General features: G+C 51.2%; 54 protein-coding genes and 1 pseudogene (2 of these 55 running past the window's edge). 30 read left to right on the top strand and 25 right to left on the bottom strand.

Features of this window, described 5'->3' with window-relative positions:
* From J9260_RS04735 to J9260_RS04715, 5 genes are all read right to left on the bottom strand, one after another.
* On the bottom strand, positions 1-826 hold the 5' portion of the coding sequence (locus tag J9260_RS04735) for a cytochrome b (protein WP_210219896.1). The gene continues 602 nt to the left of window position 1, outside the view; only the first 826 of its 1,428 coding nucleotides appear in the window; the start codon lies at positions 824-826; its stop codon lies off the left edge, out of view.
* Positions 826-1,428, bottom strand: coding sequence for a ubiquinol-cytochrome c reductase iron-sulfur subunit (gene petA / locus J9260_RS04730; protein WP_210219895.1), 603 nt, complete (start codon positions 1,426-1,428; stop codon positions 826-828). Before petA ends, J9260_RS04735 begins: the two co-directional genes overlap by 1 nt.
* 278 nt (positions 1,429-1,706) lie before the next feature.
* Positions 1,707-2,462, bottom strand: coding sequence for a Nif3-like dinuclear metal center hexameric protein (locus J9260_RS04725; protein ID WP_210219894.1), 756 nt, complete (start codon positions 2,460-2,462; stop codon positions 1,707-1,709).
* The gene (hisC, locus tag J9260_RS04720; RefSeq protein ID WP_210219893.1) at positions 2,459-3,511 is read right to left on the bottom strand and encodes a histidinol-phosphate transaminase; all 1,053 of its coding nucleotides are present in this window, start codon (positions 3,509-3,511) and stop codon (positions 2,459-2,461) included. The genes J9260_RS04725 and hisC overlap by 4 nt, the downstream gene beginning before the upstream one ends.
* 52 nt (positions 3,512-3,563) lie before the next feature.
* Positions 3,564-4,820, bottom strand: coding sequence for a glutamate-5-semialdehyde dehydrogenase (locus tag J9260_RS04715; protein WP_210219892.1), 1,257 nt, complete (start codon positions 4,818-4,820; stop codon positions 3,564-3,566).
* A gap of 111 nt (positions 4,821-4,931) precedes the next feature.
* On the opposite strand from J9260_RS04715, the gene J9260_RS04710 reads away from it, so the two are divergent.
* The gene (locus J9260_RS04710) at positions 4,932-5,273 is read left to right on the top strand and encodes a DUF1820 family protein (RefSeq protein WP_210219891.1); all 342 of its coding nucleotides are present in this window, start codon (positions 4,932-4,934) and stop codon (positions 5,271-5,273) included.
* A 118-nt stretch (positions 5,274-5,391) separates the two neighbouring features.
* Complete coding sequence (locus J9260_RS04705) at positions 5,392-6,612, top strand: lytic murein transglycosylase (protein WP_210219890.1); 1,221 nt, start codon at positions 5,392-5,394, stop codon at positions 6,610-6,612.
* Here the strand turns inward: J9260_RS04705 and J9260_RS04700 are convergent.
* From J9260_RS04700 to J9260_RS04690, 3 genes are read right to left on the bottom strand one after another with little or no spacing between them, the layout of a single operon-like run.
* Positions 6,601-8,229: an SWIM zinc finger family protein gene (locus J9260_RS04700; protein WP_210219889.1), complete on the bottom strand. Its 1,629-nt coding sequence runs from the start codon at positions 8,227-8,229 to the stop codon at positions 6,601-6,603. The genes J9260_RS04705 and J9260_RS04700 overlap by 12 nt on opposite strands.
* Complete coding sequence (locus J9260_RS04695) at positions 8,229-11,726, bottom strand: hypothetical protein (RefSeq protein ID WP_210219888.1); 3,498 nt, start codon at positions 11,724-11,726, stop codon at positions 8,229-8,231. The genes J9260_RS04700 and J9260_RS04695 overlap by 1 nt, the downstream gene beginning before the upstream one ends.
* Positions 11,723-13,375, bottom strand: a complete 1,653-nt coding sequence (locus J9260_RS04690) for a reverse transcriptase family protein (protein WP_210219887.1) — start codon at positions 13,373-13,375, stop codon at positions 11,723-11,725. The genes J9260_RS04695 and J9260_RS04690 overlap by 4 nt, the downstream gene beginning before the upstream one ends.
* Positions 13,376-13,923: 548 nt before the next feature.
* Here J9260_RS04690 and J9260_RS04685 point away from each other — a divergent pair.
* A complete protein-coding gene (locus tag J9260_RS04685; RefSeq protein ID WP_210219886.1) occupies positions 13,924-15,099 on the top strand; it encodes a DUF1800 domain-containing protein in 1,176 nt (391 codons plus the stop codon).
* A gap of 9 nt (positions 15,100-15,108) precedes the next feature.
* Complete coding sequence (locus J9260_RS04680; RefSeq protein ID WP_210219885.1) at positions 15,109-16,245, top strand: DUF1501 domain-containing protein; 1,137 nt, start codon at positions 15,109-15,111, stop codon at positions 16,243-16,245.
* 57 nt (positions 16,246-16,302) lie between these two features.
* Here the strand turns inward: J9260_RS04680 and J9260_RS04675 are convergent, their stop codons facing one another.
* Both J9260_RS04675 and J9260_RS04670 read right to left on the bottom strand, forming a co-directional pair.
* Positions 16,303-17,484 carry a pyridoxal-phosphate-dependent aminotransferase family protein gene (locus tag J9260_RS04675; RefSeq protein WP_210219884.1) on the bottom strand — a complete coding sequence of 394 codons (1,182 nt, stop codon included), beginning with the start codon at positions 17,482-17,484 and terminating at the stop codon, positions 16,303-16,305.
* A gap of 139 nt (positions 17,485-17,623) precedes the next feature.
* Positions 17,624-17,806 (bottom strand): hypothetical protein, encoded by a 183-nt coding sequence (locus tag J9260_RS04670; RefSeq protein WP_210219883.1) that lies wholly within the window; start codon positions 17,804-17,806, stop codon positions 17,624-17,626.
* 137 nt (positions 17,807-17,943) lie between these two features.
* Here J9260_RS04670 and J9260_RS04665 point away from each other — a divergent pair, with 137 nt between their 5' ends.
* A complete protein-coding gene (locus J9260_RS04665; RefSeq protein ID WP_210219882.1) occupies positions 17,944-18,834 on the top strand; it encodes a formylglycine-generating enzyme family protein in 891 nt (296 codons plus the stop codon).
* Here J9260_RS04665 and tsaD read toward each other — a convergent pair.
* Positions 18,829-19,830, bottom strand: a complete 1,002-nt coding sequence (tsaD, locus tag J9260_RS04660; RefSeq protein ID WP_210219881.1) for a tRNA (adenosine(37)-N6)-threonylcarbamoyltransferase complex transferase subunit TsaD — start codon at positions 19,828-19,830, stop codon at positions 18,829-18,831. The two genes, J9260_RS04665 and tsaD, sit on opposite strands and share 6 nt — an antisense overlap.
* 43 nt (positions 19,831-19,873) lie before the next feature.
* Entirely contained in the window at positions 19,874-20,938 is a 1,065-nt protein-coding gene (locus J9260_RS04655; protein WP_210219880.1) for a right-handed parallel beta-helix repeat-containing protein, read from the bottom strand.
* A 129-nt stretch (positions 20,939-21,067) separates the two neighbouring features.
* Here J9260_RS04655 and J9260_RS04650 point away from each other — a divergent pair, with 129 nt between their 5' ends.
* The 8 genes from J9260_RS04650 to J9260_RS04615 all read left to right on the top strand — a co-directional run bounded on the left by J9260_RS04650 (position 21,068) and on the right by J9260_RS04615 (position 27,687).
* A complete protein-coding gene (locus J9260_RS04650) occupies positions 21,068-21,808 on the top strand; it encodes a sialate O-acetylesterase (protein ID WP_210219879.1) in 741 nt (246 codons plus the stop codon).
* A 51-nt stretch (positions 21,809-21,859) separates the two neighbouring features.
* Positions 21,860-22,198 carry a YggL 50S ribosome-binding family protein gene (locus J9260_RS04645; RefSeq protein WP_210219878.1) on the top strand — a complete coding sequence of 113 codons (339 nt, stop codon included), beginning with the start codon at positions 21,860-21,862 and terminating at the stop codon, positions 22,196-22,198.
* 111 nt (positions 22,199-22,309) lie between these two features.
* Positions 22,310-22,879, top strand: a complete 570-nt coding sequence (gene efp, locus J9260_RS04640) for an elongation factor P (protein WP_210219877.1) — start codon at positions 22,310-22,312, stop codon at positions 22,877-22,879.
* The gene (gene epmA / locus J9260_RS04635) at positions 22,876-23,796 is read left to right on the top strand and encodes an EF-P lysine aminoacylase EpmA (protein ID WP_210219876.1); all 921 of its coding nucleotides are present in this window, start codon (positions 22,876-22,878) and stop codon (positions 23,794-23,796) included. Before efp ends, epmA begins: the two co-directional genes overlap by 4 nt.
* Positions 23,797-23,829: 33 nt before the next feature.
* Positions 23,830-24,159, top strand: a complete 330-nt coding sequence (gene yajC, locus J9260_RS04630; RefSeq protein WP_210219875.1) for a preprotein translocase subunit YajC — start codon at positions 23,830-23,832, stop codon at positions 24,157-24,159.
* A gap of 135 nt (positions 24,160-24,294) precedes the next feature.
* The gene (secD, locus tag J9260_RS04625) at positions 24,295-26,148 is read left to right on the top strand and encodes a protein translocase subunit SecD (protein ID WP_210219874.1); all 1,854 of its coding nucleotides are present in this window, start codon (positions 24,295-24,297) and stop codon (positions 26,146-26,148) included.
* Positions 26,149-26,160: 12 nt separating this feature from the next.
* A complete protein-coding gene (gene secF, locus J9260_RS04620; RefSeq protein ID WP_210219873.1) occupies positions 26,161-27,111 on the top strand; it encodes a protein translocase subunit SecF in 951 nt (316 codons plus the stop codon).
* Between the two features lie 111 nt (positions 27,112-27,222).
* Complete coding sequence (locus J9260_RS04615) at positions 27,223-27,687, top strand: phosphate-starvation-inducible protein PsiE (RefSeq protein ID WP_210219872.1); 465 nt, start codon at positions 27,223-27,225, stop codon at positions 27,685-27,687.
* A gap of 120 nt (positions 27,688-27,807) precedes the next feature.
* Here the strand turns inward: J9260_RS04615 and J9260_RS04610 are convergent, their stop codons facing one another.
* Positions 27,808-28,590 carry a DUF2189 domain-containing protein gene (locus J9260_RS04610; protein ID WP_210219871.1) on the bottom strand — a complete coding sequence of 261 codons (783 nt, stop codon included), beginning with the start codon at positions 28,588-28,590 and terminating at the stop codon, positions 27,808-27,810.
* A gap of 71 nt (positions 28,591-28,661) precedes the next feature.
* The gene (locus J9260_RS04605; RefSeq protein WP_210219870.1) at positions 28,662-29,630 is read right to left on the bottom strand and encodes a calcium/sodium antiporter; all 969 of its coding nucleotides are present in this window, start codon (positions 29,628-29,630) and stop codon (positions 28,662-28,664) included.
* A gap of 121 nt (positions 29,631-29,751) precedes the next feature.
* Here J9260_RS04605 and nhaA point away from each other — a divergent pair, with 121 nt between their 5' ends.
* From nhaA to J9260_RS04585, 5 genes are all read left to right on the top strand, one after another.
* On the top strand, positions 29,752-30,924 hold the full coding sequence (gene nhaA, locus J9260_RS04600) for a Na+/H+ antiporter NhaA (RefSeq protein WP_210219869.1): 1,173 nt from the start codon (positions 29,752-29,754) through the stop codon (positions 30,922-30,924).
* Positions 30,925-30,960: 36 nt separating this feature from the next.
* On the top strand, positions 30,961-32,217 hold the full coding sequence (gene moeA / locus J9260_RS04595) for a molybdopterin molybdotransferase MoeA (RefSeq protein ID WP_210219868.1): 1,257 nt from the start codon (positions 30,961-30,963) through the stop codon (positions 32,215-32,217).
* A gap of 157 nt (positions 32,218-32,374) precedes the next feature.
* The gene (locus J9260_RS04590; RefSeq protein ID WP_210219867.1) at positions 32,375-33,175 is read left to right on the top strand and encodes an OmpA family protein; all 801 of its coding nucleotides are present in this window, start codon (positions 32,375-32,377) and stop codon (positions 33,173-33,175) included.
* Between the two features lie 16 nt (positions 33,176-33,191).
* Positions 33,192-33,323 (top strand): hypothetical protein, encoded by a 132-nt coding sequence (locus J9260_RS18775; RefSeq protein ID WP_281419450.1) that lies wholly within the window; start codon positions 33,192-33,194, stop codon positions 33,321-33,323.
* A 3-nt stretch (positions 33,324-33,326) separates the two neighbouring features.
* Positions 33,327-33,926, top strand: a complete 600-nt coding sequence (locus J9260_RS04585) for a hypothetical protein (RefSeq protein ID WP_210219866.1) — start codon at positions 33,327-33,329, stop codon at positions 33,924-33,926.
* A 143-nt stretch (positions 33,927-34,069) separates the two neighbouring features.
* Here J9260_RS04585 and J9260_RS04580 read toward each other — a convergent pair whose 3' ends face one another.
* The 9 genes and pseudogenes from J9260_RS04580 to J9260_RS04540 form a co-directional block, all read right to left on the bottom strand.
* Positions 34,070-34,270, bottom strand: coding sequence for a hypothetical protein (locus J9260_RS04580; protein ID WP_210219865.1), 201 nt, complete (start codon positions 34,268-34,270; stop codon positions 34,070-34,072).
* A gap of 112 nt (positions 34,271-34,382) precedes the next feature.
* A pseudogene (locus tag J9260_RS04575) lies at positions 34,383-35,602 on the bottom strand (IS256 family transposase).
* A gap of 46 nt (positions 35,603-35,648) precedes the next feature.
* Complete coding sequence (locus J9260_RS04570; RefSeq protein WP_210219864.1) at positions 35,649-35,843, bottom strand: hypothetical protein; 195 nt, start codon at positions 35,841-35,843, stop codon at positions 35,649-35,651.
* Between the two features lie 46 nt (positions 35,844-35,889).
* The gene (locus J9260_RS04565) at positions 35,890-37,551 is read right to left on the bottom strand and encodes a Rab family GTPase (RefSeq protein ID WP_210219863.1); all 1,662 of its coding nucleotides are present in this window, start codon (positions 37,549-37,551) and stop codon (positions 35,890-35,892) included.
* A gap of 63 nt (positions 37,552-37,614) precedes the next feature.
* Positions 37,615-38,028 carry a putative toxin-antitoxin system toxin component, PIN family gene (locus J9260_RS04560; RefSeq protein WP_210219862.1) on the bottom strand — a complete coding sequence of 138 codons (414 nt, stop codon included), beginning with the start codon at positions 38,026-38,028 and terminating at the stop codon, positions 37,615-37,617.
* On the bottom strand, positions 38,021-38,383 hold the full coding sequence (locus tag J9260_RS04555) for a ribbon-helix-helix domain-containing protein (protein WP_210219861.1): 363 nt from the start codon (positions 38,381-38,383) through the stop codon (positions 38,021-38,023). Before J9260_RS04555 ends, J9260_RS04560 begins: the two co-directional genes overlap by 8 nt.
* 118 nt (positions 38,384-38,501) lie before the next feature.
* Positions 38,502-39,053: a CDP-diacylglycerol--glycerol-3-phosphate 3-phosphatidyltransferase gene (gene pgsA / locus J9260_RS04550; protein ID WP_210220711.1), complete on the bottom strand. Its 552-nt coding sequence runs from the start codon at positions 39,051-39,053 to the stop codon at positions 38,502-38,504.
* A 1-nt stretch (position 39,054) separates the two neighbouring features.
* A complete protein-coding gene (uvrC, locus tag J9260_RS04545) occupies positions 39,055-40,890 on the bottom strand; it encodes an excinuclease ABC subunit UvrC (RefSeq protein ID WP_210219860.1) in 1,836 nt (611 codons plus the stop codon).
* Between the two features lie 18 nt (positions 40,891-40,908).
* Positions 40,909-42,078, bottom strand: coding sequence for a pyridoxal phosphate-dependent aminotransferase (locus J9260_RS04540; protein WP_210219859.1), 1,170 nt, complete (start codon positions 42,076-42,078; stop codon positions 40,909-40,911).
* A gap of 34 nt (positions 42,079-42,112) precedes the next feature.
* Between J9260_RS04540 and J9260_RS04535 the strand changes: the two genes are divergently transcribed.
* The 9 genes from J9260_RS04535 to J9260_RS04495 all read left to right on the top strand — a co-directional run bounded on the left by J9260_RS04535 (position 42,113) and on the right by J9260_RS04495 (position 50,863).
* Positions 42,113-42,907, top strand: coding sequence for a peptidoglycan DD-metalloendopeptidase family protein (locus J9260_RS04535; RefSeq protein WP_210219858.1), 795 nt, complete (start codon positions 42,113-42,115; stop codon positions 42,905-42,907).
* Positions 42,908-43,500: 593 nt separating this feature from the next.
* Entirely contained in the window at positions 43,501-44,697 is a 1,197-nt protein-coding gene (gene hflK / locus J9260_RS04530; protein WP_210219857.1) for an FtsH protease activity modulator HflK, read from the top strand.
* Positions 44,697-45,566: a protease modulator HflC gene (gene hflC, locus J9260_RS04525; protein ID WP_210219856.1), complete on the top strand. Its 870-nt coding sequence runs from the start codon at positions 44,697-44,699 to the stop codon at positions 45,564-45,566. The genes hflK and hflC overlap by 1 nt, the downstream gene beginning before the upstream one ends.
* Before the next feature lie 5 nt (positions 45,567-45,571).
* Positions 45,572-45,763, top strand: coding sequence for a DUF2065 domain-containing protein (locus J9260_RS04520; protein WP_210219855.1), 192 nt, complete (start codon positions 45,572-45,574; stop codon positions 45,761-45,763).
* A gap of 11 nt (positions 45,764-45,774) precedes the next feature.
* Positions 45,775-46,965: an ATP phosphoribosyltransferase regulatory subunit gene (locus J9260_RS04515; protein ID WP_210219854.1), complete on the top strand. Its 1,191-nt coding sequence runs from the start codon at positions 45,775-45,777 to the stop codon at positions 46,963-46,965.
* A gap of 38 nt (positions 46,966-47,003) precedes the next feature.
* Complete coding sequence (locus tag J9260_RS04510) at positions 47,004-48,299, top strand: adenylosuccinate synthase (protein WP_210219853.1); 1,296 nt, start codon at positions 47,004-47,006, stop codon at positions 48,297-48,299.
* A gap of 8 nt (positions 48,300-48,307) precedes the next feature.
* Positions 48,308-49,072 (top strand): tRNA threonylcarbamoyladenosine dehydratase, encoded by a 765-nt coding sequence (locus J9260_RS04505; protein ID WP_246499630.1) that lies wholly within the window; start codon positions 48,308-48,310, stop codon positions 49,070-49,072.
* A complete protein-coding gene (gene potC / locus J9260_RS04500) occupies positions 49,069-49,833 on the top strand; it encodes a spermidine/putrescine ABC transporter permease PotC (RefSeq protein ID WP_210219851.1) in 765 nt (254 codons plus the stop codon). The genes J9260_RS04505 and potC overlap by 4 nt, the downstream gene beginning before the upstream one ends.
* Before the next feature lies 1 nt (position 49,834).
* Complete coding sequence (locus tag J9260_RS04495) at positions 49,835-50,863, top strand: extracellular solute-binding protein (RefSeq protein WP_210219850.1); 1,029 nt, start codon at positions 49,835-49,837, stop codon at positions 50,861-50,863.
* Positions 50,864-50,923: 60 nt separating this feature from the next.
* Here the strand turns inward: J9260_RS04495 and rnt are convergent, their stop codons facing one another.
* Positions 50,924-51,565 (bottom strand): ribonuclease T, encoded by a 642-nt coding sequence (gene rnt / locus J9260_RS04490; RefSeq protein WP_210219849.1) that lies wholly within the window; start codon positions 51,563-51,565, stop codon positions 50,924-50,926.
* A 208-nt stretch (positions 51,566-51,773) separates the two neighbouring features.
* Here rnt and aceE point away from each other — a divergent pair, with 208 nt between their 5' ends.
* The 3 genes from aceE to lpdA are packed head-to-tail and all read left to right on the top strand — an operon-like array spanning position 51,774 to position 57,525.
* The gene (aceE, locus tag J9260_RS04485) at positions 51,774-54,431 is read left to right on the top strand and encodes a pyruvate dehydrogenase (acetyl-transferring), homodimeric type (protein WP_210219848.1); all 2,658 of its coding nucleotides are present in this window, start codon (positions 51,774-51,776) and stop codon (positions 54,429-54,431) included.
* 11 nt (positions 54,432-54,442) lie between these two features.
* The gene (gene aceF, locus J9260_RS04480) at positions 54,443-55,786 is read left to right on the top strand and encodes a dihydrolipoyllysine-residue acetyltransferase (protein WP_210219847.1); all 1,344 of its coding nucleotides are present in this window, start codon (positions 54,443-54,445) and stop codon (positions 55,784-55,786) included.
* The gene (gene lpdA / locus J9260_RS04475; RefSeq protein WP_210219846.1) at positions 55,783-57,525 is read left to right on the top strand and encodes a dihydrolipoyl dehydrogenase; all 1,743 of its coding nucleotides are present in this window, start codon (positions 55,783-55,785) and stop codon (positions 57,523-57,525) included. Before aceF ends, lpdA begins: the two co-directional genes overlap by 4 nt.
* A gap of 125 nt (positions 57,526-57,650) precedes the next feature.
* Here lpdA and J9260_RS04470 read toward each other — a convergent pair whose 3' ends face one another.
* Positions 57,651-57,671, bottom strand: the final stretch of a protein-coding gene (locus J9260_RS04470) for a class I SAM-dependent methyltransferase (RefSeq protein WP_210219845.1). 819 nt of this gene lie beyond the right edge of the window; the window shows 21 of its 840 coding nt (coding positions 820-840); the start codon falls outside the window, past its right edge; it ends in the stop codon at positions 57,651-57,653.

Below are 57,671 nucleotides of genomic sequence, written 5' to 3'. Positions count from 1 at the left end.
CTGGTGCAAAGAACAGGATGGCAAAGAAGCCCATCAAGAACACCACAACACCCAAAATGTCTTTCACAGAGTAGTAAGGGTGGAAAGGGATACCATCCGACGGAGCTGTTTCACTCCAACGATTGCCTTTAGGCCCTTGCTTGATTTCAACGCCATCCGGGTTGTTAGAACCAACCGCGTGCAATGCCACGATGTGGACAAATACCAGCGCAGGCAACACCAAAGAAGGCAGGAAGAAGTGCAATGCAAAGAAACGGTTCAGGGTAGCATCGCCCAATACGAAGTCACCACGAATCCAAGTAGACAAGCCTTCACCGATCACTGGAATGGTGTTAAACAAGTTGATAATAACCTGCGCACCCCAATAAGACATCTGACCCCAAGGCAGTAAATAGCCCATGAAAGCAGTTGCCATCAATGCCAGATAAATCGCCATACCGATCAACCAGATCAGTTCGCGCTTACCTTTGTAGGATCCGTACATCAACGCGCGGAACATGTGGAGGTAAACCACGATAAAGAACGCAGAAGCACCAGTAGAGTGCATGTAACGGATGAACCAACCACCCGGCACATCACGCATGATGTATTCTACAGAAGCAAATGCCAAGGCTGTATCAGGCTTATAGTGGAATGCTAAGAACAAACCGGAAACAATCTGGATAACCAGCACCAGCATCGCCAGTGAACCGAAGAAATACCAGAAGTTAAAGTTTTTAGGCGCATAGTAACCAGCCAAATGCGCTTGCCACGTTTCCATCATTGGGAAGCGATCTTCAACCCAACCTAAGAAACCCGTGTAATTATGTTTTGGACGCTCTGCCATTATGCTGCACCTCCATCTTCACCGATCAAAATGGTATTGTCATCTTTGAAGTAGTACGGAGGCACTTCCAAGTTAGCTCCGGCTGGAACATTCTTGTAGACGCGACCTGCTAAATCGAAACGTGAACCGTGGCAAGGGCAATACCAGCCACCTTTCCAGTCAGCCCCTAAATCAGCAGGAGCCAGCTCAGGACGGTAAGTCGGTGAGCAACCCAGGTGGGTACAAATCCCGACTAACACCAAATACTGCTCTTTGCCTTCGCGGGTACGTGCCAAGTTTTTGGCATATTCCGGCTGTTGCTTGACATTATCGGAATTAGGGTCTTTCAACGCCCCATCCAAACCTGCCAACGTATCCAGCATTTCTTTAGTACGATTGACCAGCCATACCGGTTTACCGCGCCAAATTACCCGAATCTGTTGACCCGGCTCGGCCTTACTCAAGGAAACCTCAACAGGTGCACCTGCGGCAAGTGCCCGCGCACTCGGATTCCATGAATTAAGGAACGGAGCCGCAACCGCTGCCACCCCTGCTGCACCAACCACGGATGTGGCGGCAATCAGGATGCGGCGACGGCCTTTATCTACTCCAGAATTTGCCATCGTTAGCACTCTCCCAAATGTTCAAAACTTAACCTGACCCACTACTGCAAATTCAGGAAACCGACTTGCAATAATGTTAAATTTCTGCGTCATTGACCCAAACGTAGCTATATTAGCATATGCTAAAAGACAGCGTAGAATGTCGGAATTCATGTCTAAAATCAAGCGAAAATGAGCGTCGCCCACCGTAAAAACGGCGCACTTTGATTTAGATCATTTCACCAAACAGGCCACAATGCGCGGCAATGGTAGCATAAAAATACAGAAAATAACCTGACTTATGCCGGGTTATTGATGTCAATGAAACGGTGTTCTAAGCCCAATGTTGCTGCCAAGTGCTCGCCCAATGCCTGAATGCCATATCGCTCGGTCGCATGATGCCCTGCTGCAACATAATGAATGCTGTTTTCTCGCGCAAAATGCACCGTATGTTCGGAAATTTCGCCACTCAAATACGCATCTGCCCCCAGCTCAAAAGCTTGCTGGATATAACCTTGCGCCCCGCCAGTACACCAAGCAATGCGTTGGATGGGATGCTCACCGCCTGTAATCAGCAAGGGTTCGCGCCCTAACACTGCCGCAACGTGTTGCCCGAATGCATCCAAACTCATGGGTTCAGCCAGCGAACCGACATTGCCCACGCCTTGCAGTTCACGTTCATCCATCACGCCTTCGGTGTGAATACCCAGCCGTGCCGCCAATTGCGCGTTATTGCCTAACGTCGGATGCGCATCCAGCGGCAAGTGATAACCCAACAAACTGATGTCATGCTGAAGCAAAGTCGCAATCCGGCGTTTTTTCATGCCGCGAATCACCGCTGACTCGCCTTTCCAGAAATAACCGTGATGCACCAAAATCGCGTCAGCACCATATTCTACTGCCGCATCCAGCAACGCTTGCGAAGCAGTTACACCCGTAACAATGCGCTTAACTCCCGCCCTGCCCTCAACTTGCAAACCATTCGGCGCGTAATCGCGGAACTTGCCGACATTCAGCAAGGTATTAATGTGGGTTTCGAGTGCATAGAGATTCATAGCTCTGCCAATACGCTCAGGAAGGCTGCCATTTCCTCATCCGTACCGATGGTAATCCGCAAATATTCGTTAATGCGCGGCTTATTGAAGTAACGCACCAACACACCGCGCTGTTTCAGTGCCAGATACAAGCTTTCCGCATTGCCCGCAGGTGGACGCGCAAACACGAAATTCGCCGCTGACGGTAATACGCTGAAACCCATCTCGGTCAGGCTTTGCACCGTCATCTCACGGGTAGCGATAATTTTCTGGCAAGTATCCTCGAAATACGCTTTATCACGCATCGCCGCCGCCGCACCCGCAATCGCCATGCGCCCCAAGGGGTAAGAGTTGAAGGAATTTTTCACCCGTTCCAGCGCAGTGATCAAATCAGGATGCCCCACCGCAAACCCAACCCGCAAACCCGCCAGCGAACGTGACTTGGAGAAGGTTTGCACCACCAATAAATTTGGGTACTTGTCGATCAGCGGAATCGCGGTTTGCGCCCCAAAATCAACGTAGGCTTCATCGACGACCACCACGGATTCCGCGTGAGTTTGCAACAAAGCTTCAATCGCATCCAAACCCAATGCCATGCTGGTGGGCGCATTCGGATTGGGGAAAATAATTCCACCGTTATCCACCGCATAATCGCCCAGACACACCCGAAAATCCTCACGCAACGGGATTTGTTGCGCATTAATCTGGTAAAGATTGGCGTAAACGGGGTAAAAACTGTAGCTAATGTCCGGGTATAGCAACGGCGCGTCGTGCTTGAGCAAGCCTTGGAAAACGTGCGCTAACACCTCATCCGAACCATTCCCGACGAAAATATTGGCGCGTTGCACATTGTAATAATCGGCAATCGCATCCTTCAGCTCGTCCGCATTCGGGTCAGGGTACAGCCGCAACCGCTCATCCGCCGCTGCGTGAATTGCCGCGAGTGCATTCGGCGAGGGCGGATACGGGCATTCGTTGGTATTCAGCTTGATGTAACGCTGGTCTTTGGGCTGTTCACCCGGTACATACGGGTCGAGATTGTGTACCAGCTTGCTCCAGTATTGGCTCATGCGTGCTTGTCCGGTGGAGAATATAAAAAGGGGATGATATAGCGGAAAAGGGTTATTGGCGAATATGCCCGTCACCCAACACCACAAACTTCTGCGAGGTCAGCCCTTCCAAACCCACAGGGCCACGGGCGTGGATCTTATCGGTGCTAATCCCGATTTCCGCACCGAAACCGTATTCAAACCCGTCGGCAAAGCGCGTAGAAGCATTCACCATGACCGAACTGGAGTCGACTTGGCGCAAAAACGCCCGCGCACGGGTATAGTTTTCGGTAATAATCGCATCCGTATGGTGTGAGCCGTAGTCGTTAATGTGCGTAATCGCCGCCGCCATGTCCGGCACAACACGAATCGCCAGAATCGGCGCGAGGTATTCGGTTGACCAATCTTCTTCGGTAGCAGGAATCGCCTGCGGTAACAATGCACAAGTACGCTCGCAACCGCGCAACTCAACACCTTTAGCCGCGTATTCTGCTGCGAGTGCTGGCAAAATATCAGCCGCAATCGCCTCTGCCACCAACAAGGTTTCCATCGCATTACACACACCGTAACGGTGCGTTTTCGCATTGACCGCCACCGCAATCGCTTTCGCAGCATCAGCCTGATCGTCGATGTAGACGTGACAAATACCGTCCAAGTGTTTGATTACCGGAATACGCGATTCCGCGCTCACACGCTCAATCAAACCTTTGCCACCACGTGGCACGATTACATCGACGTATTGCGCCATGCGTAACAGTTCACCGACGGCGGCACGATCCACGGTTTCCACCACTTGCACACTCGCGCTTGGCAAACCCGCAGCCTGCAACCCATCACGTACACACGCCGCAATCGCCTGATTGGAATGAATCGCTTCGGAACCACCACGCAAAATCGTCGCATTACCCGACTTCAAACACAGTGCAGCGGCATCCACCGTCACATTGGGGCGCGACTCGTAAATAATCCCGACGACACCCAACGGCACGCGCATTTTCCCGACCTGAATACCCGATGGGCGGTAATTCATGTCGGTAATCGTCCCAATCGGATCGGGCAGCGTCGCCACTTGGCGCACGCCCTCTGCCATCCCCGCAATGGTTTTATCGCTTAACGTCAGACGATCCAGCATTGCTGCATCCAAACCCTTGGCACGTCCGGCAGCTAAATCCTTGGAATTTTCACTTTTCAACCAATCGGCACGCGCTAATAACGTATCCGCGATGCTCAACAACGCTTGGTTCTTTACAGATGTGTCGGTATTGGCAAGGATTTTTGAAGCCTGTTTTGCTTGCTGACCAATACCTTGCATGTAAGCGAAAATGTCCAAACCGGATTCCTCGTGCGTTATTAGAAACAATGATGGCATAATACCACGGGAAGTGACTTATGCCGTGCTTTCTGCTACAACAGCACCATTTTTCTTTGAGGCCAGAGTACCTTGAGCGAACGCAGTGACCGCATCTACCGCATATCCTTCGTCAATCAAGACAGGATTTACGAAATCTTCGCCAAGCAGGTTTACGAATCTGACCTGTACGGTTTTGTGGTGGTCGAAGAAATTGTGTTTGGCACACAAAGCAGCCTAGTCATCGACCCCGGTGAAGAACGCCTCAAAACCGAATTCGAGGCAGTGAAACGCAGCTTTATCCCGATTCATTCCGTAATTCGGATTGATGAAGTGGAAAAGACCGGCATTAGCAAAGTGCACGCACTGGATGGCAACCCAGCCAGCAACATCAGCCACTTCCCGCGCCCCGCTGGTAACAAAAAGAACGATTAAACCCGCCCAAAATGCTCGAAAATCGGGCAGATGCGCCCGCATTAAGACAAGGTGGTTTGCCGAAAAACTGCTATTATACCTCCCATGAAAGTTGTAGTGTCCGAATGGATTTAACCGCATGGGACAAAAGTTAGCGCGTGTCGTACCGACTGTCATACTGTTGGCAGTGGTGCTGTTCGGCTATACCGCTGTTTCAGACCGCGCGTTTGATTCATGGAAAGTTGAGTTTAAAACCTTGGCAGTCGGGCAAGGCATCCGTGCGGATGTGGTTGACATCGCCTTTCGCGGTTTATTACCTGACCGTAAAGTATTAGAACTGGATGCTAAACAACCCGAATTCACCAAAACCGTCTGGGAATATTTAGCCTCTGCCACTGCCCCAACCCGCATTGCAACCGGGCAAGCACGTTTACGCGCTTACGCTCCCTTGCTTAATCAATTACATGCGCAATACGGTGTGCAACCCGAATACCTGCTTGCCGTGTGGGGCTTGGAAAGTGACTTCGGGCGTTATACCGGTCGCCATAACACCATTCGTTCTTTAGCTACCCTCACCTATGCAGGCACTCCCGAACGCCGTACATTTTGGCAAAAGCAATTACTGGCTGCGCTACGCATCGTGCAAAACGGCGATATGTCCTTGAGCAGTATGCGCGGCTCATGGGCAGGCGCGTTGGGGCATACCCAATTCATCCCCACTACTTTTGAAGCCTTTGCAGTCGATTTCGACGGTGATGGTAAACGCGATTTGGTCAATAGCATTCCCGATGCACTCGCCTCTACCGCCAATTACCTCGCGCAATCGGGTTGGCAACGCGATAAACCGTGGGGAACCGAAGTGCGTTTACCCAGCGATTTCGACTGGAGCAAATCCGACCCGAATTTTTGGCAACCCAGCAGCATTTGGGCAAATGAAAACGCGGTAACACTCGCCAATGGAGCAGCGTTAACCACGGATGACAATGCATTTGTGTTTTTGCCCGCTGGGCATCGCGGCCCCACGTTTCTGGCGTTCCACAATTTCAGCGTGATTTTGAAATACAACAATGCGCAAAACTACGCCTTAGCGGTGGGACACTTAGGTGATTTAATCCAAGGAAAACCACCGTTACTCGGCAAATGGCCTGAACACGAACAACCGCTCAGTCACACGCAAAAGGCTGAATTACAAGAGTTGTTAAGCGCACTCGGCTACAGCACCGATGGCGTGGACGGAAAAATCGGCCCGAATACCCGCGCCGCATTGCGCCGTTGGCAGTTAGATTCAGGGTTCCCTGCGGATGGCTATGCCACGCTGGAACAGCTCGATATGCTACGTGCGCTTATTTCATCCGATTAAACGCACCGCCAACATGTGTTCACACGGCCCCTGATTCAGCTTGTTCTGAATGTAGAAGTGGCAAGAACACTTCGCCTCCACCAGCCGCATATCCGCATCCAGCGTAATCTCCGGCTGGTAAGTATGCGCATTGTCGATGACTTCACCGCGCACTAACTGCCTACCATTCTGCTGCGCTTCCCGCGCCACTACAGTCACCAAACCCGCCTTACGGAAATTATCTGCCTTGGCTTCGCGCTCATTGCTGAAACGCAGCTTGTCCATCGGCAACGGGTCTTTGCTGAGTTCACGGATGCGGTACACATCCTTGTCCATGTCATACAACACTCGCCCGTATTGCGAATAAATCCCCAGCGCGGATTTAACCGTCAGCTCATCCAACCCCAGCCGCAACGCCAACGAAGTGGCACTTTCCTGCCAAGTGGTTTGCAATGCCGCAAACACGCGCTCGGCGGTGACGCTATCGACTTCACCCCGTGGAGCCATCAGGTCGAAATTACCCATCCGCGAAAAATCATTAGCACTCCAACCGGACAAGCCCAAGGTAAACGTCATGTGTTCCATTTCAGCCCCCCAGAAACTCGGCAAGCCTGAACCCAACAGGCTCACGCGGAAATGCTTCACGATAGGCAACAAACGTTCCAGTATGAACAAACGCCGCCGTCCCCAAATCCGCACTTCCTGCGCTGCATTGCCGGTGTAAACACTGCGCGGACACGTCAAGGTTTCGCCCCACGGATCAAACTTCACCTGAATCGGCTGATCCGGTGTCAGGCAAAACCGCAATGAACGGGGGCCTGTCTTTTCCTTGTGCCGCTTTAAAAACAGCAAGATATTGTACATATCCATCGGGTGCAGATTGAATGTCGTAAACGGTAAACTCATCGCCGAACTGACTTGCAGGAAACCGCGTACCCAACTGTCGGGCAGGTCGATTTTCTCTTCCTTGAAGTCATCGCTCAGGTCAGTTTTCACCTCAAAGCCCGACGGATCAATCACAAACTCGGTGCGTTTGTAATCGCGGATTTTCTGAAATTCCTGATACAGCTCGTGCGAATAGTCGATATTGGTTGTGCCGTAAGCGTGTTCGCGCACATTATCAAACACTTCGTAGCGGCAGCTCAGTTTGCCGTAGCTGGATTCGTCCTGCGAAAAGCATTCAAAGAAAATACTGTCGGGGTGAACCGTGATCACCGGATCAAGCACATACCACGCATCAATATCGTTCTTGTACAAATACTGGAAATACTTGGAACGTGCCGTATAAAACGGCGACAAAACAGCACTTTCAGCGTGTTGCACTTCGCGCATTTGCTGGCGTAATTCATCCAGTTGCGCTTTGATTTGCCCCTGTTTTGCCATTGCTTCCGCTAAAAACACTTCCTCTTGCGCCTTCAACCACGCCTTGTAATCGGATTTGTCTTTGGGCTGGAAGCTCATATCCGACACCACCACCTGATGCAGCGCGGACATGGCTTCGCGGAAGGGAATGTGTTGCCCCAAATCCGCTGCAAAAAACGTTGGGTTACGCAACGCATCCGGCACGAAGGACATGCTGGTTTCACGGCTATTGTTCGAGACTTGCGAGTTGCCTTGGTATTTGCGGGAAAATTCCATCAGAAAGCCCTCACTGCGGGTGCGATGACGTGAACCGGTGTTTGCTGGATGCCGTAGCGGTTTTGCAATTCAAACAAGGTCTTGATGTAACGCGCTTTATCGGCAATCACGCGGCTCAACGATTGCTCGCTAAACAGGGAGGCAACCATGCGGGCGACTTGCTCATCCTTGCCGGATTCAGTGAACAGGAAGGCAATCACTCGATCTTTCACCAAACGCCCACGATTCACCTGCGACAGCACGGTATTGAAATAGCCTTGCAATTTGAGGATGGTGTCGGGCTTGCCACTGGCGTATTGCTGCAAGAAATTCGACACGAACAATTGCACGTTATTGGCAGGGTGCTGGCTGAGTTGCAGCAAATAGTGTTCGCCTTCGCCCTGTTCAAAACCGCGCAATACCAGTTCGCGCCCAAATTGCTGCACATCGTGGTAAACCTGATCGCAAACCGCTACCACGCGCTCGCTTGTCCAAAAGTCAGCCTCAAACGTAGCAAATAGGGCAATCGCTTGGGCGCGGGTATCGTCCCAACGATTATCCAAAATCCGCACGGCTTCGGCGAATTGCTCCGTTACCCGTTCTGGATCGGCTTGCAACGCTGCCATTGCCCACGCCCGCACTTGCAAGGTGGGGATTTTAGTCAGCATCGCCAACTGCTTGATTGAAAACGCGCCAGCAGGGTGAGCAGGCAGGATCAGTGCGCCCGCTCGTTCCGCTAATTTGCTTTTCGCCGTCAGCAAGCGCCACAGCAAATTCTGGTCAATCTCGGCATGAATCGGCGCAACGGCTTGCACAAGCGCGAGCATGTCATCGCTGTAACCTTCCACTGGTTCGGCTTTGAACAGCACGGGTAGAATGTGCGCAAAAATGTCTTTCTGGAAAGCCGCATCGTTGACCGACAACACCGCCAGCCGCGCACCACGGCGCAATTCAGCATTTTCATCGGTCAGCGCATTGAACAGCAGCACGCGGTATTCGCGTTTTTCGGCATCGCTCAATTTGCCAATCAGCGCAATGCCCAAGGCTTGCAGCGCAGGTTCGGGGCGAGCCAATAATAGCGGCAATAGCGTGTGGTTGTTGGGCATCGCGTACACGTAATTCTTGGCGAACAACTGCACATCATCGTGTGGCGAAAGCAGCAAATCCAACAACAAATCGGGGTTTTCCGCAAAATGCGCCGGGGTCAGATTCGCCAAACCGTGATGGCGGATGGCGGCAAACTTCGCGTTCAATAGCGCGAATACCACGTCGGTTTGTTGCAATCTGTCGCGCAAATGTTCCAGTGCCAGCAGCGCGGTATTTTCGTAAGGGCGCACCACCAATTCTAGCCACGTTGCTTGCGTTTGTTCCTGCAAGAACGCGGTTTGCGGTTGCAGGCGGCGGTAGGCAAAATCGTTCACCATCGCTGCTTTGCAATGGCGCAAAACGTAGAGTAAATCTTGCCCTGCATATGCCCACAAGGTAGCAAACGCTTCTGGCTGATTGGCTTCGTTCTGGCGATTTTCTTGCAAAAACCATGTGCCCTTATAGTCTTGTTCGTACAAGTGGCTGTGATGGTGCAGGATGAAATTCATTGCCACCAAGTCGGGGAAATGAATCAGTTGTTTCTTCGGGGTGCGTTGTGCAACGGGTGAGGCATCGTCCGCCAACACCAGAACTTCCCGCGCCAGTTGCAAATAATCGTTGGGTGAAAACTTACCTAAGTTGCGTAAATGGCGCACGGTACGGCGGCGCAAATAGCGTTTGCTTTGCTGGGTGAAGCTGGGGTTTTCTTCGCGCCAGCTTTGCCGTCTGCCATCGTCTGGCGTGGTTTCCAACCGATGATTCAACACGGCTAAGGCTTCGTGATCATCCAAAAACTCTGCCATTTTGTAGAGCTTGCGGAACGATGCGGTAAACGATTGGTTGACCGGCGCATGTTGGATGGCGGTGAATGCGACCGCCCGTTTTTCCGGTTGGATGCTGGCAAGCGCGTACAAACTTACCACTTGCTGGCTGTAATGTTCCAGCAATTGTTCTTTGGGTTGGAGAGCTTCCTGACGTAAATCAGCAAAGCGATCCATGAACAGGCGGCGCACATGGTATGCCAGCGAGGTGTCGTATTTGCTGCGGATGGCGGGGCTAACCTCGTGTTGGTAGCCATAGAACCAGCGGTCTGCATTGATCGTGGGGACGATGCGGTTGACCACATCGTGATACGCATCATGGGTTTGCAGGATGGCATAGCATTGCTGCAAACGTTCTGCGGATACCTCTTGCTGGCGTTTGCTGTGCAGCTCGTAGTAGTTGATCACCCGTTGCCACAAGCTATTGAGATTTTTTACTTTGCCGGTGGCTTTCAAGGCATTTTGCAGATTGCGTTTGGAGTCGCCCCATAGGTATTGCACATTGCCTTCGTTGGCGCGGGCAATATTCCACGTATCGTTTGCTAACACGGTTTCCAGATTCATGCCTGCCAACAGTTGAATATACAGGTCGAAATCGGCTTGGTACTCGTGCTTTTTCTGATCTAGCAACGCGTTATAGTGGTAACGCAATACGTCCATAATCGCGGGTTCGAGTTCCGGCACGGCGGCTTTGTTCGCCTGAATCGTGGCGTAACTGGCGGCATCGACACGCAATTGCATGAAATCCTGATCCGCATCTGCCAATACGGTTTGACTTAATGCTTGTTCGACAGCGGCGGTCAGCCCGTGCCAATGCAGCACTTGCTGGATGTACGCCCGATCTTCCTTGTTCACACGGTCAAAAGACATCGCAGCGTAATGGTCGAAGGTTTGGATGGCTTTAATCGCTTGTACCGCATCCAACGTTTGGTCGAGTTGCGGCAAACAGCTTTCTGGAGGCTGCCCGACTTGTAAACACGCAAATTGGTACAAGTGTGCGGGGATTTTGTCTTGTAGCTGTTGCAATACGATAAACGCAGCACTGTCCTTGGTACGTCCCGCTGCCCATGCAATGCTGTAATACGTCATCGCATCGTCTTTGGCTTTTGCGGGCAAATTAGCGAGTAAGGTTTGCAGGGCAGGGGCGAGTTCAGGAATACGCAATTCGCCCGCTTTCCACACGCTGCGGCTCAGGCTGTAGCCGTCAATCAAGCCTGTGCTGTCGGTATGTTTGTCACCTTCGGCGAATTTTTGTAGGCGTTCGAGGATTTGCTGGTCGCGGCTTTGGGCTTTTTTGCCTTTGCGTGGTGCGGCGGCGGGTTGTGCCGCCGCACTTGCGCCAATGGTTTCCCCCGTCACGGGGTTGTAGCCCATCAGCACTTGGTAGCCTTTGTTCATCTTGCTGACCAGCAGGCTATCGGCAACTTTTTTGGCTTTGGCAGAATCCACGGGCGCGGCGGTTTTGCTGCCTTCGGTCAACGGTTTGCCGGAACGTCCGTAGCGGAAATTCACCAGATAGCTGTCATCGGCGGCTTCCACAATGTCAACTTCGTACACTTTGTCGGACGTGCCATCCTGAAAGCGTAGGGTAGTACGGCGAATCAGTTTCATGATTTACCTCTCAGCAGTGACATCAGTGTGGATACCAAGCCTTGCGGCTGGCTAGGTGTGGCGGGGGTAACAGGCGCAATGACACCTGCGGGCAGTGAGATTCCCAACGCTTGTTGGACTTCGATAATCACGTCGCGGTGTTGAATTGTGTCATCCAGCGTCGGGGCTGGCTTGACGGGCGCAACCTGCATGGAGTCCAGAGGCAACTTGCCTTGCGCAGCACGTTCGCGAAATAGCGTGTTGCTGAACTTCATCACCACATTGGGCTTGCCGTGTTTTTGTTGAATGGCGGCAATCTGTTCCAGAAACTGGCTACCTTTTGCGGGGTTCACCATGCGCACGTAATGGGCGTAACTTTTGATGCTGGCCAGAATGTTGTAACCATTGCCCCAGCTTTTATCGCCGTAGCCGTCTTTGTCGATCTGGAATAGCAGGGCGCGGAATTGCTTGAGCTTTTTGTTATCGACCGACAGGTGTTGGTTGACCACAATGCCTGTCACTTCCTGCTTGCTGCCCTGTTTCATGATGCGGGTTTTGTCGGGGTGGACGTTGAAACCTTCCGCTGTCACCGTGGCTTTTGCGCCGTACAACAGGGCGGGAATGGCGGCGGTATCCGTACCGGAAAACGTCAAATCGTCAGCGTAACGGGTGTAGGCAAAGCCGTGTTTGGTCGCCAAGCCTTGCAAGCGTTTATCCAGCGTTCGGCAAATCACATTGCTCAATGCAGGGCTGGTCGGTGCGCCTTGCGGCAGGCGGCGGCTGGTGCTGTTGAGGTAATAACATTGCCCGTCCATTTCCACCGTTTGCGTTTCGGCTTCGGAACACAGCAGCGCGAGCAGAGACGCGACTTCGTTGTTGTAGCCGAGTTGCGCAAACGTGCCTTTGATACGCGGGTAAGTGACGGTGGGGAAAAAGTCTTTCAGATCCATATTGATCACGACTTTTTGCGCCAAATGCGGCTGAGCATTGCTGACAATGCTGCGCCCTGTGACGAAACCGTGCGCTTGTTCGGTGAGTTCCAGCGGTTGCAGGATGTTGTCCAGCACCCAGTATTGCAGGCGTTTTAAGCGCGGCATCGGTGCGGAAATCAGGCGTGTGCCGCCGGACTTTTTCTGCATCGCAAAATGTTGGTAGTGGCACACCCGCGAGACTTGATTGCTGTAGGTCAGAAAGCGCAATTCGTTGAGGGTAATGCCCATGCCTGTAGCGAGTTCGGCGGCGTTGGAATAAACGGGTAAACCTAGGCGGTTGAGGCGTTCTGCGTCGGACACATCATCGGCGGCAGAGGGTTTGAATCCGGCAGCGTCACCGAGGTAATGGATATGGTTTTGCTGCTTTTCATGCCAAATTTGGGCGCGTTGGTAGCGGTCAACTTCGCGCTTGACCTTGGTATCAATGCGTTGCTGACGCGCCGCTGCCATGCGTTCTTGGTGGATGGCTTTAAGTGCCGCTTTCGGGTCAGTAATTTGCGACGATAAGGCATTGATTTGGCGTTGCAAATCGCCACGGCGTTTGATCAGGGATGCTGCCAGCGTCGGCTGTGCGTCTTCCTTCCAGTAGCCCAAGCGTTGCATCTCGCTGAGGATATATTCATCCTTGGAGGTTTCTTTAATCTTGTCGTAGAGTTGCTGGCGGGTGAGTTGGCTCATGCAAATCCCTGATTTTTCGTTATTTTTAATGAAATAGCCGACACGAAGTCGGCTATTAGGCAGTAAATCACCTTCGTTCATCCAGAAGATCAGCTTGCTACACTCGATGCGGGGACGACTAGTAGTGCGATATTGGTTTCCTAGAAACGCAATGCAATTCGCACTACTAGTCAGTCCCCGCCCTAGTAAAGAGCAAGCTGATGTCGCTTTGACAGGCTTTATGCGCGAACAGCGATCCACTGTTCAACAGGCAAGGGTTCATTTACTGTGGGGATAATTTAGTAAATTCCATTTATTCAGTCAAATTTTAGCGGATAAATGGACATCAACAATGCTAAGTAATCATCGCAACTCAGCACGTATGCGCAAATTTGTTACATTTCGTTACAAAATTTTCTTATCAAATCCAGTATTAGTTATTAACAATAGAATTAATTTATTATATAACGCTGCCGAAGTACTGCATCACAGAAAAGCAGACTATCTCTAGGAGGGTGAAAAGTTCAGCGAACCATCGTTGTTTTCCACTTAAACGAGCTTGTAAGTAAATGATCCCATCCACACTGACTCCAGCGGATGCCCAGCATCTGATGGCACGTGCGTGCCTTGGTGCTGAAGCCCCACTGCTACACTCCTTACAAGGTAAATCTGCCCAAGCAGCTATTCAGGAATTGCTATCGCTTGCCGTTGATACCCCTGCCAATTCGCCCACATTTTCGTCATGGGGCAGTTGGGAATCTATGCTCCATAATGGCGAAATGGGGCAAGCCCGCGACCGTCTCAATCAAGAAAAAATGATGTTAAAGCAATGGTGGATGCAGCATTTATTAACTACCGCCAGCCCCTTGGCTGAACGTATGGTCATGTTCTGGCACAACCATTTCACCACTTCCATCAACAAGGTCAATCAGCCGAACCTGATCTTGCAACAGCATCAGCTCCTCCGCCAACACGCACTTGGCAATTTCAAGACACTGCTGCACGCCATAGCCCATGATCCAGCAATGCTTATCTACCTTGACGGGGGCATGAACTACAAAGAGCAACCGAACGAGAATTTCGCCCGTGAACTGCTGGAATTATTCACTCTAGGCGCAGGTCATTACCGTGAAAGTGACATCAAAGCTATCGCAAAAGCTTTTACTGGCTGGACAGTTGACCGCAATAACAACCGCTTTGTCTTTGAAGCACAACATCATGATGCCAGTGGTGCTACGTTTCTGGGTCAGACGGTCAATGATGGCGATCAAGCACTGGATGTCATTCTCGCCCACCCGCGTACCGCCGAATACATTGCCGAAAAATGCTGGAATGCTTTCATCAATACTGACCAAGCTGACCCGGCAGAAATTAGCCGTTGGGCGACTAACTTTCGCGCCTCTGGTTACGAAATCAAAGCATTATTGGAAAGCGTGTTACTGAGTGATGCATTCTGGGCAACGCAAAACCGGGATAAGTTGAGCAAGTCACCGCTTGACCTGATTGTTGGATTATTCCGCAGCCAATCACTGCTCCAAGTCCCGACTGTTGAATTAGTGAAATGGTCGGAAAAGTTGGGGCAAAACTTATTCGTCCCTCCCAGCCCCAAGGGATGGGCGGGCGGAGCAGCATGGATTACCCCTCAAAGCCTGCTTGACCGTTACAGCCTGTTATCCAAATTGGCGCACTCTCTTCCCCACGCAACTTTGACTGCGTTGCTTGACCCAGCCTACCAACTGAAATAGGTGTTATAGATGAAGCGTCGTGACTTTTTGAAAAGCCTTAGCATTGTACCGTTCTTACACCTGCTACCGTCAACAAATACAACTGCCAGTGAACGCCAACGCATTGTCGTTTTGGTTGAATTGAAGGGTGGGAATGACAGCCTGAATACGCTGATTCCGTATCAGGACGCAGCGTATTACCAATTACGCCCCAAACTTGCCATACCGCAAAAACAGGTGCTGGATTTGGGTGAAGGCATGGGAATGCACCCCGCCATGAAACCACTCTTGCCGCTGTGGCAGAACAAGGAATTGGCATGGATTCAGGGCATTGGTGTGCAGGGGCAAGAACAAGCACGCTCCCACTTCACCTCCATTCATACATGGGAAACCGCTAATGCCAACCAGAACACGGAGCAAGGCTGGGTCAGTCAAGTGTTTCGGGAGCAACGCCAGCAATTACAAGGGATTGCTGTGGGCGATGGGCTGGGGCCACTGGCAGGTTCGGGATTTAATGCCATCAACCTGCATGACCCGGACGAATTTATTGAAACCATTAGCAAATTACGCCCCAGTAATGCAACAGACAACAATCCCCTATTGGCACACATCATGGCAACGCAACAAAAGTTGCTGAGTGCGGGAGTACAAGTTTCCCGACAACTACAAGCTAATCACGATATTAAACAACAATTCCCGACAGGTGAATTTGGTAATGGACTAGCAACGGCTGCACGCATGATTCTGAGTGGCTTTGACATTCCAGTATACAAAGTCGGTCTTGGTAATTTCGACACACACGTCTCCCAAAGCGTACTACACCAACGCTTACTAGCTGAACTCGCCACGGGTCTTGCCAATTTCAGCCGGGTAATGCAGCAACATGGACGTTGGGAAGATGTCGTGGTTGTCACTTATTCCGAATTTGGGCGACGGGCTGCGGAAAATCATAGTATGGGCACTGATCACGGCTCAGCCGCTGCGCACTTGGTCATGGGAGGAGCGGTCAAAGGTGGGCTTTATGGGCAACAGCCCGATTTGCACGCACTCAATGCAGGGGATGAGCAATACCACATTGATTTCAGATCAATTTATGCGACGCTGGCGCGGCGGTGGTGGCAAAAACCAAGCCCGTGGGGTGTGGCAGAAATTCCGTTTATTGCCTGAAACAATTTTCGGGACAAGTAGAGACGCAAGATTTTGCGTCTCTACGTTCATGGACAGTTATTTAGCGAAAGCCTGTTTCGCCGCTTTAACAGCAACACCACTATTAATCTGCGCATTCATCCCCGACAGCACCGCATCCAACGCGCCCAAACAATTCAGCACGTTTTTCTCATTGCTGGCAAAGCCCATCAAGCCGATGCGCCAGATTTTGCCTGCCAATGCACCCAAACCTGCGCCGATTTCCAGACTGTAATCGTTGAGTAACGCGCTACGCACTGCCGCTTCATCCACGCCTTCAGGCAGCGTGACGGAGTTCAGTTGTGGCAAGCGGTAAGCCTCATCCACCACAAAACGCAAGCCCATTGCTTCGATACCCGCTTTCAGGGCTTGATGGTTACGCGCATGACGCGCCCATGAATTTTCCAAGCCTTCTTCTTGCAACATCACCAGTGATTCGTGCAATGCGTACAGCGTGTTGACCGCAGCGGTGTGGTGGTAAGCACGTTTGCCCGCACCACCCCAGTAAGCCATGACCAAGTTCATATCCATGAACCAGCTTTGCACCGGGGTTTTGCGGTTTTTAATGCGTTCAATCGCACGTTCACCGAAACTTACTGGGGAAATGCCGGGGACGCACGACAAGCATTTTTGCGTGCCGGAATAAATCGCGTCGATTTCCCACTCATCCACTTTCAGCGGCGTACCTGCCAATGAAGTGACCGCATCCACGATGGTCAAACAGCTGTAATCGTGCGCCAGTTTTACCAGTGTTTGTGCGTCAGATTGCGCACCTGTGGAGGTTTCGGCGTGAACGAATGCGACCACTTTGGCATCAGGATTGGCTTTGAGCGCAGCTTCGACTTTGTTGGGGTCAACCGGCTTGCCCCAGTCATCCATCACCATGATCGCGGTTGCACCGCAACGCTCAACGTTTTCCTTCATGCGCCCGCCGAACACACCGTTTTGGCAAACGATTACTTTGTCACCCGGCTCGACCAGATTGACGAAACAGGTTTCCATGCCCGCAGAACCGGGGGCAGAAACCGCCATGGTTAATTCGTTTTTGGTTTGGAAAGCGTATTGCAGCATCGCTTTCACTTCGTCCATCATGCCGACAAATACGGGGTCAAGATGCCCCAAAGTGGGGCGTGCCATCGCGCTCAATACACGCGGGCTAACGTCGGAAGGGCCAGGCCCCATGAGGGTACGAACGGGTGGGTGGAAGGATTTGACTGTCATGCGGTTCAATTCTCTATCGCGTTAACTAAAGACCCGCATCATACTATGGAAAAATAACAGGGCAAATGTGGGGTAATCACAAAGCTAAACAATGCCGCAGGCAACGGGGCAATAACGCTTACCCCGCGCCGACACTGCATCAATGGTAGCGGGAAACAAAAGCAGGATCCATGCTCGAACGTACCCCACGCCGCCGCAATAAACGCTCCAATTGTTTACCTAAATCACCCAATTCTTGTCCGTAAATAATTAACCCATCCAGCAATACCTGCGGCTTACGGGATTGCCCCCCTAAGTCACGTGCTAACATCCGCTTTTTCATGCAGTTTTCCCCTCTGCCTGATCACAATGATGAACCCTCGGATTAAATATAGTGCAAACTGGGGCTTTTTGTATTGTGTTTGTCCCCAATTTGGTGATAATCCTGTTGTTTTAGTTTATTACCATGCACTGATACAGATGGCAACAGCAGAATTTTTTCGCGCAGATCCCCCCACGCCGCACGTCGATGAGTTAAATGCGTTGGAGGTCAGGGAGTTACAGCTTAATGCTGCGAAAATTGCCAACCTGCCCCCTCACTTCAGAGATAGCTGCAAATCGGGGGAATTAGCCCCGGAAATGACAGTAATTCCACCCGGACGCTTTGAAATGGGTTCGGAACCTGCTGAATACGGGCATCGCCGCGAAGAATACCCGCGTCACCTCACCACCATTCACCGCGCGTTTGCGATTGGCACTTACCCCATCACTGCCGCTGAATTCGAGCAATTCCGGCAAGCAACCGAATGGTTTTTACGCCCAGAACTGATCTGGCATAGCGGGCGATTACCCGTCATTAATATCCGCATGGAAGACATCAAACTGTATCTGGAATGGCTCAGTGCTGAAACCGGGCAGCGTTACCGCTTGCCGACCGAAGCAGAATGGGAATACGCAGCACGCGCTGGCACTATCACGCCGTTTTACCACGGTGATGATGTGAGCTGTAAGGAAGTGCATTTCAACCCGCTATTTCCGTACAAGGAAAGCCAGGAAAAACGTCGCTGGTATATGCCACGCTGTTTCCCGTCCCCCAAGGCCAGTGAAACCGGGATTCGCACCGCGAATGCGTGGGGCTTACACGATATGCACGGTAATGTCTGGGAATTCACCAGCAATCACTGGACAACTTCCCACCTGTATGCGAACCGCGATGGCAGCCCGTCGACTTCCGCTAACCCGCACTGGTATGTCACCAAGGGCGGTTCGTGGTTTGATCCGGCGGTATTAGCCCGCAGTGCGGCACGCAAAAAACGTTACCTTGATGAACTCGATACTAATTTGGGCTTTCGGGTAGTGCGCGAATTATAAACCGCGTAACTCCGTCAGCGGCCAACGCGGACGCGCCTGAAACACTGCTGGTTCACTTGCTCCTGCTTGTAAGCGCAACGCCCCCGCGTAAGCAATCATCGCGCCGTTATCGGTGCAAAACGCCAAGCGCGGGAAATACACTTGCGCATTCAAGGTAGCCAGCTTCGCCCGCAACCGCTGATTCGCCCCCACACCACCAGCCACCACCAAACGCTTGCGCCCCGCTTGTTCTAAAGCACGGCGACATTTGATAAACAAGGTATCAACAACCGCCTCTTCAAACGCCAGCGCAATATCGGCTTTATCCTGCAAGGTTTGGGTAGAATTTTGCCAAGTCGTCAGTGAAAACGTTTTTAACCCGCTGAAACTGAAATCACAACCCGGACGATCCACCATCGGACGCGGGAATTTGTACTGCCCCGGTCTGCCCTGCTCTGCCAGCTTTGCCAGTAACGGGCCACCCGGATAATCCAAACCCATCAATTTAGCGGTTTTGTCGAAGGCTTCCCCAGCGGCATCGTCAACGCTTTCCCCCAAAATGTGGTACTCACCAATGCGCGGCACATCCACCAGCATGGTGTGTCCACCCGACACCAGCAACGCCACAAACGGTAATTCCGGGGGATTTTCCTCTAACATCGGCGCGAGTAAATGGCCTTCCATGTGATGCACGCCCACTGCCGGAACCCCTAAGCCCCACGCCAACGAACGTGCAATGGATGCCCCCGTCAGCAACGCCCCAATCAAGCCGGGGCCAGCGGTGTAAGCCACCCCTTGAATATCGCCCATGTTCATTTGCGCATCCGCCAAGGTTTCACGCACCAGCGGTAATACCCTGCGCACATGGTCACGCGAAGCCAGCTCCGGCACGACCCCGCCGTATTCCGCGTGCATCGCAATTTGGCTAAACAAACGGTGCGCCAACAAGCCGTGATCGGTATCGTAAATCGCGACACCAGTTTCGTCGCAAGAGGTCTCTATTCCAAGAACGCGCATAGGGGCTTTCATCATTGTTACAAAGGAAAGCCCGCAGTATAACTCAGGCAACCGCAGACAGCAGCGGTTCCAGCGCGTCCATAGGCATCAAACTAGCGACTTGCGTGGGTTCTAAATCCTGATTGCCGCTGGCGGTGTAATTACCGGTGAGCTTGAAGTCCATCGCTTTATTGCCTGTCACCGTATTGCGCCAACTTAAACGATTGGTTTTATTGGTTCCAATCATAATCCACGGTTGACGGATACCCGCCGGATCGCTGCCAATCACGGTATTGCCGCTGATGGTGCAATATTCCGCCACGCCCAACGTAATCCCGTGGTAATGGTCGGTTTGCACCAAGTTATCACGGATTAACGCCCGCCGAATCACCCCATCAAAACACCCGATACCCTGCATTTCACGCAATCCACCCGGTGCAGTTGAGCGGTTAAAGATGCGGTTACGCTGGATAATGACCCCGTTTAAAATGCCTTCTTGCGGATTGGCGGCGGAGGCACTCCACAACTGAATCGCATCATTGTGGTTATTCGGATTTCCCATGAACGAGTGCATGATCACATTATCCGCAGCCGTGGTGTAATCCGCTAACATCCGAATGCCATCCACGCAAAAACCGTCAATGGTGTTAGACATTGCATCACAACTCCAGCCGCGTAAGGTAATGCCGGTGCGTACATTGTGAATGGTGTTATTGCTGATTTTGCAATCATCGCCTGCAACAAACACCCCGTCCCGCGCTTTCAGCCATTGTGCGGCTTGCCAACCGGTGCGGCTGGCAGCGGTGTGGATGTAACACCATTGCACCACATTACCCTGCCCGCCCAATACTGATACCAGCGGTACATCGGCGGAGGTTTGCCCTTTGCTGCGAATGGTAACTTTGCCTTTGCCATTGAATACCAAATTAGTGCAGGTATTAATGACCAAGCGGTTTAAGGTAATGATTGCGCCGTTTTCCGGTATGACGTTAACGAGTGCGGTGTGATCGCCGACATTATTAATGATTAAATCACCGTGATCACCGGATTTTAACAAGACCATATCCCCTGATTTGACCCTGTTCCAAGCGAATACCGTGCCCGGTATCACAAAATGCGTTGTAGCCATGACTAATTCCCCAATTAAAGCCATTAACAAATTTGATTATAGCCCCGCTGACAAGTTCCCGAAAAGCAGTAATAAAAGCCCCAAGGAATATGCTACAGTCACGCCGTTATCATCATCGGCGAAAACACAATGCGGATATTCGGGGGAATCAGCCTCTTACTGTTGCTACTGCTGCACCCGGCTACGTTGTGGGCAAAAGACCGGCTGATTATTATGGCGGGTCAATCCAATATGATGGGGCGCGGTAAAACCTTCCACTTACCCGCCAACTACAAAAACACCCCCAAGAACATCGCGTTCTTTTACCAAGGCCGCCCCCATAAACTGGCTGAATTCGCGTTTTTTGGCCCGGAAGTCGCGTTTGCGCACGAAGTCGCCCGCGCATTTCCGCAAGACCGCATTATTTTGGTCAAACAAGCCGCGACAGGCAGCTCAATCAAGCAATGGCAGCCGGACGGCGCATTGTACCGGGGGCTATTACGGCAAATCGGTTTCGCGACGGACACCTACCCCGCCACCGTGGATGCGGTATTGTGGATGCAAGGCGAAAGCGACGCACGGAGCCAAGCGCAAGAAGCCAACCAGTACGGTTCACGGCTGGAACACTTGGTGCAACGCTTTCGCATCGACCTTGCCGCGCCGCACAGTTTGTTTCTTGTAGGGCAAATTAACCCGGAACATCCCGCTTTCCTGATGACTAATAACGTCAGGCAGCAACAGCAACGCATCCAGCAACAAGTGCCTAACACGGTGCTGATTTCAACCGACGGTTTAGGAAAAATGGCCGACCGCATCCATTATGACGCGCAAGGGCAACTGCAATTGGGAAAACGTTTTGCACAAGCCTATATTAAACGCGCAAAATCCTAACTGTGCCGTCTTGACACCCTCCACACGCCTTAACACAGGAACTACACCTTAATGAACGCCATTTCTACTACGCAACGCAGCCGTCGTCTTCGCAAAAAACTCAAATTGGAAGAATTCCAAGAGTTCGGCTTTGACATCAAAATCACCTTAACACCCGCATCCGAAGAAACCCTTGATGTCGCAATGGATGCCTGGATTCGCTTTGTGGAAGCCAATGCATGGGGATTTGGCGGCGGCGGCAATCCTAACCAACTAATTGGTTTTGTCACCAAAGCACGCGGTGGCAGCCTCACCGAAGCCGACATCGCGCTCGTCAAAACCTGGGGCAGTGAACAAGCATGGGTTGAAGAAACCGTAGTCGGTGAACTCACCGATGCATGGTACGACTAAGCAATTCGCCACAAAGCAGTGGTTATCGCACATTCGGGGCATGATTTTTCCCCCGAATTCCGGTTATCATAGCGGGCTACTTTAAGTTTAAGATGATTTTGGAGACGAATAATGGCCACCTACGGCAGCAATGATTTACGATCTGGTGTAAAAATTATCCTCAATGGCGACCCTTACACTGTCGTAGAAAGTGACTTTGTAAAACCCGGCAAAGGTCAAGCGTTCACCCGCGCCCGTGTCCGCAATCTCAAAACCGGACGCACCATCGAACAAACGTTCAAATCAACTGAAACCCACGAAGGGGCAGACGTTGAAGACCGCGAAATGGAATACCTGTATTCCGACGGCGAAAACTGGACATTTATGGACACCACCACCTTTGAACAGCTTGATGCAGGTGCGACCGCGATGGCTGATGCCGTCAAATGGCTCAAAGGTAATGAAAAGTGCATCGTCACTTTATGGAACGGCGTACCGCTCCAAGTGACTACCCCTAACTTTGCCGAACTCAAAATTACCCAAACTGATCCCGGTGTACGTGGTGATACCGCGACGGGCGGCACTAAGCCTGCCACTTTGGAAACCGGCGCAGTCGTAAAAGTGCCGCTTTACATGGAAGAAGGCGAAATCCTCAAAATCGACACCCGCACTGGCGAATACGTTTCCCGCGTCAAAGCGTGAATCTAACCGCCTTGCAGCAACGCGCTTCTCTGAACCATCAGGTGCGCGTTTTTTTTGCCGAACGCGCGGTGCTGGAAGTCGAAACCCCGGCACTTTCGCAAGCGGGCAATACCGACCCATTCATTGACAGTTTCAGCGTGAATACAGCGCAGGGTTTGCGTTATTTGCACACCTCGCCGGAATACCCGATGAAACGCTTGCTGGCAGCCGGTTCTGGCGACATTTACCAACTCTGCAAAGTGTGGCGGCGTGATGAAAGCGGTAAACGCCATAATCCCGAATTCACCATGCTGGAATGGTATCGCCTCGGTTTCACTTGGCAGCAATTGATGCAAGAAGTCGCAGCTTTATTGCACACATTGATTCCGCACTTGCAAAAGCCTGCGCGTTTTTGCAGTTACCGTGAGGTTTTCCTTGAAAGCGTCCAGCTTGACCCCCATGTTGCCAGCATTGACGAGTTATCCGCTGTAGCACGAGCGCACGGTATCGAGATCAACGGTGAAATGCCGGTGCAGGCGTGGCGTGACTTATTACTCACCCATTGCGTCGAGCCGCAATTCCCTGCTGACCAATTGACCTTCCTTTACCACTACCCTGCCAGCCAAAGTGCCTTGGCGAAAGTGCAAATGCAGGAAGGGCAAGCGGTTGCGGAACGTTTTGAGGTTTATTTAGGCGCGTTGGAACTGGGCAACGGTTATCAGGAACAAACTGATGCTGCGCAAAATCGCCAGTTATTAACGCAGGATGCGCAAACACGCGGCAATGACATCCCCGTGGATGAACGGTTTCTTGCCGCGCTGGAACAGGGATTGCCAGAATGTGCCGGGGTTGCGGTAGGTATCGACCGGATTCTGATGTGTAGGATGCAAGTAAATGACCTGAAACAGGTTATCGCTTTTCCGTGGGAGGTGGCATAATAGCCACCGAAAATCAACGATAGGAGATTGAATGTGGACTTTCTGATTTCTAACGCTCATGCAGAAGGTGCGGCTGCACCTGCCGGTGGTGGCATTGAAATGCTGCTGATGATGGGCGTATTTTTCGCCATCATGTATTTCATGATTATTCGCCCTCAACAAAAACGGGCTAAAGAACACAAACAAATGCTGGAAGCCCTGAGCAAAGGTGATGAAATCGTCACTGGCGGCGGCATTCTGGGTAAAGTTGCGGGCATTAACGATAGTTTTATCGAACTTGCTATTGCTGATAATGTCACTATTAAAGTACAAAAACAGGCTGTTGCTTCTGTCCTGCCCAAAGGCACGATGAAAGGCGCATAGTTTTTACCCCTCACCCCCTGCCCCCTCTCCCTCAAGGGGAGAGGGGGAAACACCCAAATTCTTAGCCCCTCTCTCCCTTGAGGGAGAGGGGTTGGGGTGAGGGGTAACGGGGCTAACACACGGAATCCTATAAAAATGAATCGCTATCCACTCTGGAAGTACCTGATGATCGCAGTCGTGCTGCTGATCGGTATTATCTATTCTGTTCCCAATTTTTTCCCGTCCGAACCAGCAGTGCAATTAAGCCCTAAGCTTGAGCAAGCTATCGACCCGGCAACCATGCAACGTTTCGAGCAAGTCTTACAGGCTAAAGGCTTGACGGTACGTGCCAGTGAAAACGACGGGCAGCAAGCCCTGTTCCGCTTTGCTGATACCGATGTGCAGCTCAAAGCCTCCGAAGCTCTGAAAGAAGCGGTGGGTGATCAATTTGTGGTGGCTCTCAATTTAGCCCCTTCCACACCCGGCTGGTTACGTTCGCTCAATGCCAACCCCATGTTCCTCGGTCTTGACCTGCGCGGCGGGGTACATTTCCTGATGGAAGTGGACATGAACGCGGCCTTGGATAAGCAGATTGAACGTTACGAAGACGAATTCCGTGATTTCCTGCGCGACAAAGACATTAAATACTTGGGTATTTCGCGTGAAGGTGACACCGTATTAACCAAATTCCGCGATGCCGCCAGCCGCGATGCTGCGTTAGCGGTACTCAGCCCGGAATACGGCGATAAATTGCAATTCACTTCACCGCAAGGCACGACCGATTTGCAGGCCAGCATTTCACAAGTGGCGATGCTCAATATTCAAAAATTCGCGCTGCAACAAAACATCACCACCTTGCGTAAACGGGTGAATGAATTGGGTGTTGCCGAACCTGTGATCCAGCAACAAGGTGCGAACCGCATTGTGGTGCAACTCCCCGGTGTGCAGGATACGGCGCGTGCTAAAGAGATTCTGGGTGCAACCGCTACCTTGGAATTCCGTTTGGTGGATGAGGAAAATGACCCGTTCCAAGCGCAACAAAGTGGACGCGCACCGATTGGCTCACAAGTTTACAAAGAGCGTACCGGCGACCCGATTTTACTCAAGCGTAAAGTCATGTTGACGGGCGATTACATTACCGATGCATCTTCCGGTTTTGATGAGAATAACCGCCCTGCCGTACACATTACCTTAGACGGTAAAGGCGCGAGCCGCTTTGCTAAAGTCACTGGTGAAAACGTGCAAAAGCTGATGGCTGTTGTCTTTATCGAAAACAAAATCGAAAGCAAGGAAGTGGATGGCAAACAGGTAAAAACCAGTAAAACCACCCAAGAAGTCATTAACGTTGCCCGCATTCAGGAGCAATTGAGCAAACGCTTCCAGATTACCGGACTAGATTCCCCCAAAGAAGCCCGTGACCTCGCGCTGTTATTGCGTGCAGGTGCGCTGGCTGCACCGGTTTACATCGTGGAAGAGCGCACCGTCGGCCCTAGCATGGGTAAGGAAAACATCGAGAAGGGTTTCAACTCTAATCTGTGGGGTTTCATCGCGGTTGTGTTGTTTATGATCGTTTATTACCGGATGTTCGGGATAATTTCCAGCATCGCGTTGGCTATCAATGGCATTTTCTTATTCGCGCTCCTGTCTATGCTGCAAGCAACATTAACTTTACCGGGCTTGGCGGGTATCGCCCTGACGCTGGGTATGGCGATTGATGCCAACGTATTGATTAATGAGCGTATCCGTGAGGAATTGCGCGAAGGTGCAACGCCGCAACAGGCTATCTTCTCAGGTTACGACCGAGCGTGGGGAACCATTCTTGACTCCAACTTGACGACATTAATCGCGGGGATCGCGCTGTTCTTATTGGGTTCTGGCCCGATCAAAGGTTTTGCCGTGGTGTTGTGCCTTGGTATTTTGACTTCGATGTTCAGTGCTGTCACCGTTTCCCGTGCGATGGTGAATCTCATGTACGGCTCTAAACCACGTCTAGAAAAGATCGCCATTTAAGGGGGCTGTATCATGATAGAGTTTTTTCATTTCAAAAAAGCCATACCGTTCATGCGGTACGGCAAGACCACGACCGCTATCTCACTGGCGACGTTCTTGTTTTCAGTGTTTGCGTTGTTTTACTACGGCTTAAATCTGGGCGTTGACTTCACAGGCGGCACAGTCATGGAAGTGCGGTACACACAAGCCGCACCCATCGACGCTATCCGCGAAACCATCAAAGCCAGCGGTTATCACGAAGTGGCGGTACAAAACTTCGGCTCGACCCAAGATGTACTGATTCGCTTACCGTTGAAAGAAGGCGTTTCCAGTGCGCAGGTCAGCGAAGAAATCATGGGCGTGCTGAAATCTGGCACACCGGATGTCACTTTGAGCAAAGTCGATTTCGTTGGTGGGCAAGTCGGGCAGGAACTGTATGAAAACGGTGGTTTAGCCCTGATCTTGGTGGCAGCGGGCATCATTATTTACTTAGCGTTTCGTTTCGAGTGGCGTTTTGCAATCTCTGCCGCCGTCGCAAATTTGCATGACGTGGTAATCATTCTTGGTCTGTTTGCATTCTTCCAATGGCAGTTTGACTTAACCGTGCTGGCGGCGGTGCTGGCAGTATTGGGCTATTCAGTGAACGAATCCGTGGTCGTGTTTGACCGGATTCGGGAAAACATCCGCACCATGCGTGATGAAACCATACCCGATATTATCGACAGCGCGATTACCACTACTATGTCGCGCACCATCATTACCCACTTGTCTACCCAAACGATGGTAACGGCGATGCTATGGTTTGGTGGTGAAGCGTTGCATAACTTCGCGCTGGCACTGACTATCGGGATTATGTTCGGGATTTACTCATCGGTACTGGTGGCTGCGCCGCTGCTGCTAATGTTTGGGTTGAAGCGCGAACACATGATCCCGAAAGAAGACGAAAAGATTGAAGGGATGAATGCGGATGGTTCGGTGGTTTAAACTGCCGTACCACGCATAACGCATCGACAACAGGCCACCCTTGCGTTTAGGTGGCCTTGTTTTTTAAATAATTGCCCAACTTATCCCGCTCTATCTAACAGAGGAAATACCATGCAGAGAATACGCAACGCAGGCAATTTTTTGGAAAAAGTAGGGGACTTAGCAGTGGAGGCTTTCCACGTACTGGGATTGTTTGTTATCGGCGGTACGATTGTGTGGTCGGCTACCCACGCTTACCTAGTGGATATTATGCAAAAACCCTACGCGAGTCTGGATGACATTCTGCTACTTTTCATTTATCTGGAATTGGGGGCAATGGTCGGCATCTTCTTCCGCACACATCGTCTGCCGGTCATTTTCCTGCTCTTCATCTCCATGACTGCGCTGACCCGTTATCTCGCAATTGACTTGAAAGATTTTGACAATATGAAAATCATCACCATTGTCTCGGCGATTTTGCTGCTGGCGATAGCGGCATTTATCCTGCGCTACAGCGAAAGCAAGGTATCTTCCTCGGAAGAGCTGGGGCTGAAACACCATGATTTGAGTGATACGAGCGGGACGAAGATTTCGTGATGATCTCCATTTTCGGAGCAACCCACCTTGAAAGCGAAGCCCTAAAGTAATAGTCGGGAGGAGCTGATCACATGAAACATGCCATCAGCTATAAGCCCTTAAGATAATGTTAGCTAAAAATCACACCATCTCAACCATGTCGCGGTAAGCGTGCCAACTCGCATACGAAATCAACGGCATAGCAATCACCAAGCCAATATCAAACGTCAAAATCCCCAGCCCAATAATCACCGCAATCGTTGCCGCCCACCACAGCATCACCTTCCAATTAGCGAGAATCGCGCGAATGCTGGTATTGAGTGCCGTCACCAAGCTCACCTTACGCTCCAGCAACATCGGCACTGTCGCTACGCCGGTCACAAACGACACCAGCGCGAACATCAACCCCACCGATAAAAACGCCAACGTAAACAGCCAACCAATCTTGGTTGCCAACAGCAAATTAACAAACCCCATGTAGGTTTGTTCCGCGACAGGCAAATCGCCGAAGAACAGACTCATCACTACCGCTGACATTCCCAGCCACAACAGCATCAGTGTTCCCAGAAACAGCGCGTATAAGGTCAAATTGACCGGATTACGCTGCAATGCCACCGCAGACTGCAAAAACCGGGTTGGTTCGCCTTGAGCGCGGCGGTAACTCAAATCATACAAACCCAGCGCGAGAAACGGCCCCAGCAACATAAACCCGGCAGCTTCCGCCACATAAAAACCGGGATTGTTGATGGAAAGGATACCCATCACAATCCCCACCACTGCAAAAATCGCCCCATACAACAAGCTGGACAAGGGATTCGCTTTAAAATCATCCCATCCTTGGCTTAACCACTTGGGAATATCGGCAAGCGTCACCTGACGCACGGGGTACTCAGTGAACGGCTGTTCGGTGCTAATGGATTGCATAATTATCATTTCCTCCTTAATGGGTTTTCATCATACGAATTCGCCACCCACGATTCAACAACCGTCCCTGTTTAGCCCACCACCACATAGATCAGCCAGCCGGTATACGCTACATAACTCGCCAACAACACACTGCCTTCCCAATGGGTTAAGTGGCCTTGCTTTTTGAAACCATACGCCATAATGAACAAACCAAAAGTGACAGCTAACATCACCGGCCAGTCACGGGTCAGCACTTCCTCTGCCACTGTAATCGGTGCAATTACCCCCGCAATCCCCACTACTGCCAAAGTATTAAACAGGTTGGAACCCACAATATTACCCAAGGCAAGATCAGATTCACCCTTGCGTGCCGCCATAATCGACGAAGCCAACTCCGGCAATGATGTACCTAATGCCACAATAGTTAAGCCGATGATTAAATCACTCACCCCGAAAGCTTGCGCAACACTGACCGAACCCCACACCAGAATACGCGAGCTAACGATCAACAACAGCAAACCTATTGCCAGCCATAACAACGCCCGCTTCAGCGGCAACGGGTGTTCCGCCAGCTCAGCCGACATCTCTTCGCCCAAGCTATCTTGGCGTTGACGCATCGCCGAATAAATCGACCAGCCGACAATGCCGAAGAACACTAGCAGCAACACTATTGCGTCGTTACGGCTGATTTCCCCGTCCCACAACTGCCAGCCTGCTAATAACGTTACCGCCAATAAAATTGGCATTTCTTTACGCACAATACTGGAATGCACCGCAATCGTGGCAAGCACCGCAGTTAACCCCAAAATCAGCGCGATATTCAACGTATTAGAACCGTAAGCATTACCCAACGCTAACGCGGGATTGCCTTCCCACGCCGCAAATGCAGATACGGTCATTTCAGGGGCGGATGTCCCAAACCCCACCACTACCATACCGATTAAAATGCTCGGCATTCCCAAGTGCTTTGCAGTAGCCGCCGCACCATCCACGAATTTATCGGCACTCCACACCAGCACCGCAAGACCCAGCACAATCGCAAGGATCGGCATTAACATATCCAGTCTCCCATCATTAAAACATCGCAGCATCATAGCGACGAAGCCACGAGGTAGAAATTAAACGCAGATCACTGGTGTTATTTGCCCCCTTTGGCACACTGTGCGGATAATGGAAAACATGAAACATAAACTGCAACACTTCCTAAAACTCGAATCCGCCAGCGGTATTTTGTTGGTTATTGCGGCACTCATGGCGATGATCACAGTCAATTCGCCCGCGCAATTTCTTTACGATGCGCTGCTAAATACCCCGGTGGAAATACGCATTGGCGCATTAAACATCGCTAAACCGCTATTACTGTGGGTTAACGACGGTTTGATGGCATTGTTTTTCCTGCTAGTCGGCTTGGAAATCAAGCGCGAAATCGTGCAGGGTGAACTGGCTGATCCCGCGAAAGCCATACTGCCGGTGATGGCAGCTATCGGCGGCATGGTGATGCCTGCGCTGATTTATACCGCATTCAACCAAGGCGATGATTTAGCCATGCGCGGCTGGGCGATTCCAACCGCTACCGACATTGCGTTTGCCTTGGGGGTGTTGTCGTTATTGGGTAAGCGCGTCCCGCCAGCCTTAAAACTGTTCTTGTTAACGCTGGCGATTGTGGATGATTTAGGTGCAATCGTGATTATCGCACTGTTCTACACCGCTGAGTTATCGACTACATCGTTGTTGGTTGCACTGAGCGCGTTGGCGGTACTTTATGCGTTTAATCGACGCGGGGTGCTTTCACTTTCCCCTTACCTATTAGTCGGTTTGGTCATGTGGGTAGCGGTACTGAAATCCGGGGTTCATGCCACCCTTGCAGGTGTATTGCTGGCATTTTTCATTCCGTTGCGCCCTGCTCCCGGCGAACATCACACCGTTGCCGAAAACTTGGAGCATGATTTGCACGGTTCGGTATCTTTCGTGATTTTACCGCTGTTTGCGTTCATGAATACTGGGGTATCGCTGAGTGGTTTATCGCTGGATTCGGTGATAAACCCTGTGCCGCTAGGAATTGCGGCGGGATTATTCCTCGGTAAACCCATCGGAGTTATGTTGTTTTGCTGGCTGGCAATCCAGTTGCGTTTGGCGAAAATGCCGCACCAAGTCGGTTGGGGGGAATTGTTTGGCGTAGCAGTGTTGGCTGGTATCGGTTTCACCATGAGCCTGTTTATCAGCTCACTGGCGTTTGTACAGGGCGATCCGAATTTCAGGGTCGATGACCGTATCGGCATTCTGCTTGGCTCAGTCGTGTCGGCAGTGTGCGGTTATTTCTTGTTACGCTGGCGACTGGCGAAAACGGCCTGATATACTGGTGACTCCATTATTAAAGGCGCGTTGACCATGACTGATACCAAGCTTGCACCCGTTTCTTGCGACACTTTGCCACCGGGTACTCTCAGCGTTGAACAAGCACAAACGCGGATTTTCGACAGCATCAGCCGCATTGAAGCCAGTGAACGGGTAAGTTTATGGCAAGCCCAAGGGCGGATTCTCGCGCAAGTTGTTACCGCTCCATTGGATGTGCCGCCGCACCGCAATTCCGCGATGGATGGTTACGCCCTGCGGCACGCGGATCTTGCCGCCGGATTACCCCTCAAAGTGATTGGCACGGCTTTCGCGGGTCGTCCTTTTAACGGTGCAGTGCAACCCGGCGAATGCGTGCGCATTATGACCGGCGCGGTCGTGCCAGAGGGAACCGACAGCGTCGTCATGCAAGAACACGTACAACGCACCGGCGATAGCATTCAAATCAGCGGCACACTCAGCGTGGGTGAAAACGTGCGTCACCCCGGTGAAGATATGCGCTGTGGCGATGCGGTATTAGTCAACGGTCGCAAATTAAATGCAGCGGATCTCGGCTTACTCGCCTCACTCGGCATCGGCGAAGTGGAAGTATTACGCCGCCCGCGCGTCGCGTTTTGCTCTACGGGCGATGAACTCAAAAGCATTGGCGAAACCTTGCAACCCGGTGATATTTACGACAGCAACCGCTATACCCTCTACGGTTTACTGCAAAATCTGGATGTGGAAATCATTGATCTGGGCACGGTGCGCGATACCCCCGAAGCTGTCGAACACGCTTTCCAACAAGCCATGCAACGCGCGGATGTGCTGATTACCAGTGGCGGAGTTTCTGTCGGTGAAGCGGATTACGTCGCTGCCACCTTGCAACGTTTGGGGCAGGTCAATTTCTGGAAAATCGCCATGAAACCGGGTAAACCGTTGGCGGTCGGCACGCTGGGCAATACCTTGTTTTTTGGTTTACCCGGTAATCCCGTCGCGGTCATGACAACCTTTTTGCTGTTTGTGCGCCCCGCAATTTTACAGATGCGCTCTGAAACCCTGCCACGCACGCCCGAATACAGCGCGATTTGCGACACCCCACTGAAAAAAGCCCCCGGACGCAAAGACTACCAACGCGGCATTTGCCAGCAAGATGCCAACGGGCAATGGCACGTCAGCAGCACCGGCGGGCAAGGCTCACACCAACTGCGCTCAATGAGTCAGGCCAACTGTTTTATCACATTACCGCTTGAATCAGGTAATTGCCCGGCGGGTTGTAACGTCACTATTATCCCGTTTGACGGCTTGCTATAAATCTAAATATAACGCGATAAGCAATGGATTAACTGGGAAAATTTTGCTGATTGAGCGTCGTAGGTCTGGTTGTAAATCGCCAGATCACATACTATAACTAAGGATGTTCAGTGGCTCTCATTTAACACACTTACCCAACCAAAGGAGTTTCCTCCACATGAAACTAAAATCACTTATCGTATTACTGCTGGCAGGCATTTGGGGTGTCGGAAGTTGGTGGTGGTACACCTGTAAAGTCAAAGGTTTCTGCGGGGCAGACCACAATGTCACCCAAGTCGCTGCCGGTACAGCAACAGGTGCTGCCGCATTGAGCGGACAAGCCGCAGCAGATAAAGCTGCCGCCGATGCCAAAGCTAAAGCCGATGCAGACAAAGCTGCCGCCGAAGCACAAACCAAAGCTGATGCAGACAAGGCCGCTGCCGAGGCACAAGCCAAAGCTGATGCCGATAAAGCCGCCGCCGAAGCACAAGCCAAACTGGATGCAGACAAAGCCTCTGCCGAAGCACAAGCCAAAGCTGACGCAGACAAAGCCGCCGCCGAAGCACAAGCCAAACTGGATGCCGCAGCAGGCAAAATCACCATGGAAACCAACGAAGCCGCACCGGATACCGGCACTGGTATTGACCCCGCCCTGATGTATTTCCCTACCGGTTCAGCGAATCCACAATTGGCAGACAGTGCCAAAGCGTATTTTGAAAAAGTGGCTACTTTCCTTAAAGACAATGCCAGCGGCAAAGTTACCATTGTCGGGCATACTGACAATCAAGGTAAGGCTGACAAAAATAAGGCACTCGGCCTGAAACGCGCGGAGATGATCAAAAAGATGTTAACCGATATGGGCGCACCGGCTGATCGTGTTCAAGCCTCATCCGAAGGCCCTGACAAGCCGGTAGCGGATAACACTACCGCCGAAGGTCGTCAGAAAAATCGCCGTGTTGAAGTCACACCTGCCAAATAATTGAGGAATCATCGTCATGTTTAAGGACATTATGGGTCGTTACGACGCTTCCAGCGCGAGTCTGGATGTGATCATTATGCTGGCAGTCGCTTTTCTGCTGGGTTTTCTGTTTTGCTATTTCCGCAACCGCAATCAACAGGAGGACTAAGCAATGAAAAATTCTGATTACACCTTCGGCATTGCCAGCGTAGAAATCATCATTCTGCTGTTGGTTGCTTTTCTTTTAGGCATGTTATTGTGCAGTTTGTTACGCAAGCTAGGTATCTGTTGCGGTAATAATGACAGCGACAACAACGACTACCCTACTCGACGTGCGCCCCCACCGGATCGTAGCGGCGGTTACAGTGCGGATATGCATTCCCTATTGCGCGGCAGCGATGGCGACACTAACCGCAATTCTGGAGCAGGTTCATCTTTAATTGGAGCGGGTTTAAGTGCCGCAGTCGCTGGAGTCGGTGGCTTTGCCAGCAATATCCTGCAATTGGGTGAAGGGCGTAAAGACGACCTGAAAAAACTCGAAGGCATCGGCCCTAAAATCGAGCAAGTCCTCAATGCAGCCGGTATCCAAAACTTCGACCAACTCGCCGCATTAACCCCCGAAGTGATTAAACCGTTGCTGGATAATGCCGGTGGTCAATTCAAAATGCACGATCCTAAAAGCTGGCCTTACCAAGCGGAATTAGCCGCCAAGGGTGACTGGGATCGTTTGAAAGAGTACCAAAACCTTCTCATTGGCGGGCAAGGCGGTTAATCAACACCGTTTCCCCTTCCTCGCAAAGAGATTGTCATAAAATCCACCTACAGCAGTACCCGTGACTGCTGTAGTTTGCCCATAGCCACGTAGCAAATTAGTTGGTGTTTATAAGGGATGCCGATGGAAAATTCTGCAAAAAGTCATTTCAACAGAGCTACTGCTGTCGTTATTGCGCCTACAATCTCCGCCTGATGTTTTAGTGCAAATTCGGCAATGTCAGTGCCCGTTTTGACCGTACTGAGAGTATCTTTCAATCCATTCCAGACTTTACCCAGCAAGTTACGGGCTTCGGGTTTATCCTGTGGCGCGGCAAGTGCTTTGTTCACTTCGGCAACAGCCATAAGTGACTCAGGGTCAAGACTGCCAGCATCCTTGAGCAAGCTACTGATGATAGTGGCGATTTGCTGGCGTTGATCCGTAGGAGTCTGTCAAATAAACTGTGTAACACGTTTTTCATAGGGCGGAGAGCGGAACCCGCTCTTCACCGAACATAAGTAAAAAAGTCTGCAAAGCGGGTTTCCAGTGGTGAATGACCGACCACTTTTGCGAGGCTTCGCGTACCGCCAAATACAGGCTTTTGAGGGCTGAACTGTCATTGGGAAAGATGCGCCGGTTGCGGGTAAACTTGCGCAAACTCATGTTCAGGGATTCAATCGCATTGGTGGTGTAAATCACTTTGCGGATCTCCGGCTGGAACTGGAAAAACGGGATGACATTCGCCCAGTTACCGCGCCATAGACGCACGACTGCTTTGTATTTGTTACCCCATTCGGTGTCGAGGGCTTCCAGTTCGTGTTCGGCTTCTTCAGCAGTGCTGGACTGGTAAATGCGCTTGAGGGCAGCGACCACACCTTTGGTATCCTTGGCGGTGACGTAGCGCAAGCTGGCGCGAACCATGTGTACCATGCACAACTGGGTCAGCGTTTTGGGAAGACCGCGTTGACGGCTTCAGGCAAGCCGTTTAAGCCATCCATGCACGCCACGTAGATGTCTTGTACGCCCCGGTGGCGTAGTTCCGTCAAGACCGATAACCAGAACTTGGCACCTTCATTTTCTGCCAACCAGATGCCCAACACGTCCTTTTCACCGCGTAAGTTGACCGCCAATACCACATGGGCTGATTTATTGATGACCTGCTTATCTTGTTGAACTTTAACGACAATCCCATCGAGCCAGACAATCGGGTAGATATTATCCAGTGCTCGCGTCTGCCACGCTTTAGCTTCGCCCTGAACGGCTTCGGTTACTTCCGCGATCAGCGTATGCGAGATGTCCACCCCGTACAGGCGTTTGATCGTGTCTTCGATGTCGCGGGTGGTCATGCCTTTGGCGTACAGCGTCAGGATGTGTTCTTCCATCCCTGCTAACCGTATTTGGCGTTTTTGTATCAACTTCGGCTCAAAGCTGCCATCACGGTCACGCGGTGTCTCTACCTGCAACTCACCAAATTCGCCTTTGATGGTCTTGTTGCCTTTGCCGTTACGGGTATTGCTGCGCCGTTGCCCGGCTTCGCTACGCTCACCCTTGTCGTAGTTTAGGTGCACATCCAATTCGGCTTCCAAGCTGCGGTTGATCATCCGCTGCAAGAGCTGGCTGTAAAGGTTTTTGACATCAGCAGGCGTTTTGCAATCGCTGAGTAAGTCATCCATGAGTTTCGGGTCGAGGCGTTCCATGTTACTGCTCCTTCTTGGGATTCACGTTATATAGCAGTTACACAGTTCAGTTTACAGTCTCGCGCCGTTGCCCGGCTTCGCTACGCTCACCCTTGTCGTAGTTTAGGTGCACATCCAATTCGGCTTCCAAGCTGCGGTTGATCATCCGCTGCAAGAGCTGGCTGTAAAGGTTTTTGACATCAGCAGGCGTTTTGCAATCGCTGAGTAAGTCATCCATGAGTTTCGGGTCGAGGCGTTCCATGTTACTGCTCCTTCTTGGGATTCACGTTATATAGCAGTTACACAGTTCAGTTTACAGTCTCAAAATCGACAAGAAATCTCAAAATATCTTCATTAAACCCATCATCTTTAGCTGCTGATAGTAATTCATCCCATGGAAGAATACCATTTTTCTCAAGAAGCACATCCAAGTAAAATAATTTATAAGAATATTCCATTAACCAATTGGGCTTTAAGCAGTAATCCCGACCATCTTTTGTAATGCGTAGTATAAAACCAAGCTTCTCCAGCAGATCAATCACATTATTGGAATCAAGAGAGCCTATATTCTTCCCAAGAGTCATCAATAAATCACTTTTTCTAATGAAAATTACATCTTTCAAGTTGTTATTTATTTCTTCATAAGCCATCAAAACTCTTTTAAAAGTAAACTTTTGACTTTCTAGACAAAAATCCCACAATATCTTCAGGAAATCCTCAAATGCACGAACAGATGGCTCAGAAGAGTCGTCGTGTAACAAGGAGTTAAGAGCAAAATAGCAAAAACTTCTCTCTTCCAATAAATCTGGAAACTTCCTAAGTAAATAACGTTGATTCTGTTTGGTATCACAATGTTCAAACCAATTGGTAAGAATTATAACTTTAGTCTGCAAACCAATAATATGACGTATTTGATACAGCCATTCCTCAAGTACCTGTTCATGACGACTATCCACAACTAAAATATAAACACAATTTTCATTAATAAAAGCCGAATGCAATCCATAGGATATTATTTGTCCAGAAAAATCCCACAAAAATAAATCCAACTTATTATCGCCAAAACCCTTAAAGTGAGGGAAATTCTTTTTTAAATCAAGCGGGCGATGAAACTCACTCAACTCTTTGTCGCCAGAATCCCATCCATCACCATTTAATAATGCATTAACTAAAGAAGTTTTTCCCGATCCTCCATTGCCTAGGATAATCACCCTCACGGCATGATTCTCTTCTAGCTCTTCACCATCAATAAGTTGTTTCAGTAAAGTAGGAGAATTAGTAATAGATGTTGAAATTTTTTCCGAACTAGATATTGAAAACTCTTTGGAATTATTATCCCCCAGTAAGAACTTAATGTTTTCAACTAGCACTTGAAGCCCTATAGACTCCAATTGATGAAAAAATGATGACTTCCATCCATCATATTCCTCTGATAAAGCCCCAATACTCCAAAGATCATGCGAATTTAAATATTTTTTATCAAAACATTCACTAGAACATAATATTTCATAATCTGCCAATGAAGATAGAACCCCATCGTGTCCAACTACAATAGTTGCTGATTTAGCAGCGATAATTGCATTTCTTACCGATGACTTCGCATCTACAGCAGATATTTTTGCAGCAATATATGCTGCAACATTTGCTCTAATTACATTTACTATTATTTGATTATCTGTTTTTGCTGCCCTGAAAGCCGCCGCCATATTTGAAGATGCCACATGGGAAAAAGCATTAACATATCCTTTAGATAAGGGTTGCTCTGGACTGTATTGACTAAGCAAAAGTGGGATCTGACAAATCGAATATAAATTATGAACAGTGTTGTGAGGCCAAATAAGTTCAAATGGTAATATTCCTAATGCAGGCAACACTCTCAAAGCATTTCGCCATGCATACCACACTAACGTCTCATGTCCTTTTTCATGGTAAAGCTTATCAAGGTCTTTTGCAGTGGGAAGTTGTGCCATATCTGCTGGATTCGTGATTGGGAAAGTCACATTTTGACACAAATAAATGGGGGATTCAGCGAATTAATGCCCACAAAACTCGGCAGGTTTCATCACTTGCACACCCTGAAACAGGTTCAAATCCAGCAGGTCACTGTCGCTGGAAATCAGAACATCAGCACCAACTGCAACGGCAAGTGTCAGAAACTTGATGTCTTTGGGATCACGGCAACCCGTTTCGATGAACGGCACATCGGCACACAAACGGGTTTTCGCCAGAAAATCCGTTACCCGCTCCATGCGTATTGCCAAAGGGACATAGCGGTTAAACTTGTCACGTTGCGCAACTTCGAGCAATTCCTGTTGGGTTTCTGCTGACACCCACAAAGTGTATTCCTGCAAGCCTTTGTTGAGTGCTTGAGCAGGAACAGAGTTGGGGAAGAAAAACGCGCTGATGAGTGTGCTGGTGTCGATAACCAGATGTTTTCTCTCAACCATTCAGGATGTCATCCAGTATTTCTGGAGTTAGTCCGTTGCGCTGCGCTTCTTCGCCCATTTCCTTCAAGCCTTGGATCACGCTCTCAACTGATGGGGCGGGAGCTTGGCGTTTCTTTTCTAACATGACATACATTGCCAGCAGGCGACGTTTGCTGTCGGTGTCGAGTGGCAGGGTTTGAATCCGGGCAGCTTCTTCCAGTAACTGTGTAGAAATATCGGGTACGGCAGGATGCTCCCTGTCTTTGCGGATCAAGGTGCGGATGTAATCGCTGGCGTTGCTGTATTCGCCGTTGTGTACCCGCTGAGCAACATAGGTTTTCAAGTTGTCTGGCAAAGAAACATTCAGTGTAGCCATAACGCAATCTCAACTGGCAAGTAGTCGATTCAGGTTAGGTAGGTTGTGGATTTGTGTCAATATCTGCGCAAGAAATGTTATGTTTTGGGTCACAAACACGCTGTGACCCTTATCTCATTTAAACCGCCGCGCTAAACGCACCTTTCAAATATTGCACCATTGACAGCACCGTCAATACGGTTGCCACCGCTAATGCCCACAAGCCCCATTCACGCAACGGCATTCCCCACAAATCTTGGTTATACAGCAAGAAAATCAATGCAATGATTTGTATCGCGGTTTTAAGTTTACCGATAAAGGCCACCGCGACTTTGCCACGCGCACCCACTTCCGCCATCCATTCGCGCAAGGCTGAAATCACAATTTCCCGCCCGATAATAATCATCGCCGCCAAGGTCATCCACATTGCACCTTCGCGTTCCACGACCAAAATCAACGCGACTGCCACGATCAACTTATCCGCCACCGGATCGAGAAACGCCCCGAAACGCGATTCCTGTTGCCACAAGCGTGCTAAATAACCATCCGCCCAGTCGGTCAAACCCGCTACCCCAAACACCGTAGCCGCTGCCAACGCTGCCCAAGGTTTATCCAGATAAAACAAAAAAACCAGCAACGGGATAAAGGCAATCCGCAGCCACGTCAACAATACCGGCAGGTTGAACACCATACTAATTTCCATCCCCGTTAAAGCAATCATAAATCTTACGAGCCAAGTCAGGGCTAATCCCCGGCACTTTTACCAACTCATCCACACTGGCACGCTCAATGGCTCGCAAACCACCAAACTGCTGCAATAATACTTGGCGACGTTTCGGCCCTAAACCGGCAACCTGCTCCAAAGGCGACTGGGTACGGGCTTTTTGACGACGGGCGCGGTGTCCGGTAATCGCAAAACGGTGCGCCTCATCGCGGATTTGCTGGATCAAATGCAAGGCTTTGGAATGCTCAGGCAGAGCCAGTCGCCCTGTGCCACGCTCAATAATCAACGTTTCTAAGCCCGGTTTGCGCCCTTCGCCTTTCGCAACCCCGACCACTTCCACGCCTGTCACCTGCAATTCATCCAACACCGCTAACGCCTGCGCCACCTGACCTTTGCCGCCATCAATAAACAGAATATCAGGGCGTTTGCCATCCTGCTCAGTCACCCGACGAAACCGGCGCGTCAATGCCTGATGCATCGCGGCGTAATCATCACCGCCAGTTATCCCATTGATATTATAACGACGGTAATCCGATTTCAGTGCGCCATTCAGGTCAAACACCACGCACGAAGCCACCGTTGCCTCGCCCATCGTGTGGCTAATATCAAAGCATTCCATCCGTGCAGGCGGCGTGGGCAATTGCAACACCTGCTGCAAATCGGCTAAACGCTGCTGCATTCCCGCTTTCGACAGCAACTGCATTTGCAACGCCTGTTCCGCATTGCGCTGCGCCATTTCCACCCATTTGCTACGTTCACCACGCTGCGGCTGACGAATCACCACTTTACGCCCTTGCTTGAGGGTCAACATATCCGCCAATACCGCTACATCATCGGGCAATTCTGCTACCAAAATCTCACCCGGCACATCGTGATTCAAATAATATTGCGCCAAAAAAGCCGCCAACACTTCCGCATTACCCAAGGCATTATCGGGTAAGCTTGGAAAAAAATTGCGATTGCCTAAGTTATTGCCGTTACGCACCGTAAACACTTGCACACTGGCAATCCCGGAATCGCAGTGAATCGCTACCACATCCACGTTACCCGAACTGCCGCTGACGTATTGCTGCTGCGAAATATGCCGTAAACTTTCAATTAAATCACGGTGTTCCGCCGCTTTTTCAAAGTTCAGGGTCATCGCTGCCGCTTCCATTTTCTGCACCAGCTCCTCAATCGCCTCCTGAGTGCGCCCCTGCAAAAACTGGATCGCATGACGAATGCTTTGCGCGTATTCTTCCTTGCTAATCAAGCCCACGCACGGCGCACTGCAACGCTTAATCTGGTATTCCAGACACGGGCGCGAACGGTTCGCAAAGTAACTGTCTTCACATTGCCGCGCCTTGAACAGTTTTTTCATCAGATTCAAGGTCTGGCTCAATGCACCCGCACTCGGATAAGGGCCAAAATACTGCCCCGTCTCCTTACGTGAACCGCGATAAAACTGAATACGCGGGTATTCCTGCTTGGTCGAAATATAGATGTACGGGTAGCCCTTGCCATCTTTCAAACGGATATTGTAATGCGGCGAATGCTGCTTAATCAGATTGCTTTCCAGCAACAACGCTTCTGCCTCAGTGGTGGTAATCGCAATTTCCACCCCGCAAATCTGCTTTACCATCGCATAAATACGCGAATTGGTCAGTGTCCCGCGAAAATAACTCGACAAGCGATTTTTCAGGTCTTTCGCTTTACCAACGTAAAGAATCCCTGCATTTTTATCGAGCATACGATAAACACCGGGCTTGTGCGGCACGGTTTTCAAAAAATCTTGTGGGTCAAAGGCTTGGGGTTCACTCTGCATCGGGGTATTTTGCCACATTTAGCTTCTGAAATACCGTGCCAATCGTTCAATTGCCTGTTCCAAACGTGCCACAGGGCAAGTGTAAGCAAAACGCACATGCGTCGCTGCCTGATGCACCCCGAAATCAATCCCCGGCGTAAACGTTACCCCGGTTTTATCCAGCACATCCCGGCACAACGCTTGGGCATCGTCACTAAAACGCGCTGATCCGGCGTACACATAAAACGCACCCTGCGGCGGTGCTGCCACCTCAAACCCCAAATCCGCTAAAGCCGGAACCAGAAAATCACGGCGTTGCTGCAATTCCTGTCGCTGTGCTTCCATAATCGCCAATGATTCCGGGGTAAACGCCGCCAGTGCCGCGTATTGTGCCGGAGTCGGTGCGGCTAAAAACAAGTTTTGCGCCAAACGATCCAACACCTCAACCACATTCGCCGGAGCCACCACCCACCCCAAACGCCACCCGGTCATTCCAAAAAACTTGGAAAAACTGTTAATGACCCAGATGTTATCCGGGTCTACCGACAACGCAGTCACATCCGCCACGCCGTAAGTCAAACCTTGGTAAATTTCATCGACAATCAGCTCGCCACCGCGCTGCTGGGTTTGCGCATAAATCGCCTGAAGTTCCGGCAAACTCAATACCGTCCCCGTCGGATTGGCGGGGCTTGCCAATAACACCGCACGGGTAGCGGGTGTCCAATACTCGCCCACTTGAGCGGCGGTTAACTGGTAATCGCTGCTGGCATCCACCGCAATAGCCCGCGCTTTACCCTCAAACAAACGCACAAAATGACGATTACACGGGTAGCCGGGGTCGGTCATTAACACCTCATCCCCCGGATTCAGCAACGCCCCCAACACCAGTTGCAATGCTCCCGATGCACCGGGCGTAATCAAAATGCGTTGCGGTGAAATCACCACGCCAAAGCGTGCCGCGTAATAGTCCGCAATCGCTTCACGCAACGCCGGTAAACCACGCGCGGCGGTGTATTTAGTGCGCCCGTCCTGCAACGCACGAATCCCTGCTGCCACAATCGGCTCGGGTGTCGGAAAATCCGGTTCACCCACTTCCAAATGGATAATATCCTGCCCTGCTGCTTCACGCTGCCGCGCTTCATCTAATAAAGCCATGACATGAAACGGCTGGATGTCACGCATCCGTGCTGCTGTGCTATGCTCGTTCATCAACTTGCTTACACCAAACCTGATAGGTAATGAAATGAAAAAATGGTTGTTGTTTGGTCTTGTGCTTTATTCCGGGCAGTTACTGGCGTTTCCACGCGCCAATCCTGTGCCGGGGGGCATCGCTATTATTCCCGTGGCAGACGCTACCACAACCGTCACCGCCCCCGTCGTACAATACGAAGGCAAGCGCGTAACGGTAGCACAACAAGACGGCGCGTGGCTGGCTTTAGTCGGCATCCCGCTGGACGCACAAGCGGGTGAACATCACCTGCAAGCGGCTGGCTCACTGATCCCTTTCGAGGTGCAACCCAAACAGTATCGCACCCAACGCATTCGCATTAACGACAACAACAAAGTAGAACCGGACGACGAATCCAGTCAACGCATTGTGCAAGAATTAGCGGTACAAAAAGGCATCAAAAGCCGCTATTCCCCACAAGCGGCCACACTCGATTTTATCCGCCCTGCCCCCGGTGCGGATACCGGACGCTTTGGAATGCGCCGCATTTTTAACGGGCAACAGCGCAATCCGCACAGTGGCATGGACATTGCTGCCGCTACCGGCACACCTGTTAAGGCTACCGCTGCGGGGCGCGTGTTGCACACTGGTGATTTCTTTTTCAGCGGCAATGTGGTGTATGTCGACCACGGCTCTGGTGTCATCAGCATGTACGCCCACCTCAGTCAAATTACCGTCAAACCGGGCGATAACCTGCAACAAGGCGATATTGTCGGCGCGGTTGGCAGCACCGGACGCGCCACCGGGCCGCATTTGCACTGGTCGGTTTACCTCAATGGTGAAGCGGTTGATCCCGCCCTATTCTTGTAGGGTAAAAAACGACCGTAGGGTTCAGTTTCAGTTAATGGCTTGCCCGCTACTATGGCCTCAGCTTCAGCAAGGAGTCGTGAACTTGGGGTTTGTGGTAGCGATTTCGTCGTCAGAAGTATCTGAAATACAAAAAATAAGCTGTTCCGCCGTTCTGACACTCAATGGCATAAGAGATTTGGAGATGGCACGCTGAAGTAGTTTGAATAGACCCTGATAACCGGCCATTCATTGGGGAGCTGGTTGCAGGGTTAGACTTGAGGATAGACCAGCATAGATACTCGTAAACACTGGGAGTGTATGCAAGTAGTTATGTCGTCACCGGGTGCAATGGCGCAAACAGGGGGTTTGCCTGCATCTGACCGGGATTCCGGTGTTCTTGGGTCACCTTTAGCAAAGCGCGGGTCTTTATGACCCGCTTTTTTTTGCCTGCTATTTTTGCAACAACGCACTTCTCCCCCTGCTAATTCACCCATTTTGCTGGGTAAGTTTGGTTATCCCCCCCGCTAATCTGCTATCCTTCGCGATTGGGTGATATTGTTATCGCCATGAAGCAACACTAGCAAAGATCGTTTTTATATTTTAGGAGCAAACCTATGCCCTGGAACGAACCGGGTGGGAATCAACAAGACCCGTGGACAGGAAAAAAGCGGGGTTCAAACAATGACCCTGAAGAACTTATCCGCAAACTGACTGAAAAATTCAATAACTTATTCGGCGGCTCCGGCGGCGGTAGTAGTAATAGCGGTAACAGCAACGGTAACAGTGCCAAAGGCATTATTTTGCTGCTGATCATCGGCACTATTGCTTGGTTACTCTCCGGGATTTACACCGTTGATGCCCGTCAGCAAGGTTTAGTATTACGCTTTGGTGCGTTTCAGGAAGTCACGGGCGCGGGTTTGCACTGGCGTTTGCCTTACCCGATTGAAACCGTTGAAATCATTGACGTTGAACAAAACCGCAGTGCCCAAGACCGCAGCAATATGCTGACTAAAGATGAAAACATCATCGAAATCGGGGTGTCGGTACAGTACAAAATCAGCAATATTGAAGACTACGCTTTCAATGTTAAAGACGTTGACCTCAACGACCCTAGCGGTACGCTTTACCAAGTCATGCGCGGCGCAACCCGTGAAGTGGTTGGGCGCAACAGCATGGACTTCATCCTCAAGGAAGGTCGTGAAAATATTGCGATTGACACCCAAACCCTGATGCAATCCGTATTGGATGCGTACAAGTCGGGTTTGCAAGTCATCAAGGTCAACCTGCCTTACGCAGAAGCACCGACCGAAGTGAAAGAAGCGTTTGACGATGCCAACAAAGCCCGTGAAAACGCCACACAGTTCCAGAATGAAGCGGAAACTTACAGCAATAAAGTATTGCCTGATGCCCGTGGTAAAGCGGCTCGCTTACTCGAAGAAGCCGAAGCTAACCGCCAGGAAGCGATTGCCCGCGCAGAAGGTGACGCGGCACGCTTTAATCAGTTAGTCGCTGAATACCGTAAAGCCCCGGACATTACCCGCGAACGCCTCTATTTAGAGACCATCGAAGCGGTAATGAATGGTAGCCGCAAAGTCATCGTGGATGCGAAAAGCGGTAACAATATGATTTACGTACCCATGCCCGGTGCTGCCGATGCTAATGCTGAAACGGCTGCCGTTGCTGCTGCCGCCAAAACACTGCAAGCCGCACCACCTGCCAAAGCGGCAACCGATGCTGCCACACCACCCGCCACAGAAGGTGACATTGTGCGCGGTGCAAACCGCAATACCACCACGAGGGAGGGTCGTTAATGGACATCAAAAATACGGTACTAGGCGTACTCGGCCTTGCAGCAGTGGGCTTGTTCATGTCGGCTTACACCGTGGATCAGCGTGAACGTGCGATTTTGTTCCAATTTCGCCAAATCGTGAATGCTGATATTCAACCGGGTTTGCACTTCAAACTGCCCTTTATGAATACGGTAAGCAAATTCCCCTCACAGATTCTGACGATGACTTCCAAGTCAGAACAGTTTCTGACGGGTGAAAAGAAGTACGTCACCGTCGACTTTTTCGTGAAATGGCGCATTAAAGACGTGTCTAACTTCTACCGTTCCACTGGCGGCGGGCGCATTGCTGACGCGGAAAACCGTTTGGAACAGTTGATGAAAGACGGTTTGCGCAATGAATTCAGCCGTCGCACCATTCAGGAAGTATTATCCGCCGAGCGTGACAAAATCATGCAGGGTTTGGAAAGTAAATCCAATGACGTTGCCACCCAGTTGGGGATTGAAATTGTTGACGTGCGCGTCAGCAAAATTGACTTCCCTGACAGCGTAAGCAACTCAGTGTATGAGCGGATGCGTTCTGAACGTCAGCGGGTAGCGCAAGACTTCCGTTCACGCGGGCAGGAAGAAGCGGAAAAACTCAAAGCGGCTGCCGACCGTCAGGCCACTATTACAATGGCGGATGCTTACAAAAAATCGGAAACCATTCGTGGTGAAGGCGATGGTAAAGCGGCTGAAATTTACGCCAATGCCTATCAGCAAGACGCGGAGTTTTACGCTTTTTATCGCAGCTTAGGTGCTTATCGCTCTACCTTGGGCAAACCGGGTGATGTGATGGTGCTAGAGCCGGATTCCGAGTTCTTCCGTTACTTTAAACAAAAAACCACACCGTAAGCACAATGAACGTTAACTGGCACGACCTGTTTAACGCATTGGCTTTGGTGTTGATTCTGGAAGGGCTGCTGCCATTCGCCAGCCCTTCCCGTCTTAAACAAACCTACGCACAACTGCTCAATTTACCCGACAAAACCCTACGAAGCATTGGTCTGGCAAGTGTAATTGCTGGTATCCTACTGCTCTTTGTGATTTGACTAGCTGGACTATGCCACACTCAGACCTTTACTGGGCACTCCCTGACGGGATTAGCGAAGCCCTGCCCGACGAAGCGGAAGCTTTGGAACAGCTTCGCCGCCAATTACTCGACCTGTACGCCACGTGGGGCTATCGCCTCGTAATGCCGCCGTTGGTCGAATTTATGGAATCGTTACGCACCGGGCATGGCACGCATTTAGACGTGCAAACCTTCAAGCTGACCGACCAATTAAGCGGACGCATGATGGGGGTGAGGGCGGATATGACCCCGCAAATTGCCCGCATCGACGCACATAAACTCAAAACCGAGCAACCTAACCGTCTGTGTTACATCGGTAGCGTATTGCGCACCCGTAGTTTTCACCGCGACGGCTCACGTTCGCCCTTGCAAGTTGGTGCCGAATTATTCGGTCACGCAGGCTTGGACAGCGACGCGGAAGTCATCTCCTTATTGCTGGAAACCTTAGCACTGTGTCATGTCCCGAATGTGGTACTGGACATTGGGCACGTCGGTATTTTCCGCACACTGGCACAACTCGCTGGAATGAGTGCGCAACAGGAAGCCGCGTTTTATGACATGCTGGGGCGCAAGGCGTTACCAGAAATTGATGCGTGGTTAGCTCAGGCGAACTTACCCACCAACATCAGCACTTACCTTGGGCAATTGCCGCGTCTTAACGGTGGCATGACGGTGCTGGATGAGGCGGAAAGCTTGTTTGCCGCCGCGCCAGCCGCGTTACGCACTGCTTTAGGGTATCTGCGCACCTTAACTGAGCGTATTTCTGCACAATTTCCAACGTGTACCCTCCATATTGATCTGGCTGAATTAAGCGGTTATGACTACCATACGGGTATTGTGTATGGCATCTACACGCCGGGTCTGGGGCGCGAAGTCGCACGGGGTGGGCGTTACGATGGGATTGGTGAAGCGTTTGGACGCACCCGCCCTGCCACAGGGTTTAGCACGGATCTGCGCACCCTGGCGAAATTCGCCCTACCAAAGTGCATCAGCACTGCTCCGGCGGCTATTTTCGCACCTGCGGTACAAGATGCGGCTTTGGAACAAACCATTCACGGTTTGCGTCAGCAACAGCAACGGGTTATCCGGGCGTTAAGCGGGCAAACACACGATGCAGCAGCACTGGGTTGCACACAACAATTGGTACAGCGCGACGGTCAATGGAACGTTGAAGCTGTCTGACATTTATTAAATCTTTGGCACATTTGAGCGAGACTGACATGGGAAAATTCGTCGTTGTATTGGGCACTCAGTGGGGTGATGAAGGCAAAGGCAAGATCGTGGATCTGCTGACTGAAAATGCCTCCGCCGTGGTACGTTTTCAAGGTGGACACAATGCCGGTCACACCTTAGTGATCAACGGTGAAAAAACCGTGTTGCATTTAGTCCCTTCCGGCATTTTGCGCGAAGGCGTGGAGTGCATGATCGGTAACGGCGTGGTGCTTGCCCCGGACGCATTACTCAAAGAAATCGAGATGCTGGAAGCGCGTGGTGTGCCAGCGCGTGAACGTTTGAAAATCTCTGCAAGCTGCCAACTGATCCTGCCTTACCACGTAGCGTTGGATGCAGCACGTGAAAAAGCCCGTGGCAAACAAGCCATCGGCACGACCGGGCGCGGCATTGGCCCCGCTTACGAAGACAAAATTTCCCGCCGTGGTTTGCGCGTCGGCGACCTGTTGAACCCGGAACAGTTTGAAACCAAGTTACGCGGCATTATGGAGTACCATAACTTCATGCTGGAACATTACTTCAAGTGTGACACGGTAAACCCTGATCAAGTGTTGGCTGAAGCGATGCAAATGGCAGAAGTCATTAAGCCGATGATCGTGGATATTCCTAACCGTTTGGCAGAATTGCGCAAAGCGGGCAAGGACATCATGCTGGAAGGTGCGCAAGGTACATTGCTGGATATTGACCACGGCACTTACCCGTTTGTTACGTCTTCCAGCACTACCGCTGGTGGCGCGTGTACCGGTTCTGGGATTGGCCCGCGCAATATTGACTACATTCTCGGCATCACCAAAGCGTACACCACGCGCGTCGGTTCTGGCCCGTTCCCGACCGAATTGTTCGACGATGTGGGTGCGCATTTGGCGAAACAAGGTAACGAGTTCGGTTCAACCACCGGTCGTCCACGCCGCTGCGGTTGGTTTGACGGCGTAGCATTGCGTCGTGCGATGCACATTAACACCATCAGCGGTTTGTGCATTACCAAGCTGGATGTGTTGGACGGTCTGGACACCGTGCGTCTGTGTACTGGCTACCAGTTGGATGGCAAAGTGCTGGATGTCCCGCCTGTGGATACCGACGAATTCGCCCGCTGCGAACCTGTCTACGAAGATATGCCGGGTTGGAGTGAATCCACTTTTGGCGTAACCAGCTACGACGCGCTGCCTGCTAATGCCAAAGCGTATTTGAATCGTTTGGCAGAAGTCATTGAAACGCCTATTGATATTATTTCAACAGGGCCGGATCGTGACCAAACCATCATTTTGCGTGACCCTTACGCAGCATGATTGAGGATATGGATGTTAGCCGCCGTTTCGGGGGCATCATCCGCACTTACGGTGAGGCGGCATTTAACCGCTTCACCGCCGCTCACGTTTGTGTCATTGGTGTTGGTGGCGTTGGCTCTTGGGCTGTGGAAGCCTTAGCGCGTAGCGGCATTAGCACGCTTACCCTGATTGATCTGGATAACGTTGCTGAATCCAACATCAATCGCCAGTTACCCGCCCTTAGCAGCACCATTGGACGAGCCAAGATTGAGGTATTGCGCGAACGCTGCCTTGATATTAACCCCGCTTGCCAATTGCATCTGATTGAAGATTTTATCGACAAGGACAACCTTGCGAGTCTCATCAAACCCGAATTCGATTACATGCTGGATTGCATCGACAATGCCCGCACGAAAGCCGCATTGATCGCTTATTGCCGCCGTAACAAAATCCGCTTGATTACCCTCGGTGGCGCAGGCGGACAAAAAGACCCCACCAAAATTCGTTTAACCGATTTAACCAAAACCCTACAAGACCCACTGCTCTCGAAAGTGCGTAAAGAATTGCGCCAGCATTACGGTTTCACTAGCAACCCCAAACGCCGCTTTGACGTGCCCGCCGTATGGTCGGAAGAAGCCATGACCCTGCCAGAACGTGCGGATGGCGCGAGTGCCTGCGATTTAAGTTGCGCGGGAGGTATCGGTTCGTTAATGACCGTGACCGCGAGTTTTGCTTTGATCGCGGTTAGTTATGTGTTGGGTAAATTAGCCCTGCAAGCGAGTAGCGCACCATGAAAGCCTTAAAGTGGAGCTTCATCACCGCCATCTTTGCCTACCTGTACTTACCGATTGTGGTGTTGGTCATCAACTCCTTCAATAGCTCTAAATACGGACATGAGTGGAAGGGCTTTACGTTACAGTGGTACGAAAAGTTATTTGAAAATGAATCGCTTATGCAGGCGTTTTTAAATTCACTGCTGATTGCAGGGATTGCCGCCACCGCTGCCACCATCATTGGTACGCTCATGGCACTTGCCCTGCACCGCTACCGCTTTCCCCTGAAAGGAGCCGCCAGCGGCTTGTTGTTTGTGGTCATGATGTCACCCGACATTGTGTTGGCGATTACGTTTTTGGTGATATTCATCGCCTTGGGTATTCAACTGGGTTTTTGGTCATTATTAATCGCGCACATTACGTTTTGCTTGCCGTTCGTGGTGGTGACTGTTTATGCACACCTCAAAGGTTTCGACAAACACTTGCTGGAAGCGGGACAAGATTTAGGCGCGAGTGAAAGCCGTTTATTTTGGCTCATCACCCTGCCTTTGGTGTTTCCGGCGATTGTTGCCGGGTGGTTGTTGAGTTTCACGCTCTCGCTGGATGATGTCATTATTAGCTCATTCGTAACCGGGCCGGGCTTTGAAATCCTTCCTATCCGGGTGTTTTCTATGGTAAAAGTGGGTGTCTCCCCCGAAGTGAATGTGCTCGCTACGTTATTACTGGGCATTTCACTCCTGCTGGTCGCCTTATCCACCTTGTTGCTCAGGAGAAAACACTGATATGAAAATCCGCGCTTTGATTGCTGCATTGTTACTCGCCGCTACCACCGCCCATGCCGAAGGCAAGTTGGTGGTTTATAACTGGGCTGAATACATTCCTGAGGGTGTACTGGAAGATTTTGAAAAAGAAACCGGGATTAAAGTCGAATATTCCACCTATGAAAATAACGAGGTAATGTACTCCAAGGTCAAGCTGCAACAGGGCAAGGGCTATGACATTATCGTGCCTTCTGCTTACCTCGTAGCCAAGATGCGCGAAGAAGGTTTATTACAAGAAATCGACCCCAAAAAACTCACCAATCTGAAAAATCTCTCGATCAGCTTGATGAATAAACCTTACGATCCCGGTAATAAATACAGCATTCCTTACCTGTGGGGCAGCACCGGCATTGCCGTCAACAGTAAAGCCATTGACCCTGCCACCATTACCGGATGGGCGGATTTATGGGACAGCAAATGGCAAGGTAAGCTGCTGTTAGTAGATGACGTGCGTGAAGTGTTCCACATGGCATTACGCAAACAAGGTCACTCCACCAACACCACCAACCCGGAAGAAATCAAAGCGGCTTACGAAGACTTGCAAAAGCTCATGCCTAACGTGCGGGTTTTTAACGCTGACGCGCCACGCGAACCGTTTTTAGCAGGGGATGTTGATTTAGGAATGATCTGGAGCGGCGAAGCAATCATGGCGCAAAAAGAAAACCCTGAGATCAAATACATTTATCCCAAAGAAGGTGCTGGCTTTTGGGTCGACAGTTTCACCATCCCCAAGGGTGCGGAAAACGTCGACAACGCCCACAAGTTTATTGACTACATGCTGAAAGCCGAAGTCGGTCAAAAAGTGGTGGAAGAACTCGGTTACAGCACGCCCAACGGCGCAGCACGCGAACTGATGGACGAAGCCACCCGCGATAACCCCATTATCTTCCCCGCCGCAGATGTAATTGACCAAGGCGAGTTCCAAAACAACGTGGGCGACGCAATGAAGCTATACGATGGGTATTGGGAAAAGCTGAAGACAGGGAAGTAATAATCCCTGTTAGCATTGTAGAGACGCAAGATTTTGCGTCTCTACGGTGAGGGGGTTCCCCTAATTCTCGACCGCTTTAAACGCCGCGTCCAGCGTCTGCCAAGTATTCACGAAGTGGCAAAATAAATCCGCTGTCTTTTCAGCATCATACACGGCTGAATGCGCAGAATCTGCATCCCACCCCATACCTGCTGCCTGCGCAAGTCGCGCCAACACCGTTTGCCCGTACATCACTGCACCCAAAGAAACGGTATCCAGCGTGCTAAACGGATGGAACGGGTTGCGTGCAGCTTTAATACGATCCGCAGCCGCGTGAACAAAGTTCAAATCGAACGGTGCGTTATGCCCCACCAAAATGGCGCGGTTGCAGCGGTTGATCTTCACTTCCTTACGGGTCACTTTGAAGAATTCTTCCATCGCTTTCGGCTCAGGCACTGCCATGCGCAGCGGGCTGAACGGCTTGATGCCATTCACTTCCAGCGATTTGGGATCCATATTGGCATTGGGGAAGGGTTCGATGTGCCAACTAAAAGTGCGGTGGCGCGAAAGCTCACCTTTTTCGTCGATGCGCAGCATTACGGCTGCCACTTCGAGCAACGCATCCTTGCGACAATCAAAGCCACCTGTTTCTACGTCAACTACGACAGGAAGGAAGCCACGAAAACGTCCGGCAATTGGGATAATTTCTATATCATCAGTCATGGGCGAGAGCTTAACGGAACTGATGGAAAATGAATAGGAAAGATTTAACAAATTATTTGTCAAAAGTAATATATTGAAAAATAAACAATTATTTTTAGTCTACATTTTATCTTTAGATCCTTATCTGACTATGATAAAGTCCGTACCCATCTGGTAGCCAACCCACTTGAAATAACCAGATTTACCGCTGGAAGAAAGAGGACTGATAATGAATAATTCGATACAAGATATTGATTTTCAAGAAACTAAAGAATGGGCTGATTCACTTGAAGCTGTCATTGAATCAGAAGGTGTGGAACGCGCTCATTTCTTATTAGAAAAACTGATCGCAACTGCCCGTCAAAACGGAGCAAACCTGCCATACTCAGCTAATACCGCGTATATCAATACCATCCCCCCGCATAAAGAAAGCTACACCCCCGGCAAACCGGCGATTGAAGCGCGTTTGCGCTCCTATATCCGCTGGAATGCAGCGGCAATGGTGGTACGCGCCAACCGCGAAAGCCCGGAACTAGGTGGGCATATTGCTACCTTCGCCTCTGCTGCGACGTTATACGATGTGGGCATGAACCATTTCTGGCACGCGCCTTCCCCGCAACACGGTGGCGACTTGTTGTATATCCAAGGCCACGCTGCACCGGGGATGTATGCACGTTCCTTCCTCGAAGGCCGGTTTACTGAAGAAGACCTTGATGGCTTCCGCCAGGAAGTCGATGGCGGCGGTTTATCATCGTATCCGCACCCCTGGTTGATGCCGGATTATTGGCAGTTCCCCACGGTTTCAATGGGCTTGGGGCCGCTCAAGTCGATTTACCAAGCGCGTTTCATGAAATACCTGCAAGACCGCAAGTTGGCAGAAACCGCTAACCGTAAAGTCTGGGCGTTCGTTGGTGACGGCGAAACTGATGAGCCGGAAACGCTCGGCGCGATTTCCTTGGGTGGACGCGAAAAGCTCGACAACCTCGTGTGGGTGGTCAACTGCAACCTGCAACGCCTCGATGGCCCAGTACGCGGCAACGGCAAAATCGTGCAGGAACTCGAAGCGGTCTTCCGTGGCGCAGGTTGGAATGTCATCAAAGTGCTGTGGGGTTCGTATTGGGATCCACTGCTTGCCAAAGACAAAGACGGTTTGCTCAAAGCCCGCATGATGGAAGCAGTTGACGGCGAATACCAAAACTACAAATCCAAAGACGGCAAATACGTGCGCGAAAACTTCTTCGGCAAATACCCTGAGCTGAAGGAAATGGTCGCGAAAATGAGCGACGCGGACATCTGGCGTTTGAACCGTGGTGGTCACGATCCGCACAAAGTTTACGCGGCTTACCACGCAGCCGTGAATCACACCGGGCAACCAACCGTTATCCTTGCGCATACCGTAAAAGGTTACGGCATGGGTTCAGCAGGCGAAGGCCAGAACCGTACCCACTCACAGAAAAAGCTGAGTGGCGAAGAAATGATTGCCTACAAAAACCGCTTCAATATCCCGTTGAGCGATGCGGATGCGGCAGAAGCTAAATATTACCGCCCCGACCCGAACGGCGAAGAAATGCAGTATTTGCTGGAACACCGCAAAGCACTGGGCGGTTTCCTGCCACAACGCCAAACCCATGCAACCCCGCTGAAAGTGCCGGATATTTCGATTTTCCAACCGCTGCTGGAAAGCACTGGCGACCGCGAAATGTCCACTACGATGGTGTTCGTGCGCTTGCTGACCTTGTTGGCGCGTGACAAAAACATGGGCAAAAACGTCGTGCCCATCGTGCCGGATGAGGCGCGTACTTTCGGGATGGAAGGTATGTTCCGCCAGATGGGGATTTACTCCTCAGTTGGGCAGTTGTACGAGCCGCAAGATAAAGATCAGGTCATGTTCTACAAAGAGGACAAGACCGGGCAAATTCTGGAAGAAGGTATCAACGAAGCGGGCGCATTCTCGTCATGGATTGCGGCGGCAACGGCGTACAGCACACACGGCGTGAACATGGTGCCGTTTTACATTTACTACTCGATGTTTGGTTTCCAACGTATTGGCGACTTGGCTTGGGCGGCGGGCGATTGCCGTGCACGTGGCTTCCTGATTGGTGGCACGGCTGGGCGCACGACGCTGGCGGGTGAAGGTTTACAGCATCAAGATGGGCATGGCTTGATTCAGGCGGGTTTGATTCCGAATTGCTTGTCTTATGACCCAACCTTCTCCTACGAACTCGCGGTTATTATCCAGAATGGTCTGAAACGCATGTATCAGGATCAGGAGGATGTGTACTACTACATCACTGCGATGAACGAAAATTACACGCACCCAGCGATGCCCGCCGGTTGCGAAGACGGCATTGTCAAAGGCATGTACTTGTTCAGCGGCGGTGGTAAGAAGCGTAAAAAGGTGCAACTGATGGGTTCAGGCACGATCTTACGCGAAGTGATTGCCGCAGCGGAATTGCTCGATAAAGATTGGGGCGTGGATGCAAACGTGTGGAGCGTGACCAGTTTCAACGAGCTGGCGCGGGAAGCGCGTGATTGTGACCGCTGGAATATGCTGCACCCACTGGATGACGCGAAAGTACCGTATGTCACGCAAGCGATGAAAGGGCAGCGTGGGCCTGCGATTGCCGCCACCGACTACATCCGCCAATACCCTGACCAAATCCGTGCGTGGCTGCCGATGCCGTTCACGGTGCTGGGAACAGACGGTTTTGGACGCAGCGATACCCGTGCGCAATTGCGTAAACATTTCGAGGTGAACCGCCATTACATCGTGATTGCTGCACTGAAAGCGTTGGTGGATGACAAATCTCTGCCAGCCGCTGATCTGGTGAAAGCGATGGAAAAATACGGCATTAACCCTGAAAAACCTAACCCACGTCTGGCATAAGGAGCGCGATCATGGCAATCCAAGAAGTTTTAGTGCCAGACATTGGCAGCTTTAAAGATGTTGAAATCATTGAAGTATTGGTGAGCGTTGGCGACACCATCGCTGTTGAAGACTCGTTAATCACGATTGAATCCGACAAATCGTCGATGGAAATTCCGTCGCCGGTAGCGGGCGTGATTAAAGAGCTGAAAGTGAAGGTGGGGGATCGGATTTCGGAAGGGAGTTTGGTGGTGATGATGGAGGTGGCGGGGATCGTAGAGACGCAAAATCTTGCATCTCTACAACAACAACCCGTATCCGCACCGACACCCACTACCACCGTAGAGACGCAAAATCTTGCGTCTCTACAACAACAACCCGTACCGATATCCACCACCACTGTAGAGACGCAAAATCTTGCGTCTCTACGACAACCGCATTCCCCAAAACTCGACTTCAGCAAAGCTTACGCTACCCCCTCTGTGCGCAAGTTTGCCCGCGAACTCGGTGCTGACCTCAACAAGGTCACAGGCTCTGGTCGCAAGGGGCGCATTACCCAAGATGACGTAAAAGCGTACATCAAGGATGTGATGAGCATGGGCGGTGTGCCAGGAAAAAGTGCGACTTCCGGCAATACGCTGGGCGTTGCACCCATGCCGGACATTGATTTCAGCCAATGGGGTGCAATCGAAACCGTGCCGTTGTCGCGCATCAATAAACTGACCGGCGAATTCTTGCACCGCAACTGGGTACACATTCCGCACGTCACCCAGTTTGACCAAGCGGACATCACCGATCTGGAAGCGTTCCGCAAGCAATTGAATGAGGAAAATGCCAAGTCGGGGATGAAAATTACCCCGCTGGTATTCATTATGAAAGCGGTGGTGGCGGGTCTGAAGGCTTACCCACGTTTCAATTCATCGTTGGATGCGAAGGGTGAAAACCTGATCCGTAAAAGCTACTACAACATCGGCGTGGCGGTGGATACGCCGGATGGACTGGTTGTGCCGGTGTTCCGTGACGTGGACAAAAAGTCGATTATGCAGCTTTCCGAAGAGCTGAAGGAAATGTCGGCGAAGGCGCGTGACAAGAAGCTGAAACCGGCGGATATGCAGGGCGGGTGCTTCTCGATTTCCAGCCTTGGCGGGATTGGTGGCACGAAATTTACCCCGATTGTGAATGCGCCGGAAGTCGCCATTCTGGGCGTATCCAAGTCCGACATTCAGCCCATTTGGAACGGTAAGGAATTCGCGCCGCGCTTAATGTTGCCACTGTCACTGTCGTATGACCATCGCGTAATTGATGGCGCGGATGGCGCACGTTTCACCACTTACCTTGCCAAAATGCTGGGTGATATTCGGAGGTTGCTGGTATGAGCAAGATTATCGAAGTCAAAGTCCCCGATATTGGCAGTTTTAAAGACGTTGAAATCATTGAAGTCTTGGTCGATGCCGGTTTCCAGATTGAGGCGGAAGATTCGCTGATTACCATCGAGTCTGATAAATCGTCGATGGAAATTCCCAGCCCTGTCGCTGGCACGATTAAGCAGATGCTGGTGAAGGTGGGGGATCGGGTGTCGGAAGGGTCGGTGTTGTTGATGTTGGAGGTGGTAGAGACGGGGGATGCAGCTGTTGTTACCACCGTAGAGACGCAAAATCTTGCGTCTCTACAACAATCTTCACCTTCACCTACACCCACGTCTGCTGATCTTGAAACCGAACTCGTCGTTCTAGGCTCTGGCCCCGGCGGGTACACCGCTGCGTTCCGCGCTGCTGACCTTGGCAAAAAAGTGGTGCTGATCGAGCGTTACCCCAATATCGGGGGCGTATGCCTCAACGTCGGTTGCATCCCCTCCAAAGCGTTATTGCACACGGCGGAAGTGATCAACGAGGCGAAGGAGTTTGCTAAGCATGGCGTGAAATTCGGCGAGCCGGACATCGACCTTGATGCCGTGCGAGCGCATAAAAGCGATGTGGTCGGCAAGTTGACCACGGGTCTGAAAGGCTTGGCGAAGCAGCGCAAAGTGCAAATCGTGCAAGGCTACGGACGTTTCACTTCACCCAATACCATTGAAGTGGAAGCAGCGGATGGCAGCAAGCAGACCGTGAAGTTTGCCAATTGCATCATTGCCGCCGGTTCGCGAGTCACGAAATTGCCGTTTATTCCGTGGGACGATCCACGGGTGATGGATTCTACCGATGCGCTGGAATTGCCGGAAATCCCTAAGCGGATGCTGGTGGTCGGCGGTGGCATTATCGGGTTGGAAATGGCGACGGTTTACCACGCGCTTGGTGCAAAAATTACCGTGGTGGAACTTTCACCCGGACTGATGCCCGGTGCGGATCGTGACATTGTGAAGCCCTTGCACAACCAGATTAAGGGGATGTACGAGAATATCTACCTGAATACCAAAGTTACCGCGATTACGCCGACGGCTGAGGGTTTGGTGTGTGCGTTTGAGGGCAAGGGTGCGCCTGCGACGGATACGTTTGACCGGGTGTTGGTGGCGATTGGGCGTTCGCCAAATGGTGGGCTGATTGACGCGGGGAAGGCGGGGGTGTTTGCGGATACACGCGGTTTTATTCCGGTGGATAATCAGATGCGTACCAATGTGCCGCACATTTTTGCGATTGGCGACATTGTGGGGCAGCCGATGCTGGCGCACAAAGCCACGCACGAGGGCAAAGTCGCGGCGGAAGTGATTGCGGGGCATAAAGCCTATTTTGATGCGAAAACCATTCCGTCGGTCGCTTACACCAGCCCGGAAGTGGCGTGGATGGGCAAGACCGAAGAGCAGTGCAAGGCGGAAGGGATTGCGTATGAAAAAGGCGCGTTCCCCTGGGCGGCGAGTGGGCGGGCGTTGTCGATGGATGCCAGCAACGGGATTACCAAGGTGCTGTTTGATAAGGCAACCGGGCAACTGATTGGCGCGGGCATTGCGGGTAAGAATGCCGGTGAGCTGATTGCCGAGGCGGTGCTGGCCTTGGAAATGGGGGCGGATATGCACGACATGAGTTTGACGATTCACCCGCATCCGACGCTTTCCGAGACGCTGAACTTTGCGGCGGAAGTGGCAGAGGGGACTTGCACGGATATTTACGCGCCGAAGAAATAACCCCTCACCCCTAGCCCCTCTCCCTCAAGGGGCGAGGGGGACAAGAGATTTTGAGTTTGACTCCTCACGTTAAGTGAGAAACCGGTTGGCGGCTCGCCTGAACAACGAGCCGCTTTTTTTTGCGGTTATTTTTGTGCGCTGACACC

It is taken from the genome of Thiothrix unzii, from assembly GCF_017901175.1.
Lineage (GTDB): Bacteria > Pseudomonadota > Gammaproteobacteria > Thiotrichales > Thiotrichaceae > Thiothrix > Thiothrix unzii.
Note: the sequence above shows the minus strand (reverse complement) of the source record. Positions and strands in the feature narration are given on the sequence as shown.

What these genes read in the sequence shown, in the direction of transcription:
- J9260_RS04580 (WP_210219865.1), bottom strand. Translation starts at nt 34,270, where the DNA reads ATGGCTGTTGCCGAAGTGAACAAAGCACTTGCCGCGCCACAGGATAAA.
- tsaD (WP_210219881.1), bottom strand. Translation starts at nt 19,830, where the DNA reads ATGCGCGTTCTTGGAATAGAGACCTCTTGCGACGAAACTGGTGTCGCG.
- hflK (WP_210219857.1), top strand. Translation starts at nt 43,501, where the DNA reads ATGCCCTGGAACGAACCGGGTGGGAATCAACAAGACCCGTGGACAGGA.
- aceF (WP_210219847.1), top strand. Translation starts at nt 54,443, where the DNA reads ATGGCAATCCAAGAAGTTTTAGTGCCAGACATTGGCAGCTTTAAAGAT.
- J9260_RS04675 (WP_210219884.1), bottom strand. Translation starts at nt 17,484, where the DNA reads ATGACAGTCAAATCCTTCCACCCACCCGTTCGTACCCTCATGGGGCCT.
- secD (WP_210219874.1), top strand. Translation starts at nt 24,295, where the DNA reads ATGAATCGCTATCCACTCTGGAAGTACCTGATGATCGCAGTCGTGCTG.
- nhaA (WP_210219869.1), top strand. Translation starts at nt 29,752, where the DNA reads ATGAAACATAAACTGCAACACTTCCTAAAACTCGAATCCGCCAGCGGT.
- J9260_RS04665 (WP_210219882.1), top strand. Translation starts at nt 17,944, where the DNA reads ATGGCAACAGCAGAATTTTTTCGCGCAGATCCCCCCACGCCGCACGTC.
- lpdA (WP_210219846.1), top strand. Translation starts at nt 55,783, where the DNA reads ATGAGCAAGATTATCGAAGTCAAAGTCCCCGATATTGGCAGTTTTAAA.
- J9260_RS04700 (WP_210219889.1), bottom strand. Translation starts at nt 8,229, where the DNA reads ATGGAATTTTCCCGCAAATACCAAGGCAACTCGCAAGTCTCGAACAAT.
- J9260_RS04510 (WP_210219853.1), top strand. Translation starts at nt 47,004, where the DNA reads ATGGGAAAATTCGTCGTTGTATTGGGCACTCAGTGGGGTGATGAAGGC.
- J9260_RS04515 (WP_210219854.1), top strand. Translation starts at nt 45,775, where the DNA reads ATGCCACACTCAGACCTTTACTGGGCACTCCCTGACGGGATTAGCGAA.
- J9260_RS04705 (WP_210219890.1), top strand. Translation starts at nt 5,392, where the DNA reads ATGGGACAAAAGTTAGCGCGTGTCGTACCGACTGTCATACTGTTGGCA.
- J9260_RS04585 (WP_210219866.1), top strand. Translation starts at nt 33,327, where the DNA reads ATGAAAAATTCTGATTACACCTTCGGCATTGCCAGCGTAGAAATCATC.
- J9260_RS04605 (WP_210219870.1), bottom strand. Translation starts at nt 29,630, where the DNA reads ATGTTAATGCCGATCCTTGCGATTGTGCTGGGTCTTGCGGTGCTGGTG.
- petA (WP_210219895.1), bottom strand. Translation starts at nt 1,428, where the DNA reads ATGGCAAATTCTGGAGTAGATAAAGGCCGTCGCCGCATCCTGATTGCC.
- J9260_RS04685 (WP_210219886.1), top strand. Translation starts at nt 13,924, where the DNA reads ATGATCCCATCCACACTGACTCCAGCGGATGCCCAGCATCTGATGGCA.
- uvrC (WP_210219860.1), bottom strand. Translation starts at nt 40,890, where the DNA reads ATGCAGAGTGAACCCCAAGCCTTTGACCCACAAGATTTTTTGAAAACC.
- J9260_RS04645 (WP_210219878.1), top strand. Translation starts at nt 21,860, where the DNA reads ATGAACGCCATTTCTACTACGCAACGCAGCCGTCGTCTTCGCAAAAAA.
- pgsA (WP_210220711.1), bottom strand. Translation starts at nt 39,053, where the DNA reads ATGGTGTTCAACCTGCCGGTATTGTTGACGTGGCTGCGGATTGCCTTT.
- J9260_RS04520 (WP_210219855.1), top strand. Translation starts at nt 45,572, where the DNA reads ATGAACGTTAACTGGCACGACCTGTTTAACGCATTGGCTTTGGTGTTG.
- J9260_RS04555 (WP_210219861.1), bottom strand. Translation starts at nt 38,383, where the DNA reads ATGGCTACACTGAATGTTTCTTTGCCAGACAACTTGAAAACCTATGTT.
- rnt (WP_210219849.1), bottom strand. Translation starts at nt 51,565, where the DNA reads ATGACTGATGATATAGAAATTATCCCAATTGCCGGACGTTTTCGTGGC.
- J9260_RS04670 (WP_210219883.1), bottom strand. Translation starts at nt 17,806, where the DNA reads ATGAAAAAGCGGATGTTAGCACGTGACTTAGGGGGGCAATCCCGTAAG.
- J9260_RS04650 (WP_210219879.1), top strand. Translation starts at nt 21,068, where the DNA reads ATGCGGATATTCGGGGGAATCAGCCTCTTACTGTTGCTACTGCTGCAC.
- J9260_RS04690 (WP_210219887.1), bottom strand. Translation starts at nt 13,375, where the DNA reads ATGAGCCAACTCACCCGCCAGCAACTCTACGACAAGATTAAAGAAACC.
- J9260_RS04725 (WP_210219894.1), bottom strand. Translation starts at nt 2,462, where the DNA reads ATGAATCTCTATGCACTCGAAACCCACATTAATACCTTGCTGAATGTC.
- J9260_RS18775 (WP_281419450.1), top strand. Translation starts at nt 33,192, where the DNA reads ATGTTTAAGGACATTATGGGTCGTTACGACGCTTCCAGCGCGAGTCTG.
- moeA (WP_210219868.1), top strand. Translation starts at nt 30,961, where the DNA reads ATGACTGATACCAAGCTTGCACCCGTTTCTTGCGACACTTTGCCACCG.
- efp (WP_210219877.1), top strand. Translation starts at nt 22,310, where the DNA reads ATGGCCACCTACGGCAGCAATGATTTACGATCTGGTGTAAAAATTATC.
- J9260_RS04680 (WP_210219885.1), top strand. Translation starts at nt 15,109, where the DNA reads ATGAAGCGTCGTGACTTTTTGAAAAGCCTTAGCATTGTACCGTTCTTA.
- J9260_RS04570 (WP_210219864.1), bottom strand. Translation starts at nt 35,843, where the DNA reads ATGGAACGCCTCGACCCGAAACTCATGGATGACTTACTCAGCGATTGC.
- J9260_RS04540 (WP_210219859.1), bottom strand. Translation starts at nt 42,078, where the DNA reads ATGAACGAGCATAGCACAGCAGCACGGATGCGTGACATCCAGCCGTTT.
- J9260_RS04590 (WP_210219867.1), top strand. Translation starts at nt 32,375, where the DNA reads ATGAAACTAAAATCACTTATCGTATTACTGCTGGCAGGCATTTGGGGT.
- potC (WP_210219851.1), top strand. Translation starts at nt 49,069, where the DNA reads ATGAAAGCCTTAAAGTGGAGCTTCATCACCGCCATCTTTGCCTACCTG.
- hisC (WP_210219893.1), bottom strand. Translation starts at nt 3,511, where the DNA reads ATGAGCCAATACTGGAGCAAGCTGGTACACAATCTCGACCCGTATGTA.
- J9260_RS04610 (WP_210219871.1), bottom strand. Translation starts at nt 28,590, where the DNA reads ATGCAATCCATTAGCACCGAACAGCCGTTCACTGAGTACCCCGTGCGT.
- secF (WP_210219873.1), top strand. Translation starts at nt 26,161, where the DNA reads ATGATAGAGTTTTTTCATTTCAAAAAAGCCATACCGTTCATGCGGTAC.
- J9260_RS04535 (WP_210219858.1), top strand. Translation starts at nt 42,113, where the DNA reads ATGAAAAAATGGTTGTTGTTTGGTCTTGTGCTTTATTCCGGGCAGTTA.
- J9260_RS04655 (WP_210219880.1), bottom strand. Translation starts at nt 20,938, where the DNA reads ATGGCTACAACGCATTTTGTGATACCGGGCACGGTATTCGCTTGGAAC.
- aceE (WP_210219848.1), top strand. Translation starts at nt 51,774, where the DNA reads ATGAATAATTCGATACAAGATATTGATTTTCAAGAAACTAAAGAATGG.
- J9260_RS04495 (WP_210219850.1), top strand. Translation starts at nt 49,835, where the DNA reads ATGAAAATCCGCGCTTTGATTGCTGCATTGTTACTCGCCGCTACCACC.
- J9260_RS04505 (WP_246499630.1), top strand. Translation starts at nt 48,308, where the DNA reads ATGGATGTTAGCCGCCGTTTCGGGGGCATCATCCGCACTTACGGTGAG.
- J9260_RS04565 (WP_210219863.1), bottom strand. Translation starts at nt 37,551, where the DNA reads ATGGCACAACTTCCCACTGCAAAAGACCTTGATAAGCTTTACCATGAA.
- J9260_RS04615 (WP_210219872.1), top strand. Translation starts at nt 27,223, where the DNA reads ATGCAGAGAATACGCAACGCAGGCAATTTTTTGGAAAAAGTAGGGGAC.
- J9260_RS04695 (WP_210219888.1), bottom strand. Translation starts at nt 11,726, where the DNA reads ATGAAACTGATTCGCCGTACTACCCTACGCTTTCAGGATGGCACGTCC.
- hflC (WP_210219856.1), top strand. Translation starts at nt 44,697, where the DNA reads ATGGACATCAAAAATACGGTACTAGGCGTACTCGGCCTTGCAGCAGTG.
- J9260_RS04560 (WP_210219862.1), bottom strand. Translation starts at nt 38,028, where the DNA reads ATGGTTGAGAGAAAACATCTGGTTATCGACACCAGCACACTCATCAGC.